The organism is Streptomyces sp. NPDC003011 (assembly GCF_053591515.1).
Genome location: NZ_JBSFTY010000055.1, coordinates 1 through 56182, shown reverse-complemented (window position 1 = coordinate 56182; position 56182 = coordinate 1). Strand labels below are relative to the sequence as shown.

General features: G+C 71.5%; 53 protein-coding genes (1 of these 53 cut by a window edge). 38 read left to right on the top strand and 15 right to left on the bottom strand.

What is annotated here, in order from left to right; genetic code table 11:
- Positions 1–916, top strand: the 3' portion of a protein-coding gene (locus ACWD0J_RS26595) for an amidohydrolase family protein (RefSeq protein ID WP_451498357.1). The gene continues 194 nt to the left of window position 1, outside the view; the window shows 916 of its 1110 coding nt (coding positions 195–1110); its start codon lies off the left edge, out of view; its stop codon occupies positions 914–916.
- A gap of 116 nt (positions 917–1032) precedes the next feature.
- Here ACWD0J_RS26595 and ACWD0J_RS26590 read toward each other — a convergent pair whose 3' ends face one another.
- From ACWD0J_RS26590 to ACWD0J_RS26575, 4 genes are all read right to left on the bottom strand, one after another.
- Complete coding sequence (locus tag ACWD0J_RS26590) at positions 1033–2046, bottom strand: COX15/CtaA family protein (protein WP_451498356.1); 1014 nt, start codon at positions 2044–2046, stop codon at positions 1033–1035.
- A gap of 44 nt (positions 2047–2090) precedes the next feature.
- A complete protein-coding gene (locus tag ACWD0J_RS26585) occupies positions 2091–2867 on the bottom strand; it encodes an ABC transporter permease (RefSeq protein WP_451498355.1) in 777 nt (258 codons plus the stop codon).
- Entirely contained in the window at positions 2864–3787 is a 924-nt protein-coding gene (locus ACWD0J_RS26580; protein ID WP_451498354.1) for an ABC transporter ATP-binding protein, read from the bottom strand. The genes ACWD0J_RS26585 and ACWD0J_RS26580 overlap by 4 nt, the downstream gene beginning before the upstream one ends.
- An 89-nt stretch (positions 3788–3876) precedes the next feature.
- On the bottom strand, positions 3877–4674 hold the full coding sequence (locus tag ACWD0J_RS26575; RefSeq protein WP_451498353.1) for an aminoglycoside N(3)-acetyltransferase: 798 nt from the start codon (positions 4672–4674) through the stop codon (positions 3877–3879).
- A 160-nt stretch (positions 4675–4834) separates the two neighbouring features.
- Here ACWD0J_RS26575 and ACWD0J_RS26570 point away from each other — a divergent pair, with 160 nt between their 5' ends.
- From ACWD0J_RS26570 to ACWD0J_RS26535, 8 genes are read left to right on the top strand one after another with little or no spacing between them, the layout of a single operon-like run.
- Complete coding sequence (locus tag ACWD0J_RS26570; RefSeq protein WP_451498352.1) at positions 4835–5587, top strand: helix-turn-helix transcriptional regulator; 753 nt, start codon at positions 4835–4837, stop codon at positions 5585–5587.
- Complete coding sequence (sufB, locus tag ACWD0J_RS26565; protein ID WP_451498351.1) at positions 5584–7005, top strand: Fe-S cluster assembly protein SufB; 1422 nt, start codon at positions 5584–5586, stop codon at positions 7003–7005. Before ACWD0J_RS26570 ends, sufB begins: the two co-directional genes overlap by 4 nt.
- 59 nt (positions 7006–7064) lie before the next feature.
- Entirely contained in the window at positions 7065–8249 is a 1185-nt protein-coding gene (gene sufD, locus ACWD0J_RS26560) for a Fe-S cluster assembly protein SufD (RefSeq protein ID WP_451498350.1), read from the top strand.
- Positions 8249–8569 carry a bifunctional 3-phenylpropionate/cinnamic acid dioxygenase ferredoxin subunit gene (locus tag ACWD0J_RS26555; protein WP_451498349.1) on the top strand — a complete coding sequence of 107 codons (321 nt, stop codon included), beginning with the start codon at positions 8249–8251 and terminating at the stop codon, positions 8567–8569. The genes sufD and ACWD0J_RS26555 overlap by 1 nt, the downstream gene beginning before the upstream one ends.
- 7 nt (positions 8570–8576) lie before the next feature.
- Complete coding sequence (sufC, locus tag ACWD0J_RS26550) at positions 8577–9341, top strand: Fe-S cluster assembly ATPase SufC (RefSeq protein WP_451498348.1); 765 nt, start codon at positions 8577–8579, stop codon at positions 9339–9341.
- Positions 9338–10594 carry a cysteine desulfurase gene (locus tag ACWD0J_RS26545; protein WP_451498347.1) on the top strand — a complete coding sequence of 419 codons (1257 nt, stop codon included), beginning with the start codon at positions 9338–9340 and terminating at the stop codon, positions 10592–10594. Before sufC ends, ACWD0J_RS26545 begins: the two co-directional genes overlap by 4 nt.
- Before the next feature lie 16 nt (positions 10595–10610).
- Positions 10611–11078 (top strand): Fe-S cluster assembly sulfur transfer protein SufU, encoded by a 468-nt coding sequence (gene sufU, locus ACWD0J_RS26540; RefSeq protein ID WP_286061676.1) that lies wholly within the window; start codon positions 10611–10613, stop codon positions 11076–11078.
- Positions 11075–11407 carry a metal-sulfur cluster assembly factor gene (locus tag ACWD0J_RS26535; RefSeq protein WP_030677253.1) on the top strand — a complete coding sequence of 111 codons (333 nt, stop codon included), beginning with the start codon at positions 11075–11077 and terminating at the stop codon, positions 11405–11407. The genes sufU and ACWD0J_RS26535 overlap by 4 nt, the downstream gene beginning before the upstream one ends.
- Positions 11408–11461: 54 nt before the next feature.
- Here the strand turns inward: ACWD0J_RS26535 and ACWD0J_RS26530 are convergent, their stop codons facing one another.
- On the bottom strand, positions 11462–12310 hold the full coding sequence (locus tag ACWD0J_RS26530; RefSeq protein ID WP_451498346.1) for an AbfB domain-containing protein: 849 nt from the start codon (positions 12308–12310) through the stop codon (positions 11462–11464).
- A 396-nt stretch (positions 12311–12706) separates the two neighbouring features.
- Between ACWD0J_RS26530 and dapD the strand changes: the two genes are divergently transcribed.
- Both dapD and ACWD0J_RS26520 read left to right on the top strand, forming a co-directional pair.
- Positions 12707–13696 (top strand): 2,3,4,5-tetrahydropyridine-2,6-dicarboxylate N-succinyltransferase, encoded by a 990-nt coding sequence (gene dapD / locus ACWD0J_RS26525; protein WP_451498345.1) that lies wholly within the window; start codon positions 12707–12709, stop codon positions 13694–13696.
- Between the two features lie 130 nt (positions 13697–13826).
- Positions 13827–14051, top strand: a complete 225-nt coding sequence (locus tag ACWD0J_RS26520; RefSeq protein WP_451498344.1) for a hypothetical protein — start codon at positions 13827–13829, stop codon at positions 14049–14051.
- 124 nt (positions 14052–14175) lie between these two features.
- Here ACWD0J_RS26520 and dapA read toward each other — a convergent pair whose 3' ends face one another.
- Positions 14176–15081, bottom strand: coding sequence for a 4-hydroxy-tetrahydrodipicolinate synthase (gene dapA / locus ACWD0J_RS26515; protein ID WP_451498343.1), 906 nt, complete (start codon positions 15079–15081; stop codon positions 14176–14178).
- 697 nt (positions 15082–15778) lie between these two features.
- Between dapA and ACWD0J_RS26510 the strand changes: the two genes are divergently transcribed.
- Together ACWD0J_RS26510 and ACWD0J_RS26505 are read left to right on the top strand one after the other, a co-directional pair.
- Complete coding sequence (locus ACWD0J_RS26510) at positions 15779–16198, top strand: phage holin family protein (protein ID WP_451498342.1); 420 nt, start codon at positions 15779–15781, stop codon at positions 16196–16198.
- A gap of 5 nt (positions 16199–16203) precedes the next feature.
- Positions 16204–16614, top strand: coding sequence for a DUF3618 domain-containing protein (locus ACWD0J_RS26505; RefSeq protein ID WP_451498367.1), 411 nt, complete (start codon positions 16204–16206; stop codon positions 16612–16614).
- 191 nt (positions 16615–16805) lie between these two features.
- Here ACWD0J_RS26505 and ACWD0J_RS26500 read toward each other — a convergent pair whose 3' ends face one another.
- Complete coding sequence (locus ACWD0J_RS26500) at positions 16806–17819, bottom strand: YihY/virulence factor BrkB family protein (RefSeq protein WP_451498341.1); 1014 nt, start codon at positions 17817–17819, stop codon at positions 16806–16808.
- Between the two features lie 175 nt (positions 17820–17994).
- On the opposite strand from ACWD0J_RS26500, the gene ACWD0J_RS26495 reads away from it, so the two are divergent.
- From ACWD0J_RS26495 to ACWD0J_RS26485, 3 genes are all read left to right on the top strand, one after another.
- Complete coding sequence (locus ACWD0J_RS26495) at positions 17995–18696, top strand: antibiotic biosynthesis monooxygenase family protein (RefSeq protein WP_451498340.1); 702 nt, start codon at positions 17995–17997, stop codon at positions 18694–18696.
- A gap of 76 nt (positions 18697–18772) precedes the next feature.
- The gene (locus ACWD0J_RS26490; protein WP_451498339.1) at positions 18773–19381 is read left to right on the top strand and encodes an ArsR/SmtB family transcription factor; all 609 of its coding nucleotides are present in this window, start codon (positions 18773–18775) and stop codon (positions 19379–19381) included.
- Positions 19382–19394: 13 nt separating this feature from the next.
- Positions 19395–20147: an SRPBCC family protein gene (locus ACWD0J_RS26485; RefSeq protein WP_451498338.1), complete on the top strand. Its 753-nt coding sequence runs from the start codon at positions 19395–19397 to the stop codon at positions 20145–20147.
- Here ACWD0J_RS26485 and ACWD0J_RS26480 read toward each other — a convergent pair.
- Positions 20137–21963: an endonuclease/exonuclease/phosphatase family protein gene (locus tag ACWD0J_RS26480; protein ID WP_451498337.1), complete on the bottom strand. Its 1827-nt coding sequence runs from the start codon at positions 21961–21963 to the stop codon at positions 20137–20139. The two genes, ACWD0J_RS26485 and ACWD0J_RS26480, sit on opposite strands and share 11 nt — an antisense overlap.
- A gap of 278 nt (positions 21964–22241) precedes the next feature.
- Here ACWD0J_RS26480 and ACWD0J_RS26475 point away from each other — a divergent pair, with 278 nt between their 5' ends.
- From ACWD0J_RS26475 to ACWD0J_RS26455, 5 genes are all read left to right on the top strand, one after another.
- On the top strand, positions 22242–23669 hold the full coding sequence (locus ACWD0J_RS26475) for a hypothetical protein (protein WP_451498336.1): 1428 nt from the start codon (positions 22242–22244) through the stop codon (positions 23667–23669).
- A gap of 370 nt (positions 23670–24039) precedes the next feature.
- On the top strand, positions 24040–25632 hold the full coding sequence (locus tag ACWD0J_RS26470) for a TROVE domain-containing protein (RefSeq protein WP_451498335.1): 1593 nt from the start codon (positions 24040–24042) through the stop codon (positions 25630–25632).
- Between the two features lie 100 nt (positions 25633–25732).
- Complete coding sequence (locus ACWD0J_RS26465) at positions 25733–26380, top strand: GntR family transcriptional regulator (protein ID WP_451498334.1); 648 nt, start codon at positions 25733–25735, stop codon at positions 26378–26380.
- Positions 26381–26394: 14 nt separating this feature from the next.
- Positions 26395–27411 (top strand): 1-aminocyclopropane-1-carboxylate deaminase, encoded by a 1017-nt coding sequence (locus tag ACWD0J_RS26460; protein WP_451498333.1) that lies wholly within the window; start codon positions 26395–26397, stop codon positions 27409–27411.
- A 109-nt stretch (positions 27412–27520) separates the two neighbouring features.
- Positions 27521–28108, top strand: a complete 588-nt coding sequence (locus tag ACWD0J_RS26455) for a TetR/AcrR family transcriptional regulator (protein ID WP_451498332.1) — start codon at positions 27521–27523, stop codon at positions 28106–28108.
- 63 nt (positions 28109–28171) lie between these two features.
- Here ACWD0J_RS26455 and ACWD0J_RS26450 read toward each other — a convergent pair whose 3' ends face one another.
- The 7 genes from ACWD0J_RS26450 to ACWD0J_RS26420 all read right to left on the bottom strand — a co-directional run bounded on the left by ACWD0J_RS26450 (position 28172) and on the right by ACWD0J_RS26420 (position 35775).
- The gene (locus ACWD0J_RS26450; protein ID WP_451498366.1) at positions 28172–29398 is read right to left on the bottom strand and encodes a TerD family protein; all 1227 of its coding nucleotides are present in this window, start codon (positions 29396–29398) and stop codon (positions 28172–28174) included.
- A gap of 257 nt (positions 29399–29655) precedes the next feature.
- Positions 29656–30645, bottom strand: coding sequence for a zinc-dependent alcohol dehydrogenase family protein (locus ACWD0J_RS26445; RefSeq protein ID WP_451498331.1), 990 nt, complete (start codon positions 30643–30645; stop codon positions 29656–29658).
- Positions 30642–31493, bottom strand: coding sequence for a carbohydrate ABC transporter permease (locus tag ACWD0J_RS26440; protein WP_451498330.1), 852 nt, complete (start codon positions 31491–31493; stop codon positions 30642–30644). The genes ACWD0J_RS26445 and ACWD0J_RS26440 overlap by 4 nt, the downstream gene beginning before the upstream one ends.
- Positions 31493–32431, bottom strand: coding sequence for a carbohydrate ABC transporter permease (locus tag ACWD0J_RS26435; RefSeq protein ID WP_451498329.1), 939 nt, complete (start codon positions 32429–32431; stop codon positions 31493–31495). The genes ACWD0J_RS26440 and ACWD0J_RS26435 overlap by 1 nt, the downstream gene beginning before the upstream one ends.
- Entirely contained in the window at positions 32428–33801 is a 1374-nt protein-coding gene (locus ACWD0J_RS26430) for an ABC transporter substrate-binding protein (RefSeq protein WP_451498328.1), read from the bottom strand. The genes ACWD0J_RS26435 and ACWD0J_RS26430 overlap by 4 nt, the downstream gene beginning before the upstream one ends.
- Before the next feature lie 94 nt (positions 33802–33895).
- Positions 33896–34666: a DeoR/GlpR family DNA-binding transcription regulator gene (locus tag ACWD0J_RS26425; protein WP_451498327.1), complete on the bottom strand. Its 771-nt coding sequence runs from the start codon at positions 34664–34666 to the stop codon at positions 33896–33898.
- Positions 34667–34965: 299 nt separating this feature from the next.
- Positions 34966–35775: an NAD-dependent epimerase/dehydratase family protein gene (locus tag ACWD0J_RS26420; protein ID WP_451498326.1), complete on the bottom strand. Its 810-nt coding sequence runs from the start codon at positions 35773–35775 to the stop codon at positions 34966–34968.
- 227 nt (positions 35776–36002) lie between these two features.
- Here ACWD0J_RS26420 and ACWD0J_RS26415 point away from each other — a divergent pair, with 227 nt between their 5' ends.
- From ACWD0J_RS26415 to ACWD0J_RS26335, 17 genes are all read left to right on the top strand, one after another.
- Entirely contained in the window at positions 36003–36965 is a 963-nt protein-coding gene (locus ACWD0J_RS26415; RefSeq protein ID WP_451498325.1) for a 5-dehydro-4-deoxyglucarate dehydratase, read from the top strand.
- A gap of 76 nt (positions 36966–37041) precedes the next feature.
- Positions 37042–38205 carry a hypothetical protein gene (locus ACWD0J_RS26410; protein WP_451498324.1) on the top strand — a complete coding sequence of 388 codons (1164 nt, stop codon included), beginning with the start codon at positions 37042–37044 and terminating at the stop codon, positions 38203–38205.
- Between the two features lie 382 nt (positions 38206–38587).
- A complete protein-coding gene (locus ACWD0J_RS26405) occupies positions 38588–39178 on the top strand; it encodes a TIGR03086 family metal-binding protein (RefSeq protein ID WP_451498323.1) in 591 nt (196 codons plus the stop codon).
- Between the two features lie 67 nt (positions 39179–39245).
- Positions 39246–39998, top strand: coding sequence for an MBL fold metallo-hydrolase (locus ACWD0J_RS26400; RefSeq protein WP_451498322.1), 753 nt, complete (start codon positions 39246–39248; stop codon positions 39996–39998).
- A 142-nt stretch (positions 39999–40140) separates the two neighbouring features.
- Positions 40141–40809: a GntR family transcriptional regulator gene (locus tag ACWD0J_RS26395; RefSeq protein WP_451498321.1), complete on the top strand. Its 669-nt coding sequence runs from the start codon at positions 40141–40143 to the stop codon at positions 40807–40809.
- Positions 40806–41714, top strand: coding sequence for a dihydrodipicolinate synthase family protein (locus ACWD0J_RS26390; protein ID WP_451498320.1), 909 nt, complete (start codon positions 40806–40808; stop codon positions 41712–41714). Before ACWD0J_RS26395 ends, ACWD0J_RS26390 begins: the two co-directional genes overlap by 4 nt.
- Entirely contained in the window at positions 41711–43447 is a 1737-nt protein-coding gene (gene araD / locus ACWD0J_RS26385; RefSeq protein ID WP_451498319.1) for an L-arabinonate dehydratase, read from the top strand. The genes ACWD0J_RS26390 and araD overlap by 4 nt, the downstream gene beginning before the upstream one ends.
- A 118-nt stretch (positions 43448–43565) precedes the next feature.
- A complete protein-coding gene (locus tag ACWD0J_RS26380; RefSeq protein ID WP_451498318.1) occupies positions 43566–44501 on the top strand; it encodes a carbohydrate ABC transporter permease in 936 nt (311 codons plus the stop codon).
- Complete coding sequence (locus ACWD0J_RS26375) at positions 44498–45394, top strand: carbohydrate ABC transporter permease (RefSeq protein ID WP_451498317.1); 897 nt, start codon at positions 44498–44500, stop codon at positions 45392–45394. Before ACWD0J_RS26380 ends, ACWD0J_RS26375 begins: the two co-directional genes overlap by 4 nt.
- A complete protein-coding gene (locus ACWD0J_RS26370; RefSeq protein ID WP_451498316.1) occupies positions 45391–46692 on the top strand; it encodes a pectate lyase family protein in 1302 nt (433 codons plus the stop codon). Before ACWD0J_RS26375 ends, ACWD0J_RS26370 begins: the two co-directional genes overlap by 4 nt.
- 5 nt (positions 46693–46697) lie before the next feature.
- On the top strand, positions 46698–47840 hold the full coding sequence (locus tag ACWD0J_RS26365) for a Gfo/Idh/MocA family protein (RefSeq protein ID WP_451498365.1): 1143 nt from the start codon (positions 46698–46700) through the stop codon (positions 47838–47840).
- Positions 47837–48685, top strand: a complete 849-nt coding sequence (locus ACWD0J_RS26360; RefSeq protein WP_451498315.1) for a DUF6807 domain-containing protein — start codon at positions 47837–47839, stop codon at positions 48683–48685. Before ACWD0J_RS26365 ends, ACWD0J_RS26360 begins: the two co-directional genes overlap by 4 nt.
- Positions 48682–50226, top strand: a complete 1545-nt coding sequence (locus ACWD0J_RS26355) for a family 43 glycosylhydrolase (RefSeq protein WP_451498314.1) — start codon at positions 48682–48684, stop codon at positions 50224–50226. The genes ACWD0J_RS26360 and ACWD0J_RS26355 overlap by 4 nt, the downstream gene beginning before the upstream one ends.
- Before the next feature lie 45 nt (positions 50227–50271).
- On the top strand, positions 50272–52257 hold the full coding sequence (locus tag ACWD0J_RS26350) for a pectinesterase family protein (RefSeq protein WP_451498313.1): 1986 nt from the start codon (positions 50272–50274) through the stop codon (positions 52255–52257).
- 71 nt (positions 52258–52328) lie between these two features.
- Positions 52329–53678 (top strand): ABC transporter substrate-binding protein, encoded by a 1350-nt coding sequence (locus tag ACWD0J_RS26345; RefSeq protein WP_451498312.1) that lies wholly within the window; start codon positions 52329–52331, stop codon positions 53676–53678.
- A gap of 126 nt (positions 53679–53804) precedes the next feature.
- Positions 53805–54602, top strand: coding sequence for a rhamnogalacturonan acetylesterase (locus tag ACWD0J_RS26340; protein ID WP_451498311.1), 798 nt, complete (start codon positions 53805–53807; stop codon positions 54600–54602).
- Between the two features lie 28 nt (positions 54603–54630).
- Positions 54631–55944, top strand: coding sequence for a pectate lyase family protein (locus ACWD0J_RS26335; protein ID WP_451498310.1), 1314 nt, complete (start codon positions 54631–54633; stop codon positions 55942–55944).
- Positions 55945–56182 lie beyond the last annotated feature (238 nt).

Genomic DNA, 56182 nt, shown 5'->3' with positions numbered 1-56182 from the left:
CCCGCCCGCCCGCTACCTGGCCCGGCGCCGTGAGCTCGGCGTCCTGGAAGCGGGCCGCCGGTTACTGCGCGGCAGCGGCATCACGACGTATCTGGTCGACACCGGGCTGCCCGGCGACCTCACCGGACCCGGCGAGCTGGCCTCCGCGGCGGCTGCCGAGGCCCGTGAGATCGTGCGGCTGGAACTCCTCGCCGAACAGGTCGCCGACACCTCCGGCACCGTCGAGTCCTTCCTCGCCAACCTCGCCGAGTCGGTGCACGCGGCCGCCGTGCACGCCGTGGCCTTCACCTCCGTGGCGGGCGTCCGGCACGGACTCGCGCTCGTGCCCGAGCCGCCGGGACCGGGCGAGGTACGGGGCGCGGCGGGCCGCTGGCTCGCCGGACGCCGGGTGGGCGGGGAGCTGAGCGACCCGGTGCTGCTCCGGCACCTGCTGTGGATCGCGGTCGCCTCCGGCCGGCCCCTCCAGCTGCACGCCGGGCTCCGCGAACCGGGCCTGCGGACCGACCGCACCGACCCGGTGCTGCTGACCGACTTCGTCCGGGCCACGGCCGGGCTGGGCACCGACCTCGTCCTGCTGCACAGCTACCCGTACCACCGGCAGGCCGCCCACCTCGCCAGGGTCTTCCCGCATGTGTACGCCGACGCGGGCGCCGCCCTGGTGCACACCGGCGCCCGGGCCGCGGCCGTCCTCGCGGAGATCCTGGAGCTGGCCCCCTTCGGCAAGATCCTCTTCTCCAGCGGGGCCCAGGGCCTGCCCGAGCTGCACGTGGTCGGCGCTCGGCTGTTCCGCGAGGCCCTGGGACGGGTGCTGGGCACCTGGGCCGCCGAGGGGGTGTGGTCGTCGGCGGACGCCCAGCGGGTGGCGGGGCTGATCGCGGCGGGCAACGCGCGGCGGGTGTACCGGCTGGGCGGCTGAGGAGCGGGCCGCCCGTCGCGACGGACGGCGTACACCGCCCGCGCGCCGGGTGGTCGGTACAGGTCCGTACGTACGCGCTCGCGGGCCGGGCGGGTCCGCCGCGGCGCGCGCTGCCGTCAGCCGGCGGCGTGCTCCAGCCGTTCGCCGGCGGCGGGAGCCGGAAGGTCCGCGTCGGTGTCACGGCGTTCCCGCAGCGACAGCAGGACCCGCACCACCCAGATCCACATCACGGCGGAGCCCAGCATGTGCAGGCCGACCAGGATCTCGGGAAGGTCGGTGAAGTACTGGACGTAGCCGATGACGCCCTGTGCGAGCAGGATCAGGAAGAGTTCACGGGTCCGCGCCAGCGGCCCCTCCGGGGCGTCGACCGCCTTGAGGACGAACCACAGGGCGAACGTCAGCGACACCACGATCCACGCCAGCACCGCGTGCACCTTGCTCACGGTCTCCCAGTCCAGCGGCATCCGCTCGACCTCGCTGGAGTCGCCCGCGTGCGGTCCCGCGCCGGTCACGACCGTGCCGACCAGGATCAGCAGCACGGCGGCGGCGACCAGGCACCACACCAGCTGCCGCACGGCCTTGCCGACCAGGGGACGGGGCGCCGCGTCGCCCTCCCGGGTGCGCTGCCACATCACCGTGGCGACCGCGATCAGGGCCGACGTCGCCACGAAGTGCGCCGCGACGGTGTACGGGTTGAGACCGACGAGCACCACGATGCCGCCGAGGACCGCGTTGCTCATCACGATCCAGAACTGCGCCCAGCCCAGCCGGGTCAGACCGCGCCGGTACGGCTTCTCGGAGCGCGCGGCGATGATCGCCCAGCCGACCGCCGCGCACAGCACGTACGTCAGCATGCGGTTGCCGAACTCGATGGCCCCGTGGAAGCCCATCGCGCTGGTGGTGGTCAGTGAGTCGTCGGTGCACTTGGGCCAGGTCGGGCAGCCGAGCCCGGACCCGGTGAGCCGCACCGCGCCCCCGGTGACCACGATGAGCACCGCCATCACGAGCGCGGTGAGGGCCGCCCGCCGGACCGTCCGAGGAGTCGGGGTCCAGCGTGCGGCGATGAAGGCGAGCGGGTTGCGGACGGCCGCTACGGCGTCGGCGCGGGTCACGTTTGGCACGCGTCCCATCGTAGGGGGCCGCTTGTGCACGCTTTCACGAGGGTCCCGCCGGCCTACTCCCAGCGGAAGAACCGTCCGGCGGCGGCCAGTCCGACGACCGCCCACACGGCGAGGATCCCCAGGTCGGCCCAGGGAATCCCGGTGCCGTGCCGCAGCACGTCGCGCAGGCCGTCCGACAGGGCCGAGACGGGCAGCAGCGCCAGGACGTCCTGGGCGGCGGCCGGGAACCTGTCCAGCGGGACGATGACGCCGCCGCCCACGAGCAGCAGCAGGAAGACCAGGTTGGCGGCGGCCAGGGTCGCCTCCGCCCTCAGCGTGCCCGCCATCAGCAGACCGAGGCCGGAGAAGGCGGCGGTCCCCAGGACCAGCAGGAGGACGACGACGAGCGGGTTGCCGTGCGGCGACCAGCCCAGGCCGAACGCGATCGCCGTCAGGAGGATCACCTGGAGAAGCTCGGTGACCAGGACGGAGAGCGTCTTCGCGGTCATCAGACCCCAGCGGGGCAGCGGGGAGGAGGCGAGGCGCTTCAGGACGCCGTAGCGGCGCTCGAAACCCGTCGCGATGGCCTGGCCGGTGAACGCCGTCGACATCACCGCGAGCGCCAGGATGCCGGGGGCGAGGAAGTCCACCGCCTCGCCGGCGCCGGTGTCGACGATGTCCACCGTGCTGAACAGGAGCAGCAGCAGGGTGGGGATCGCGACCGTCAGCAGCAGCTGCTCGCCGTTGCGCAGCAGCATCCTCGTCTCCAGCACCGCCTGCGCCGCGATCATGCGGGGCAGCGGCGCCGCGCCCGGCTTCGGGGTGTACGCACCCGTGGCGGCGGTGGTCATGAGCGCAGCTCCTTGCCGGTGAGCTCCAGGAAGACGTCTTCCAGGGTGTGCCGTTCCACGGAGATCCGCTCCGGCATCACCCCGTGCTGGGCGCACCACGAGGTGACCGTGGCGAGCAGTTGCGGGTCGATCTTGCCGACGACCCGGTACGAGCCCGGCGTCAGCTCCGCGGCCGTGCTGTCGGCGGGGAGCGCCTTCAGCAGGGAGCCGACGTCCAGCCCGGGACGGCCGCTGAAGCGGAGCGTGTTCTCGGCGCCGCCGCGGCACAGCTCCTCGGGAGAGCCCTGGGCGATCACCCGGCCCGCGTCGATGATCGCGACGTCGTCGGCGAGCTGCTCGGCCTCGTCCATGTGGTGGGTGGTGAGGATCACGGAGACGCCGTCGGCGCGCAGGTCGCGGATCAGGTCCCAGGTGGCGCGGCGGGCCTGCGGGTCGAGGCCGGCGGTCGGCTCGTCCAGGAAGACCAGTTCCGGGCGGCCGACGACCGCCATGGCGAGCGCGAGGCGCTGCTGCTGGCCACCCGACAGGCGCCGGTACGTGGTCCGGCCGCAGCCGCCCAGTCCCAGGCGCTCGATCAGCGCGTCCACGTCGAGCGGGTGGGCGTGCAGCCCGGCCATGTGCCGGAGCATCTCGTCGGCCCGGGCGCCCGAGTACACGCCCCCGGACTGGAGCATCACGCCGATGCGCGGGTGCAGCTCACGGGCCTGCCCCACCGGGTCGAGGCCCAGGACGCGCACCGTGCCGGAGTCGGGTCTGCGGTACCCCTCGCAGGTCTCGACCGTGGTCGTCTTGCCGGCGCCGTTGGGACCGAGGACGGCGGTCACGCCCGCCCGGGCCACCAGGTCGAGGCCGTCCACCGCGGTCTTCCCGCCGTACCGCTTCACCAGGGCCTGGACCTGGACCACGGGGTCACTTCGCATGGGTCCAGAGTCTAGGTTCGCGGACGGCGGCACCGGCGGGCGGGTGCGAGATCTCCACTCCCGCCGGCCGGCGCCGGGCCGGCCGGGTCTCAGATCTCCTCCTCGCGCGAGCGGTGCACCGCCAGCCACCGCTTCGCGTACGCCACCGCGTCCGCCACGGGGAACAGCCGCACCTGCGCCGCGCCCACCGTCCCCCGTACGACCGGATGGTCCCGCTCGAAGTCGTACCCCAGTTCGTCGAAGCGGTCCGAGCTGACCGACACCTCGGTGACCACCTCCCAGCCCGTGGGGCCCGGCCGGCCGACCTTCACGCGCGGCGACGGCACGCGGTACTCGGCCAGGTGGAAGCTGGTGCAGGTGTCGTAGCCGGCGCCCAGCAGCAGGACCCGGGCGCCGAGCGCCTCCAGGCGGGCCAGCGGGCTGCGCTCGCCCAGCCGGCAGTCCGGCGCGTGCCCCCCGACGATCTCCGCGGCGCGCGGGCCGAGGGCCGCGAACGACGTCTGCGGGTGCGCGCTGCGCAGGGCGCCCGGCCACGTCCGTACGGTCTCCGGGACCACGCCCACCCCTCGGGCCGGCGTGACCTGGGGGTCGTAGGCGGGCATCGTGGCCCGGATCGTGTCCCACCACTCCTCGGGCACCGGCGGGTTGCTCCACAGGGCCGGGTCCGAGAGGTCGCCGGACTGGGTCGGGACCACGAGGGTGCCGTCCGGACCGAGCGTGTCGAGCAGGCCCTGGATGACCGCCACGGCTCCTCCGCACACCCAGCCGAGTGAGCTGAGGGAGGAGTGCACGAGGACGGTCTCGCCGGGTCGCACACCCAGTTCGCGCAGCTGGGCGGCGAGGGTGTCCCGGGTGACAAGAGGGCCGGTCGGAGGGGGTGTGGACATGGTTCGGGAGTGTCCCCGACTCGGCCCCGGGACGCCACCCGTTTGATCGATCAAAGTCGTTCTCGCAGGTCAGATTAGGTATGCCTAAGTGACGCAGGGCACCGTCCGCGGGCCTGGACGCCGCTTGCCTGCCCCAGAGGAATTACGCAACAATGGCGTTGTGAAAAACGTCGGAGAGGCTCGGGAGACCCCCACGGGGGCCCCTCAGGAGGAACTCGCGACCGGTGAGCGCTCGACGCGCAACCGGGTCGCGCGGTCCATCCTGGACCACGGGCCGTCGACCGTCGCCGAGCTCGCCGGACGCCTCGGCCTCACCCAGGCCGCCGTCCGCCGCCACCTCGACGCGCTGGCCGCCGACGATGTCGTGCAGGCACGCGAGCAGCGGGTCTACGGCGCCCGGACCCGCGGGCGTCCCGCCAAGGTCTTCGCGCTCACCGACTGCGGCCGTGACGCCTTCGACCAGTCCTACGACACGCTGGCCGTGGACGCGCTGAGCTGGATCGCCGAGCGCGAGGGCGGGCAGGAGGCGGTCACCGCCTTCGCCCGGGCCCGGATCGCCGCCCAGGCGGGCGCCTACCGCAAGGCGGTGGAGGGTGTCGCCCCGGACCAGCGCGCCGAAGCCCTCGCCAAGGCGCTGAGCGCGGACGGGTACGCTGCTACGGCGCGCAGCGCGCCCCTGCCCCAGAAGGGCGAGCAGCTCTGCCAGCACCACTGCCCGGTCGCCCATGTCGCGGAGAAGTTCCCCCAGCTGTGCGAGGCGGAGACGGAGTTCTTCGCCGAGCTGCTCGGGACGCACGTCCAGCGACTGGCGACCATCGCGCACGGCGACGGCGTCTGCACGACGTTCATCCCCAGGATTTCCCACACCACTGACATCGCATCCGCAAGCACGGCCGGGAGGAACCCCGCATGACGCTCCCCACGGAGACTGCCCACCCCGAACTCGAGGGCCTGGGTAAGTACGAATACGGCTGGGCCGACTCCGACACGGCCGGCGCCTCTGCGAAGCGCGGCATCAACGAGGACGTCGTCCGCGACATCTCCTCGAAGAAGAGCGAGCCGGAGTGGATGACCAAGCTTCGCCTCAAGGGCCTGCGCCTCTTCGAGAAGAAGCCCATGCCCAACTGGGGATCGGACCTGTCGGGCATCGACTTCGACAACATCAAGTACTTCGTGCGTTCCACGGAGAAGCAGGCGGAGTCCTGGGAGGACCTGCCCGAGGACATCAAGAACACGTACGACAAGCTCGGCATCCCCGAGGCGGAGAAGCAGCGCCTCGTCGCCGGTGTCGCGGCCCAGTACGAGTCCGAGGTCGTCTACCACCAGATCCGCGAGGACCTGGAGGAGCAGGGCGTCATCTTCCTCGACACCGACACCGCGCTGAAGGAGCACCCGGAGCTCTTCAAGGAGTACTTCGGCACCGTCATCCCGGTCGGCGACAACAAGTTCGCGTCGCTGAACACCGCGGTGTGGTCCGGCGGCTCCTTCATCTACGTGCCGCCGGGCGTGAACGTCGAGATCCCGCTCCAGGCCTACTTCCGCATCAACACGGAGAACATGGGCCAGTTCGAGCGGACCCTGATCATCGTCGACGAGGGCGCCTACGTGCACTACGTCGAGGGCTGTACCGCCCCGATCTACAAGTCGGACTCGCTGCACTCCGCGGTCGTCGAGATCATCGTCAAGAAGAACGCCCGCTGCCGTTACACGACCATCCAGAACTGGTCGAACAACGTCTACAACCTGGTCACCAAGCGCGCCGTGGCGTACGAGGGCGCGACCATGGAGTGGATCGACGGCAACATCGGCTCCAAGGTGACGATGAAGTACCCGGCCGTCTACCTGATGGGCGAGCACGCCAAGGGCGAGACCCTCTCCATCGCCTTCGCGGGCGAGGGCCAGCACCAGGACGCCGGCTCCAAGATGGTCCACATGGCGCCGAACACCTCCTCCAACATCGTCTCCAAGTCGGTGGCGCGCGGTGGCGGCCGTACGTCCTACCGTGGTCTCGTCGAGATCGGCGAGGGCGCCCACGGCTCCAAGTCCAACGTGCTGTGCGACGCGCTGCTCGTCGACACGATCTCGCGCTCCGACACGTACCCGTACGTGGACGTCCGCGAGGACGACGTGTCCATGGGCCACGAGGCGACCGTCTCCAAGGTCTCCGAGGACCAGCTCTTCTACCTGATGAGCCGCGGTCTGACCGAGTTCGAGGCGATGGCGATGATCGTGCGCGGCTTCGTCGAGCCGATCGCGAAGGAGCTGCCCATGGAGTACGCGCTGGAGCTGAACCGGCTGATCGAGCTGCAGATGGAAGGCGCGGTCGGCTAAGACCCGCCCCGAAGCAGCCGCCAGATTTCTTGACGTAGGAAGAGAGCAGACCGACAGCCATGGCTGAGGCTCAGCAGAACATCCCGGTGGGGTCCACCACCGCCGGCCAGATCGCGGTGGCCGCCGAGTCGACCGTCGCCACGCGCATGAGCGCGCCCCCGTCCTTCGAGGTGGCGGACTTCCCGGTCCCGCACGGCCGCGAGGAGGAGTGGCGGTTCACGCCGCTGGAGCGGCTGCGCGGGCTGCACGACGGCACCGCGGTCGCCACCGGCGACGGCCTGAAGGTCGACATCGAGGCACCCGAGGGTGTCCTCGTGGAGACCGTCGGCCGTGACGACGCGCGCCTCGGCAAGGCGGGCACCCCGGTGGACCGCGTCGCCGCCCAGGCGTACTCGGCGTTCGAGAAGGCCGGCGTGATCACCGTCCCCAAGGAGACGGTCCTCACCGAGCCGATCCGGATCGCCGTGCACGGCGAGGGCGGGACCGCCTACGCCCACCAGGTCGTCGAGCTGGGTGCCTTCGCCGAGGCCGTCGTCGTCATCGACCACACCGGTGACGCGGTGCTCGCCGCCAACGTCGACTACGTCCTCGGGGACGGCGCCAAGCTGACCGTCGTCTCCGTCCAGGACTGGGACGACAAGGCCGTGCACGTGGCCCAGCACAACGCGCTGATCGGCCGGGACGCCACCTTCAAGTCGTTCGTGGTCACCTTCGGCGGCGACCTCGTCCGCCTCCACCCGCGCGTCGCCTACGCCGGCCCCGGCGGCGAGGCCGAGCTCTTCGGCCTGTACTTCACCGACGCCGGCCAGCACCAGGAGCACCGCCTCCTCGTCGACCACAACACCCCGCACTGCAAGTCGAACGTCGCCTACAAGGGCGCGCTCCAGGGCGAGGGCGCCCACGCGGTGTGGATCGGTGACGTCCTCATCGAGGCCACGGCCGAGGGCACGGACACGTACGAGATGAACCGGAACCTGGTTCTGACCGACGGCGCCCGCGTGGACTCGGTGCCGAACCTGGAGATCGAGACCGGCGAGATCGTCGGCGCGGGTCACGCCTCGGCGACCGGCCGCTTCGACGACGAGCAGCTCTTCTACCTGATGGCCCGCGGTATCTCCGCCGACGACGCCCGCCGCCTGGTGGTCCGCGGCTTCTTCGCGGAACTGGTCCAGCAGATCGGTGTCGACGACATCGAGGAGCGCCTTCTCGTGAAGATCGACGAGGAGCTGGAGGCGTCCGTCTGATGGCCGCTTTCGTACGCGTCTGTGGGCTGGGCGAGCTGGCGGAGGACACCCCGAAGCGGGTGGAACTCGACGGCACGCCGGTCTCGGTCGTGCAGACCGAGGGGGAGGTGTTCGCGATCCACGACATCTGCTCGCACGCGAACGTCTCGCTCTCCGAGGGCGAGGTGGAGGACTGCCAGATCGAGTGCTGGCTGCACGGCTCCAGCTTCGACCTGCGCACCGGCAAACCGTCCGGCCTTCCCGCGACGCGTCCCGTCCCCGTATATCCCGTAAAGATCGAAGGGGACGACGTGTTCGTCTCCCTCACCCAGGAGTCCTGAGGTACCCATGGCAACGCTTGAAATCCGAGACCTGCACGTCACCGTCGAGGTCGAGAACGGTACGAAGGAAATCCTCAAGGGTGTCGACCTCACCGTGAAGCAGGGCGAGACGCACGCCATCATGGGCCCGAACGGCTCCGGCAAGTCGACGCTCGCCTACTCGCTCGCGGGGCACCCGAAGTACACCGTCACCGGCGGCACCGTCACCCTCGACGGTGAGGACGTCCTGGCGATGGAGGTCGACGAGCGCGCCCGCGCGGGCCTGTTCCTCGCGATGCAGTACCCGGTCGAGGTCCCCGGCGTCTCGGTCTCCAACTTCCTCCGTACGTCCGCCACGGCCATCCGCGGCGAGGCCCCCAAGCTGCGCACCTGGGTGAAGGAGGTCAAGGAGGCCATGACGCGCCTCAACATGGACCCGGCCTTCGCCGAGCGCAACGTCAACGAGGGCTTCTCCGGCGGTGAGAAGAAGCGTCACGAGATCCTCCAGCTGGAGCTGCTCAAGCCGAAGGTCGCGATCCTCGACGAGACCGACTCCGGCCTGGACGTCGACGCCCTGCGCGTGGTCTCCGAGGGCGTCAACCGCGTCCGCGAGAGCGGCGAGGTGGGCACCATGCTCATCACGCACTACACGCGCATCCTGCGCTACATCAAGCCCGACTACGTCCACGTGTTCTCCGGCGGCCGCATCGTCGAGTCCGGTGGCGCCGAGCTCGCGGACAAGCTGGAGAACGAGGGCTACGAGGCCTACACGAAGGGCGGAGTATCAGCGTGACGCAGCTGCCGGGTCTCCTCGACACCGAGGCGCTCCGCAAGGACTTCCCCATCCTGGACCGGCAGGTCCACGACGGTAAGAAGCTCGTGTACCTGGACAACGCGGCGACCTCGCAGAAGCCGCGCCAGGTCCTGGACGCCCTGAGTGAGTACTACGAGCGCTACAACGCCAACGTCCACCGCGGTGTGCATGTGCTCGCCGAGGAGGCCACGGCACTGTACGAGGGCGCGCGCGACAAGGTCGCCGCCTTCATCAACGCGCCGAGCCGCGACGAGGTGATCTTCACCAAGAACGCCTCCGAGTCGCTCAACCTCGTGGCGAACATGCTGGCCTGGGCCGACGAGCCCTACCGCGTGGACTCCGAGACCGAGATCGTCATCACGGAGATGGAGCACCACTCCAACATCGTGCCCTGGCAGCTGCTCGCGCAGCGCACGGGCGCGAAGCTGAGGTGGTTCGGCCTGACCGACGACGGCCGGCTCGACCTGTCCAACATCGACGAGATCATCACCGAGAAGACGAAGATCGTCTCCTTCGTGCTGGTGTCCAACATCCTCGGCACGGTGAACCCCGTCGAGGCGATAGTGCGCCGCGCGCAGGAGGTCGGCGCGCTGGTCTGCATCGACGCCTCGCAGGCCGCGCCGCACATGCCGATGGACGTGCAGGCCCTGCAGGCCGACTTCGTGGCCTTCACCGGCCACAAGATGTGCGGCCCGACGGGTATCGGCGTCCTGTGGGGCCGGCAGGAGCTGCTGGAGGACCTGCCCCCGTTCCTGGGCGGCGGCGAGATGATCGAGACGGTGTCGATGCACTCGTCGACCTACGCTCCCGCCCCGCACAAGTTCGAGGCGGGCACGCCCCCCATCGCGCAGGCGGTGGGTCTGGGAGCGGCGATCGACTATCTGTCGGCGATCGGCATGGACAAGATCCTCGCCCACGAGCACGCGCTCACCGAGTACGCGGTGAAGAAGCTCGGCGAGGTCCCGGACCTCAGGATCATCGGCCCGGCCACGGCCGAGGACCGGGGCGCGGCGATCTCCTTCACGCTCGGCGACATCCACCCGCACGACGTGGGCCAGGTCCTCGACGAGCAGGGCATCGCGGTCCGGGTCGGCCACCACTGCGCCCGGCCGGTCTGCCTGCGGTACGGAATTCCTGCGACCACGCGAGCGTCGTTCTATCTGTACTCCACGCCGGCCGAGATCGACGCGCTGGTCGACGGCCTGGAGCACGTACGGAACTTCTTCGGCTGAGGGGCGTGCTGGAACCGTGAAGCTGGATTCGATGTACCAGGAAGTCATCCTGGACCACTACAAGCACCCGCACGGGCGGGGCTTGCGGGACGGCGACGCCGAGGTGCACCACGTCAACCCGACGTGCGGTGACGAGATCACGTTGCGGGTGAAGTACGACGGCACGACGATCAGCGACGTCTCGTACGAGGGCCAGGGCTGCTCGATCAGCCAGGCCTCCGCCTCCGTACTGAACGACCTGCTGGTCGGCAAGGACCTGGCGGACGCGCGCAGGATCCAGGAGACCTTCCTGGAGCTGATGCAGTCCAAGGGCCGGATCGAGCCCGACGACGCGATGGAGGAGGTGCTGGAGGACGCGGTCGCGTTCGCCGGTGTCTCCAAGTACCCGGCGCGGGTGAAGTGCGCTCTCCTCAGCTGGATGGCGTGGAAGGACGCGACGGCCCAGGCCCTGGGCGGAGCCGACGCCGAAAGGAAGACCGCATGAGCGAGACCGTTGAGATGAAGCCGGCCTCGGAGGAAGAACTCCGCGAGGCGCTGTACGACGTCGTCGACCCCGAACTGGGCATCGACGTCGTCAACCTGGGGCTGATCTACGGCATCCACGTCGACGACGCGAACATCGCGACGATCGACATGACCCTGACCTCGGCGGCCTGTCCGCTGACGGATGTCATCGAGGACCAGGCCAAGTCCGCCACGGACGGCCTCGTCAACGAGCTGCGCATCAACTGGGTCTGGATGCCGCCGTGGGGCCCCGACAAGATCACGGACGACGGCCGGGAGCAGCTGCGGGCGCTCGGGTTCAACGTCTGAGATCCGCGAGCGGCAGCGAACGGCGACGCCTTCGGGCGTCGCCGTTTCTCATGCTCAGGCCAGCCCGCCCACCAGGTGGAACGCCGAGTCCGCCTGGTACAGGCTGCTTCGCTGGTACGACTCCAGGCGGAGCGTGAAGTCCTTGTGGCGCAGGAAGCGGCCGGGGTAGTTGACCGACTCCAGCGTGACGGCGCCGGACACCGGTGAGGTGCGGGGGCAGAACGTGGCGTCCTGCTCGAAGAGGGAGGAGCCGTCGTCGCGGTCCGCGCGGAGAACGAAGTCGCGGTGGCGCAGGTACCTCCCGTCGGAGGTGGCGAAGGACCGGCAGGAGCTGTCGGCCAGGCCCTTGACCAGCTTGAAGGTGGAGTCGTCGCGGGATTCCGAGCCGCCGGCCGGGTCGAGCCGCACCAGGCCGCCGCTGACGTGCCAGTAGCGGTCGGGGTAGTTCGCCGAGCGGACCGAGCGCCAAGCCGTCGCCGGTTTCGGGGCGGACGGGCCGGGCCGGGGGGCGTGGGACCGGGGCGGACCGGCGGGCGGGGGAGCGGAGGGCGAGCCCGGGGGTGCGGAGGCGGAGCCCTGGGGTGCGGAGGCGCTGGTGGGTGTCCGGGCGGACGGGGTGGCGCGCTGCTCGCCGGGCGTCGGAGCGGCCGTCGGGGAGGGGGTGCCGTAGGAGATCAGGCCGGGCCCGCTCGGGTCCGCGGCGGACGCCCGGCCCGGGGCGGCCGCCGGGCCGTCCGCCTGTCGCTCGGTCACGACGATCGCCGTCACGCAGGCGGCGACCGTGGCGATCGCCAGCGCGCCGGCCAGCCACAGCCGCCGCGTTCCCGGCACCCGGGAGGCGTCCGGCGACCAGCCGGTCTCCCATGGCTGATGCTGCGGGGGCCGGGACTTGCTCTCTGGCATGCGCGGTTCCTCCAGCGGCGCCCGAGGCGCCGGCTGCGGCCATGACGGGGATGTAGGTGAACGGTGGAACACTAGTGGAGCCGGTGAACTGGCGGCAGCCGTTTGCGGTGACCGGTTTTCGTAGGGTGCGGTGACCGGTTTCCGTGGGGTGCGGCGGAGCGGTTTTCACAGCTTTCCGTCCTCGGCCGCTGCCGGGGTTCCGTGCCGCCCCCCTGCCGGGGCCCCGCCCCCGCCCCCTGCCCGGGGTTCGCGCCTGCCCCCAGACGTGTCCCCGGACGTGTCCATGGACCCCAGGGCAACCGGTCGGCCCGGTCCCGCAGGAGTGTCCCGCCCGGTACCTGAGACGTGGCGTTCGCTGGTTGGCCTCCCTGGGGGCCCGCCGGTTAGGTTGCCCTCATGACCGACACGACTGCTCCTCGTACCACCGGCGCTGTTGCCGCCGGGCTCGCCACCATCGCCGCCGACGGCACTGTTCTCGACACCTGGTTCCCCGCGCCCGAGCTCGTCCCCGAGCCGGGACCGTCCGGCACCGAGCGGCTGACCGCCGAGCGGGCCGTGGAGGCGCTCGGCGAGGGTGCCGCGAAGGCGATCGGGCCCGATGCCCGCCGGGGTGTCGAGGTCGTCGCGGTCCGTACGGTCATCTCCTCGCTGGACGAGAAGCCGATCGACGCGCACGACGTCTACCTGCGCCTGCACCTCCTCTCGCACCGGCTCGTCAAGCCGCACGGCCAGAGCCTGGACGGCGTCTTCGGCTTCCTCGCCAACGTGGCCTGGACCTCGCTCGGCCCGGTCGCGGTCGACGACATCGAGAAGGCGCGGCTGAACGCCCGCGCCGAGGGGCTGCACCTCCAGGTGACGTCCGTCGACAAGTTCCCGCGGATGACGGACTACGTCGCCCCCAAGGGCGTCCGGATCGCCGACGCCGACCGGGTGCGGCTCGGCGCGCACCTGGCCGAGGGCACCACCGTCATGCACGAGGGCTTCGTCAACTTCAACGCGGGCACGCTCGGCACGTCGATGGTCGAGGGCCGGATCTCCGCCGGTGTCGTGATCGGCGACGGGTCCGACATCGGCGGTGGCGCCTCCACCATGGGCACGCTGTCCGGCGGCGGCAACGTGATCATCTCCATCGGCGAGCGCTGCCTGATCGGCGCCGAGGCGGGCGTCGGCATCGCGCTCGGCGACGAGTGCGTGGTCGAGGCCGGTCTGTACGTCACCGCCGGCACCCGCGTGACCATGCCCGACGGTCAGATCGTCAAGGCCCGTGAGCTGTCCGGCGCCTCCCACATCCTGTTCCGCCGCAACTCGGTCACCGGCGCCGTCGAGGCCCGCCCGAACAACGCGGTCTGGGGCGGGCTGAACGAGGTCCTGCACAGCCACAACTGAGTACGTCACCGACGGGCCCGCGAGAATCACGTACGGGTTACTCAGCGTGACCTTTTAGTGGTTTCGGCAGATGAACGGGTGGACTCAGTGTCCGATCAGACGCCGAAACGACGAATGAGGGGCCGGAGCGATGAGGAACGAGCAGGCGAAGCGCGTGGCGCGTTGGCTGACCGGGGTGCTGACCCTGGCGGCGGTGTGCTGGCTGCCGGCGGGAACCGCGTACGCCGACGAGACCAACACCGCCTCGCACAACGGCCCGCGGGTCGCACTGGTCAACGTCGGCCAGGTGGACGACCCGATGGAGGACGTCCTGGAGCATCTGCTGCTGATCGGCGACGGGTACTCCTGGAACTGAGCGCGCCAGCCGTGGGCCGGGGCCCGTACCGCATCCGTGCGGTACGGGCCCCGGCGCGTCCGGCCGGGACAACGTTCCCGTACGACGGCGGCAGGAGCGGGAGGCCGTCTTCGCGCGCCGCTGATCAGTCCGTGAGGAGCGACTGGTACGCCGTCAGCAGTCCGTCGGCCGCCTCGCGGCCGGCGGGCCGCAGGGGTGCGCGGACCGGGCCCGCGGGCAGGCCGAGAGCGCCGAGCAGGGCCTTGACGGTGACCGTGCCGGGCAGGCCGGACGCCATCACCGACTCGATGAGAGGCGTGGCGTGCCGCTGGAGACGGGCCGCGCCGGCGGTGTCGCCCGCGTCGAAGGCGTCCAGGACGGCGCGGAGCTGCCGCGGGACCACGTTCGCGACGGTGCTGACGTACCCCGCGGCGCCCACCGCGTACAGGGCGAGATTGTGCTCGTCGCAGCCCGCGTAGTACGCCAGATCCGTGCGGGCGAGGACCTTCTGGGCGCCGAGGAAGTCGTGGGAACAGTCCTTGACCGCGACGATCCGGGGGTGCCCGGCGAGCCGGAGGACCGTCTCGGGCTCGATGCGGGTGCCGGTGCGCTCCGGGATGTCGTACAGCACGAGCGGCAGGCCGCAGGCGTCCGCGACCTCCCTGAAATGCGCCTCCAGCGCCTCCTGCGGGGGCCTGCTGTAGTACGGGCTGACCACCAGCAGACCGTCGGCGCCCGCCTTCTCGGCGGCCAGGGCCAGCTCGACGGTGTGCCGGGTGTCGAAGGTGCCGACGCCCGCCACGATCGACGCCCGCCCGCCCACCGCCTCGCGCACGGCGGCGATCAGGGCGGCCTTCTCGGTGTCCGTCGTGGTCGGCGACTCACCCGTCGTCCCGGACAGGACCAGACCGTCGCAGCCCTCCGTCACCAGCCGGTCGGCGAGCAGCCGGGCGCCGTCGAGGTCGAGCGCGCCCGCGTCGGTGAAGGGCGTGATCATGGCGCAGAGGGTGCGGCCGAAGGCAGGGGGCGGAGAGGAGGCGGGTGCTGTCATGGGGCCAGTCTCGACGGAACGATCGTGAAGCTCCACTTAATTCTTCTACGGGGTATTGGTAAGTTTTTCTGTGACGGAAGTGGTGCTGGGCGGCGCGCTGCCGCCCCGAGTCGTGGCCGACATGTCCTGCGTCCGCAGTCCGCGGCCCGGGCACCGCACCGCTGCCGGGAGCGGCGGAGCACCGCACCGCGCCGCCCGTGCTGCTCGACGTGTCCTGCTCGGCCGCCGCCGCCTCCGCTTCGAGCGCGGCTTCCGTACGCCCGTCAGCGCGTCCGTACGGCGACCGCCGGCCCCCGTGCCTGCGGCACCGCCGTGTCCGCGTCGGCCGACGCCGGCGGGGGCCCGTCCCGAGCGGCGGGCGCCGGCTCCCGCCTGCGCGGGCTGCGTACGCGGCCGTACGCCGGTCTCGCTCGCCGGGTCCGCCCGGCCGGCCGCGACGGGTCGCGGGTGGTGACCGGGAGCGGGATGCCCCGTGCCGACGGCCGGCCCGGACGCGCCCCAAGGCTCGGCGCGCCCCAACTCGCGGCTGAGACAGGCGTGTTGAAGGCGAGGCTGGACCGGCTCCAGGCCCAGTTCGCCCGGCTCGGTGAACACGGTTCCGGCGGCGGACCGCGAGGCCGGCGGGGGTGCGGCGCACGGGTAGCGGGGGAGGGTGAGGGGTACCCGGAGGGTTCCGATGACGAGAGGAGGCGGAACCGTGACCGGGACCATGGCCCCCAGGCCGGCACACGACGGACACCATTCGGTGGGTGAGCTCGTCGGACAGGCCACCGAACAGCTCTCCCGGCTCGTACGACAGGAAGTGGCGCTCGCCAAGGAGGAACTGGCCGAGAAGGGCCGGCGCGCGGGCCGCGGAGGCGGGCTGCTGGGCGCCGCGGGCGCTGTCGGCTACGCCGGGCTGCTCGCCCTCGCGGCCACGGCCGCCGCCGCGCTCTCGCTGGTGCTGCCGGTCTGGGCCGCGACGCTGATCGTGACGGCCGTGCTCTTCGCGCTCGCGGGCCTGCTCGCGGCGACCGGACGCGCCCAGCTGCGCCAGGCCGCACCGCCCACGCCCGAGAAGGCCCTCGGCAGCGTCCGGGCCGACGTCGAGGAGATCAAGGAAAGGGCGCACCGATGACGGACATGGACAGGACAGCGCACCAGTCCACGACGGGCGGCGAGGCCGGGCAGCGGACCGGGGCCAAGGGGCCGGACGAGCTGCGGCAGCAGATCGAGCGGACCCGGGGCGAACTCGGCGACACGGTCGAGGAGTTGGCCGGGAAGATCGACGTCAAGGGCCGCGCCCGGGCCCGTGCGGCGGACCTCCGCGACAAGGCCGGCGCGATGACGGTCCAACTGCGCAGCACGGCGGCACAGGCCGGCCACACCGTCCACGACAAGGCACACGCCGTGGAACACACCATGCCCGTCCCGGTCCGCAACGCGGTCCAGGCGGGCCGCCGCCATCCGCGGCCGGTGCTGATCGCCGGGGTGGCGGCGGCAGTGGGCGCGGTGATCGCGGTGGGCGTACTGCGCCGCCGCCACGGCCGCTGAACGCCGCACGCCGAACACCAGGGCGCCGGAGCCAGCCCCTTCGGGCGACTCCGGCGCCCTGGTGTTGCGGCGGGGGAGGGGGTGGGCCCTCGGGAAAGGGCCGGCGGCGGGGGCAGGGGACCGCAGGCCTCAGGGCCGGCGGCGGGGGCAGGGATCCGCAGGCCTCAGGGGCGGCGGCACCGGTGCCGGGATCAGGACGCGCCCGTCTGCCTGCCCCGTGCCGCCCGCAGCCGCGCCGGCCACTTGCGGGTGTCCCGGGGCTCGACGTACGGCTCCTCCGTCGGGGACTGCCCGTCGGTGATCGCCCGCTCCCGGGCCAGCTCCGCGTCGAACTCCAGGCCCAGCAGGATCGCCAGGTTGGACAGCCAGAGCCAGACGAGGAAGACGATGGCGCCGGCGAGGGTGCCGTACGTCTTGTTGTACGAGCCGAAGTTGGCGGCGTAGAGAGCGAAGCCCGCTGACGCGGCGAGCCAGGCCAGGGTGGCCACGACACTGCCGGGACTGACCCAACGGAAGCCGCGGCCACGGACGTTGGGCGCCGCCCAGTACAGCAGGCCGATCATCATGATGACCAGCAACAGCAGCACCGGCCACTTGACGACGCCCCACACCGCGATCACCTCGTCACCGAGCCCGATCGTCTTGCCGGCCCGCTCGGCCAGCGGACCTGTGAACACCACGATCACCGCACTCGCCGCCAGCATCAGCATCAGCGCCACGGTCAGCGCCAGCCTGAGCGGCGTCAGCTTCCACACCGGGCGGCCCTCCGGCAGGTCGTACACCGTGTTGGAGGTACGGATGAACGCGGCGACGTACCCGGACGCCGACCACAGCGCGAAGAGCAGGCCGAGGACGGCCAGCACACTGCCCGTGCCACCGCTGTCGCCCAGCTGGACCACCGCGTCCCGCAGGATGTCCCGGGCCGGTCCCGGCGCCAGGTCGCCGATGTTGTCGAGCATGCTGTCCGTCGCGCGCTGTCCCACCACGCCCAGCAGGGACACCATCACCAGCAGCGCCGGGAACAGCGACAGGACGCTGTAGTACGTCAACGCGGCCGCACGGTCGGAGAGTTCGTCGTCCAGCAACTCCTTCAGCGTGCGCCGCACCACCGCCCGCCACGACCGCGCGGGCAGATCGGCAGGGCTGTCCACCCCGGCGTTCTCGGCTCTCTCGGCTCTCTCGGCCTTCTCGGCCCTCTCGTCCATGACGCGGCGAGTCTCCCGAATTCGCCGCCCGAATCGGCTACTTGACCTGAATCTTGGTTGAGGTTGAAGAGTGGTCGGTGCACGCAACCCGTACCGACGTGCCGGCGTACCGACTCCGATACCGATCGCGGTACCGACTCCGCCACCGGTCCCGGCACCGATCCATGGAGGCGCCATGACCCGCCGTACCGACACCCGTCCCGACCTCACCCGGCCCGACGTCGGCGCACCCTTCTTCAGCACCTGGCGGGTGGGCACGCCCGAGCGGCAGCGGCAGACCGTGGAGGCCATCGCGCGCACCTGGACGCGCCGGCCCTGGCCCACCGCGGACCTCCTCGGCTACCACGTCTACACCGGGCACGACGGCGACACGCTGCTGCACCACTCGCAGTGGGCGAGCGAGCAGGCCTACGAGACCTTCGTGAAGACCCACCGGCAGGAGCGCAACGACGAGATCGACACCGCCGTGCCGGGGATCGAGCGGCTGTGGCTCGGCCGGTACCGGCACTATCGGAGCGAAGTCCGCGACGGTGACACGCGCGTGCCGGGGTGCGTCGTGGTCGTCGACATCGAGTTCGAGGGCCCCGACCCGGACCGGCAGCGCGCCTGGGTCGACGCCGTGTTCGAGGCGCTGGAGAGTGAGCCGAACCCCCACCCCGGCGGCATCTCCGCCCACTTCCACCTGAGCACCGACGGCACCAGGGTCCTGAACTACGCCGAGTGGGAGAACGGCGAGGCCCACATCGACGCGCTCGCCACGCCGGGCGCCGGGGTCGGCTCGACCACGGCCCGGTGGGAACGCGTGCAGAGCTGGCCAGGGCTGAAGAGCAGCACGGTCAGCCGCTACGACCACGCCCTGGGCCTCCTGCCCGGGTGACCGCCGGGGGCGCGGACCGACCACCGAAAACCAGAATCGTCTGGACAAAAAAAGTGTTCGGTGAGACGGTGGACGCATGCTGGACGTGACCGTGATCGAGGACCCCGAGGCCGCAGCCGTCTCCCTGGACCCCACCAGGGGGCGGCTGCTGGCCGAGCTGGCGGCCGGACCCGCGTCGGCCGCCATGCTGGCCGGCAAGGTCGGACTGCCCCGGCAGAAGGTGAACTACCACCTCAAGGCGCTGGAGCGGCACGGCCTGGTCGAACTGGCCGGCGAGCGCCGCAAGGGCAACGTCACCGAGCGGCTGATGCGGGCGACCGCCGCGTCGTACGTCATCTCACCGCTCGCCCTCGCCTCCGTGCAGCCCGACCCGGACCGCTTCCGGGACCAGCTCTCCGCGCGCTGGATGCTCGCGCTCGGCGCCCGCCTGGTGCGGGACGTCGGCCGGCTGATCGCCGGCGCCGCGACGGCCCGCAAGCGGCTGGCGACCTACGCGCTGGACGGCGAGGTGCGTTTCGCCTCGGCCGCCGACCGGGCCGCGTTCGTCCAGGAGCTGACGGCCGGGGTGGACGCGCTGATCCGCAAGTACGACGCCCCGGACGCCGAGGGCGGCCGGGACCACCGGATCGTCGTCGCCCTCCATCCCACGGTCAAAGACCCCACCCCGGAAACCGACGCCCCGTAAGCAGGAGCCCACCATGCCCAAGGAATTCGAGATCGCCCGCGAGTTTGAGGTCGACGCCACTGCGGAGGAGGTCTGGGAGGCGGTCACCACCGGAACCGGAGGTTATCTGTGGCCGATGGAGCCGCCGGAGCCCCGCGTCGGCGGCGCCGGACCCTTCGGGTCCACGGTCACCGCCTGGGACCCGCCGCACCGCTACACCAACCGCGTCGAGAACGTCGAGGGCATCGCCGAGCAGACCGCCAACCAGCTCGACCACACCATCGAGCCGCGCGACGAGGGCCGCCGGGCCTGGGTGCGGTACGTGCACAGCGGCATCTTCGTCGACGACTGGGACAACCAGTACGACGGCGCCGCCCAGCACACCGACTTCTACCTGCACACCCTGTGCGAGTACCTGGCCCACTTCGCGCCCCGGCCGGCCGCCTTCGCCACCTTCGACGGGCCCGAGGCGTCGAAGGCCGCCGACGCCCTCGCCGCCGTGGGGCGGGCGCTCGGCGTCGGCGACGAGGTGGCCGCGGGGACCCGGCTGACGGTCCGCGGTCCCGACGCGTTCGAGGCCGTGGTCGACTACCGCGACCCGTACTTCATCGGTCTGCGCACCGACCGGGGCCTCACCCGCGTCTTCGGACGCAACCACTGGGGCCACCCGGTCGGCATCTCCCTGCACGACTTCGCCCCGGGCGCCGACATCAAGGAGTGCGAGGCCGCCTGGCAGGACTGGCTGAACGGGGTGTTCAGCCAGCCCCGTGGCGGACCTACGGCTTGAACCGCAGCACCTGCGGGTCGTGGTCGCTGATCTGGTCGTGGAACTCCGCGTTGATGTGCACGCTGTCGAACTCGAAGTCGCAGTCGCGCCGGATCGACGGGCTGATCAGGATCTGGTCGAGGACCTGGGCGTTGCCCTGGTAGACGTACGAGTAACGCTCGCTCCTCGGCAGCGACTTGACCGCCGACCAGAGCACGCCGCCGTCCTCCAGGATCCTGGTCGTACCGGAGAACTCGAAGTCGTTGATGTCGCCGAGGGTGACGACGTCCGCGTTCTTCTGGGCGGCCAGGATGTCCTTGACGAAGGCGTTCACCAGGGTCGCCTGCTGGTGGCGCTGTGTCTCCGAGCTGCGCGCCGGCGGCTGGTACTGCGAGGTCAGACCCTGGTCGCCGCCCTTGGAGTTGAAGTGGTTGGCGATCACGAAGACCGTGCGGCCCCGGAAGACGAACTCGCCCGCCAGCGGCTTGCGGCTGTTCGCCCAGGCGGTGTCGGCCGGGGCGATCCGGCCGGGGGAGACCGTCAGGGCCGCCTTGCCGCGCTCCTCGGTGACTCCGGCGGCGGTCGTGGCGTCGCCGCCCGCGCGGTCCGTGAAGGACACCCGCTCCGGGTTGAACAGGAACACCTGGCGGATGTTGCCGCCCGGCTCCCCGCCGTCGGCGTTGTTCGCCGGGTCGATCGAGCGCCAGTCGTAGGTGGGCCCGCCCGCCGCGACGATGGCGTCGATCAGCTTCGTCACCGTCTGGCCGGCGGTGACCGTGCCGTCGTTCTTCGCGCCGTTGTCGTCCTGGATCTCCTCCAGCGACACGATGTCGGGCGACTGGAGGTTGTGCACGATCGCGGCGGCGTGCTCCTCGAAGGAGGCGTCGGTCGGGTCGAGGTTCTCGACGTTGTACGTCGCGACCGCCAGCTCGCCCTTCTTCTGCTTCTCGGTCGTCTCGCGCGTCAGGCCGGCGCTCTTCAGCGCGCCGATCTCGCTCGCGACGAGCGTGTACCCGCCGAACTGGTTGTAGTCCAGCGGGCCGGTGGTGGTGCCGGTGAGCGTGTCGCCGACGTTCGCGACCGGGAAGCCGGCCGGCGCGCCCAGCGACTGGATGTGTAGCCGGCCCGTGTTCTGCGCGTCGTAGGAGCCGTAGACCGTGGCGCCGCGGCGGGTGTCGTTCTCCCGCGGCTTCACCGTGACCCACAGCTCGGTGTACGGGTCGGTGGCGCCGACCACGCGGACATCGGCGACCTGGACGTTCATGCCCTCCAGGGACTCGTAGTAGTCCAGGGCGTACTTCGACGGCTTCAGCGGCAGCGCGTTGACCGAACCGTTCGCGGCGGTGTCGCCGGCCGGGGTGTAGGCGCTCGGCACGGACCGCGCGCTGACGGTGGTGGCGGCCGGGACCGCGTTGCCGCCGGAGACGACGGTGACGGTCGGCCGCACGATCTCGGTCAGCGCCTGGTTGCCGGAGGAGGTGCCGCCGGGGACGAACTCCGAGACCGTGCCGGAGACGGTGACCGCGTCGCCCACCGCGACCTTCGGCACCGAGCTGGTGAAGACGAAGACGCCCTCGCTGGTGGCCGGGTTCGCGTCCGGGTCCGGGTCCTGGATCCAGAAGCCCCTGGAGGAGCCGTACGCGCGCACGCCGGTGACGATTCCGGCCACGTCCGTGACCTGCTGTCCGGCGTACGGCGACATCCGGGTGGTGCCCTGGATGTCATGGATGCGCACGGAGGCCGCGTGCGCGGGCGAGGTGAGGACGACGGTGGACGCCGCGGAACAGACGGCGGCGACGGTGAGCGCGGCGAGACGCGCGGAAGACTGGCTCGGCAACGGGATCCCTCCGGGGACGTACGTGGGCGCCGGGACGAGGGTGGTGCGTGGGACAGGGGAAGCCGCGACCGGTGGGGCGGAGGCGACGCGCGTAGACACTACGGTGAACGTATGTCCAGCGGGTTTCTACGCGCGTCAATCTCCTGCCTGGTCAGGCCACTTGTCAAGGTTTCAGCCATGTACGGGACCTGACCGTCAGATGAACCGGGCGGCATGGGTGGAAATCCGTCTAGGCTGAGCGGCTGAGTGGTAGGACGCGCCCCTAGGAGAATCAGCCGATGTCAGACAGCTCCCCCTTGCCGCCGGTGCGGCTGCACCCCGAGACGGAGCTGGCGCGGGCCGCGCTGTCCACGCCGCTGCTGTCGCGGGCCGCGCGGCTGGCCCGCTGGGCGGGCCCGGACACCCGGGTCGACGCCGGGGGCGGCCTCGTCGACGAGCAGCTGCCGGCGGCGGCCGAGGTGCTCGGGCTGAGCGGGGACGACGCGGCGGCGTACGCGAGCGAGGCCTGGCGGGTCGCGGTCGACACCGGGCTCGTGGAGGTCGTCGACGAGGAGACGGGCACCGTGGCGGCCGGTGAGGACCTGGCGCTGCTGACCACAGGCTCGCCGCACGATGTGCTCAGCGTGTGGCTGGGCGCACTGGAGACCGTGCTGGCCGACGCGAGCGTGCCGGACCTGGACGACCTGGCCGACGCGATGGACGCCGGCGGCGAGGTCGACCTCTCGTCCCTGGACTGGGATCCGGAGGCCGAGGCGGGGTTCCTGGACGGGGTGCTCGGGAACCTGTACCTGCTCACCGTCACCGAGGACGGGCCGGGCGAGGGGCCCGTGCCGCTGCCCGCGCTGGCCGCCTCGATGATCGTGCCCAGCGACATGGGCGAGCCCACCAACGACGTGCTGGAGCAGGTGTCCGACGCGATGATGCGGCTGGACGACCAGTTCCGCCTCCTGGAGCCGGTCGGGCTGGTGGAGTACCAGCCCGTCGACGAGGCGCTGATGGCGGACGCGGAGGAGGAGCCCGCGGCCCCCGTCGACGACACCGACGTCTCCCGCTACGGCATGGTCCGGCTGACCCCGCTCGGCCTGTACGGGCTGCGGGCGCGCCTGCTGGAGTCCGGGTTCGAGGCGCCCGCGGTCGGTGACCTCGCGGACAAGGGCGCCGACGCGCTCCTCGACCGCACGGCGACGTTCCCGCCCGCGGCGGCCCAGGCCGAGACCGAGCAGTGGCTGGCCCGCCGTGAACCCCTCGCCGCGGCACGGGAACTGCTGGCGGCGGCGCGCGGCCTGGACGCCGGTGCGCCGCTGCGGCGACTGCTCTGCCAGCAGGCGCTGTCCCTGGTGGGCGCCGAGGCGGAACCGGCCCTGCGGGAGGTGCTCGACGACCCCGAACTGGGCGGCCTGGCCCGCGTCTGGCTCACCGAGCGGGGCGCCCCCGACGTCCCCGCGCCCTCCGAGGACCTGGTGTTCTGGCTGACCGTCGACACGGTCGCCGCGCAGCTGGCGGCCGAGGGCAACTCCGACGAACTCCAGGGCCTCGTGGAAGGTCTGGCCCAGCAGCACAGCGGCTTCTTCACGGCGGCCTGGCGGGTCGACCACCCGGCCACGGCGGACGTGCTGGAGGCGATGGGCCGCCTGCACCCGGACAAGCGGATCGCGAAGGAAGCGCGGAAAGCGGCGTTCAAGGCACGCTCACAGCAAGGGAATTGAGCGAGAGTACGGAAGCGGTCCCCCGGGGCGGTGACATTAATTCCCTCGCCCGTCCCGGGCCGTGCCTCCTACAGTGAGATCACGAACAGCGCACCTCCCGGTGCGAAGGCGGCGGCTACTTCTCTTTCACGGAATCCAGGCCGCCGCCGGCTTGATCTCGGGAGGCGCGGCTCATGGTGGGTGCCCGGTGCGCAGGCAACGGTTACTTCATTCGGATCGGATGGTTGCGGGTTCGAGTCCCGTCATCGACTTCGGTCGGTGTAGCTCAATCGGAAGAGCATTCGGCTAAGTCCGTGGCCGACTTCTGATCTCGGGCATCCTCCTTTTGCCGCGCCTCCCCGGAACACCGATGAATTCGGGGGAATTCGACATGGCACGCTTCAACACCAGGGCGGCCAGGGCCGCCAGGGCGCAGCCCGCCTCCCGCGTCACCTCGACGGGGCGGGTGCTGCGGACGTTCGAGGGCGGCCGGGGCCGTGAGCGCGACCCGCGCTCCGAGCTCTTCCTGCTCGCGGTCTCCCACTTCGTGACGCAGCAGACCTTCTACGAGACCGGTGCCGAACGGGACGACCGGTTCACACGTCTGGTGGGCGAGCTCGCCGTCACCGACCCGGAGTGGACCGCCGGTCTGCTCGGCTGGCTGCGCGGCGCGGGCAACCTCCGCACGGCCGCGGTCGTCGGCGCCGCCGAGTACGTCACGGCACGGCTCGACGCGGGCGCCACCGGCGGCCCGTCGAACCGGCAGGTCGTCGACTCCGTCCTCCAGCGGCCCGACGAGCCCGGTGAGCTGCTCGCGTACTGGACCACGACATACGGCCGCAACGTGCCCAAGCCGGTCAAGCGCGGCGTCGCCGACGCGGTGCGGCGTCTCTACGGCGGCCGGTCCCTGCTGAAGTACGACACCGCCTCCAAGGGCTACCGCTTCGGTGACGTCCTCAACCTGGTGCACGCGGCTCCGGACCCGGACAAGCCGTGGCAGGGCGAGCTGTTCCGGTACGCCCTCGACCGCCGGCACCACCCGGACACCGCGGTGCCGCCCGCGTCCGCCCGGCTGCTGACCGCGCACCGTGAGCTGATGGCGCTGCCGGCCGGGGAGCGGCGCGCGGTCGTCACGTCGGACGGCGCCGCCGAGCGGCTCGCGGCGGCCGGGATGACCTGGGAGGCGCTGGCGGGCTGGCTGCAGGGGCCGATGGACAAGGCGGCCTGGGAGGCCGTGATTCCGTCGATGGGTCCGATGGCGCTGGTCCGCAACCTGCGCAACTTCGACGAGGCGGGTGTGTCCGACGAGGTGGCCGCCGAGGTGGCGGCCAGGATCAGCGACCCGGAGCAGGTCGCCCGGTCGCGGCAGTTCCCCTTCCGCTACCTCGCCGCGTACCGGCACGCGCCGTCGCTGCGCTGGTCGTACCCGCTGGAGCGGGCGCTCGGCCACTCGCTGGCCGGCGTGCCCGCCCTGCCGGGGCGGACGCTGGTGCTCGTCGACCGTTCGGGCTCGATGTTCCACGCGCGGCTGTCCGACCGCTCGGAGCTCGACCGCGCCGACGCGGCGGCGGTCTTCGGCACGGCGCTCGCGCTGCGGGCGGCGGACGCGGACCTCGTCGAGTTCGGGACGTCGAGCAACCGCGTGCGGTTCCGCAGGGGCGAGTCGGTGCTGAAGATCCTGGAGCGCTTCGGCGACCTGGGCGGCACCGACACCACCGGGGCGGTGCGCCGCCACTACACCCGGCACGACCGGGTGCTGATCGTCACCGACGAGCAGTACGCCCACAGCCGCCACGGCGACCCGACCGAACAGGTCCCGGCCGACGTGCCGGTCTACACCTGGAACCTGGCCGGCTACCGGGCGGGACACGGCCCCTCGGGGCACGGGAACCGGCACACCTTCGGGGGCCTGTCGGACGCGGCGTTCCGGATGGTCCCGCTGCTCGAAGCGGCGCGGGACGCCGACTGGCCCTGGGCCGTCTGACGCTCCCGCTCCCCAGGGAGCTCCCGCTTCCGAGGAGGGCCCGCACTCCGGTGCGGGCCCCTCTTGCGCGAGCCTGGTCTGATATCTAACATTTCAGTGCATGGAGCCCCTCCGCCCCGTCCCCCGCACCCTGCTCAGGGACCGCGCCTACGCGGCGATCCGGGACGCCATCGTCGCTGGCGGGATCGAGCCCGGCGCGGTCGTGAAGGACGCCGAACTCGCCGAGCGGCTCGGGCTGTCCCGGGCGCCGGTGCGGGAGGCGTTCGCGCGGCTGGTCGACGAGGGGCTGCTGGAGAGCAAGCCGCAGAGCTACACCCGGGTCACTCCGGTCGTCGCGGCCGACGTCCGGGACGCGGCGGCCGTGGTCGGGGCCATGCACGAACTGGTCACCCGGGTCGCCGTACCCCGGCTGTCCGCCGCCGACGTCGAGGCGATGCGCGCGGCGAACGAGCGGTTCGCGGCAGCCGTCCGGGCGGGTGACGTGGACACCGCCCTGCACGCCGACGACGAGTTGCACGACGTCCTCGTCCGCGTCAGCGGCAACCGGGCCGCCGCCGCCACCGCCGCCCGCTACACCCCCCTCATCCGCCGGCTGGAGCGACGGCGCTTCGGGGAGGGCGGCGCCTGCCGTTCGGCCGGCCTGCACGAGCGGCTGATCGAGGCCTGCGCGACCGGAGACGTGGACGGCGCGGTCCGTGTCACCGTCGGCATCTGGCGAGAGCTGGCCGAACTCGCCGACAGCGACTGACACCGGGAGGACCCATGTCCCTTTCCTCGTACGAGCGTTACCCGCTGCTCTTCGGACCCTCGCCGGTGCACCCGCTCCAGCGTCTGACCGCACACCTCGGCGGGGCCTCCCTCTGGGCCAAGCGGGAGGACTGCAACTCCGGTGTCGCGTACGGCGGGAACAAGACACGCAAGCTGGAGTACCTGGTCGCCGACGCCCTCGCCCAGGGCTGCGACACGCTCGTCTCGATCGGCGGGGTGCAGTCGAACCACACCCGTCAGGTCGCCGCCTGTGCCGCCCGCGCCGGGCTGAGTTGCGTCCTCGTGCAGGAGAGCTGGGTGCAGTGGCCGGACTCCGTGTACGACAAGGTCGGCAACATCCTGATCAGCCGGCTCGCCGGGGCCGACGTCCGGCTGGTGCGGGCCGGCTTCGGCATCGGGTTCAAGGAGAGCTGGGAGCAGGCGCTCAGGGAGGTCGAGGAGGGCGGCGGGAAGCCGTACGCCATCCCCGCCGGGGCCTCCGACCATCCGCTCGGCGGTCTCGGATTCGCCGGGTGGGCGTACGAAGTGGCCGAGCAGGAAGCGCAGTGGGGAGTGTTCTTCGACACCGTAGTGGTCTGCTCGGTGACCGGGTCCACCCAGGCCGGCATGATCGCCGGGTTCCGGGCGCTGGAGGAGGCGGGCGGGCGGACCCGGCGGGTGCTCGGCGTCGACGCGTCGGCGGCGCCCGTCCGCACCCGGGAACAGATCGCGCGGATCGCCCACCGCACCGGCCGGCTCATCGGCGTGCGGACGGAACTGACGGAAGCGGACGTCGAGCTGGACGAGCGCTACCACGCGGGCACGTACGGCATCCCGGACGAGGCGACCCTGGAGGCGATGCGGCTCGCGGCGCGCACGGAGGGCATGGTCACCGATCCCGTGTACGAGGGGAAGTCGATGGCCGGGATGATCGACCTGGTCACGCGCGGGGAGATCGGCCCGGACTCCACCGTGCTCTACGCCCACCTCGGCGGTCAGCCCGCGCTCAACGCGTACAGCGCGCTGTTCTAGAGAGGCCGTCGACGACCGGGCGGACCGGCCGCCGGTGTGAGCGGGGACTTCCCTCGTGTGCCGCTCAGTATGCTGCGGAGCACGTCCCCGGTTCGCGAGGAGTATCTGGATGACGCGGGTCAGGCCCATGCGCGCGGACGCTCGGCGCAACTACGAGCGGTTGCTGAAGGTGGCGGCGCAGGCCTTCGCCGAGCACGGGGAAGGCGCGTCCCTCGACGACATCGCCAAGCGGGCAGGGGTCGGAACCGGCACGCTGTACCGGCACTTTCCCACGCGCCAGGCGCTGCTGGAGGCGGCGTACGTCGACCGCGTCGAGGCGATCGCGGCGCGCGCGGACGAGATCGCGGCGCAGCTGCCGCCGGGCGAGGCGCTGGTGGAGTGGCTGGCCGAACTCGGCGCGGGGATGATCCAGGTCCGCGGACTCAAGGCGCTGCTGGGGTCGACCGTCACGGACGGCGGCTCGGCCGCGGCCACGGTGTGCGCCGGCACGATGAAGGCGGCGGTGACGCGGCTGGTGGCGGCGGCGCAGCGGGAGGGGACCCTGCGGGCGGACGTCGAGCCGATGGACGTCCTGCGGCTCGCGCACGGAGTGGCGACGGCGTCGGAGCTGGCGGACCCGGAGGGGAAGGCGATCCGGCGGTATCTGTCCTTGCTGACGGAGGGGCTGCGGCCGGGGACCGCGGGCGCGCCGGGCTGAACGACGGGCGCCCCCTGGAACGGGGGCGCCCTGGTGGTCGTACCGCTCGTCGCGGCGCGCTCGTTACAGCGCCTGCGCCGCCGGCTTCACCATGTTGCGGACCGTGCGGGCCTTGACGAAGGTGCCCATCGCCGTCATGTCCCACTCGCCGGAGAACTGGCGGACCAGCTTGGCCATCATCACGCCCGTCTGAGCCTCGGCGTTGGTGAGGTCGAAGCGGACGAGTTCCTCGCCGCTGCCGGCGTCGATCAGACGGCAGTAGGCCTTGGCGACCTCGGTGAACTTCTGGCCGGTGAACGAGTTCACCGTGAAGACCAGGCCGGTGACCTCCTGCGGGAGACGGCCGAGGTCGACCGTGATCACCTCGTCGTCGCCGCCGCCCTCGCCGGTGAGGTTGTCGCCGGAGTGCTTGATCGCGCCGTTCACGATGGACAGCTTGCCGAAGTAGCAGCTGTCGATGTGGTTGCGCTGCGGGCCGTAGGCGATGACCGAGGCGTCCAGGTCGATGTCCTTGCCGCGGTACGCCGGCTCCCAGCCGAGGCCCATCTTGACCTGGGAGAGCAGCGGGGCGCCGCCCTTGACCAGGGAGACGGTCTGGTTCTTCTGGAGGCTGACCCGGCCCTTGTCGAGGTTGATCTTCCCGGCGCCGGGCGCGGCGGCCGCGGGCGGTGCCGGGGGAGCGGCGGGCGCCGGGGGTGTGGTGAGCCTCGGGTCCACGGCCGGGGCCGGCGGGGCGGGCGGGGGCTGCACGGCCTGCGGGGGAGCCACCGGCTGGGCGGGAGCGGCGGCGGGGGCCGGTTCCTCGACCGAGACACCGAAGTCGGTGGCGATGCCGGCGAGGCCGTTGGAGTAACCCTGGCCGACCGCGCGGGCCTTCCAGACGCCGTTGCGCAGGTAGATCTCCACGATCACCAGGGCCGTCTCGGTGCCGAGCTGCGGGGGCGTGAACGTGGCCAGGACGCTGTTGTCGTCCGCGTTGCGGATGGTGGCCGTGGGTTCGACGCCCTGGAAGGTCCGGCCCGCGGCGTCCGGGCTCGCCGTGACGATGATCTTCTCGATGCCCGGCGGGACGGCGCTGGTGTCGACCGTGATCGCGTCGGGAGCGGTGCCGCCGCCCGAGCGGTAGGTCACGCCGGGGCCGGCGGGCTGGTTGTAGAAGATGAAGTCGTCGTCGGAGCGCACCTTGCCGTCGGCGGTGAGCAGCAGGCCCGATACGTCGAGCCGCGTCGGGGCGGCGACGTCCACCGTCACGCGGGCGGCGGAGAGGGGGATGTTCGAGCCGGGGGTCATAGCTGTCATGCCCGGTAGAACGAGCGAGGGCGTTTTACCGTTCCCTTACCCGAGGGCCAATCGGGTCGCTCGTACTCAGCCGAACGGGTTTCGCCCCCGCCGCCCCTTCCCGTCCCGTCCCGGGGGCTGCGCCCCGGACCCCTCCTTCGGCCCTGAAAGAACCTCGTCCTCAAGCGCCGGAGGGCTTGAGAACCAGCCCCTCCCGCGCTTGACGAGCGGGGTCCGGGGCGCAGCCCCCGGAAGGACGGCGAGAACCGCTACGGGATCACCACGATCTTGCGGCCCACTCCCGCCGCGAACTGCTCCAGCGCCTCGGGGTACCGGTCCAGCGGGATGCGGTCGCTGATGAAGACGTCGGGGTCGAGCACGCCGTTGGCGAACAGTTCCGCCGCCCGCTCGAAGCTGTGCAGGACAGCCATCGAGCCGGTGATGGTGATCTCCTGGTTGTAGATGCGGTACGGGTCGATCGTCACGCGGGTCGCGTAGTCGGCGACGCCGAACTGCAGGAACGTTCCCGCCTTGGCCACCCGGTCCAGACCGTCCTGGATCGCCGCCGCGTTGCCCGTGGCGTCCACCACGAGGTCCCAGCCCTGGGGCCGGTCCAGCTCGTCCGGGTTCGCCGCCGCCCCGGAGACGCCCAGCCGCCGTGCCGTCTCCAGCCGCGCCGGGTTGACGTCCACCACGTCCACACTCGCCGCGCCGGTCCGCTTGGCGAGCTCCAGCATCATCAGGCCCATCGTCCCGGAGCCGTAGATCAGGACGTGGGCGCCGAGGCGCGACTGGAGGACGTCGTAGCCCCGGACGGCGCAGGACAGCGGTTCCACCAGCGCCGCGTCCTGGGTGCGCACGTGTTCCGGCAGCTTCACGCAGTTGGCCACCGGCGCCAGCGCGTACCGGGCCGCGCCGCCCGCCGTCGTCACGCCGATCGCGGCCCAGCGTTCACAGAGGTTGTTGTGGCCGGTGCGGCAGTAGCGGCACTCGTGGCAGTAGAGCGAGGGATCCACCGCGACCCGGTCGCCCACCGACACCTCCGTGACCTGGGTGCCCACGCCGACCACCTCGCCGGCGAACTCGTGCCCGGGGACGATGGGCAGCTTCGGCGCGAACTCGCCCTGGAGGATGTGCAGATCGGTGCCGCACAGGCCGCACGCGGCGACCTCGACGACGACCTCACGGGGTCCCGGCGTCGGGTCAGGGACCTCGGTGACGACGGCGCGGCCCACGGACTCGATGACGGCGGCCTTCATTTCACGGCTCCCAACGACAGGCCCTGGACCAGCTTGTCCTGGGCGGCGAACCCCGCGGCGAGCACCGGCAGGGAGATGACGAGCGACGCGGCGCACACCTTCGCCAGGAACAGGCCCTGGCTGGTGATGAACCCGGTCAGGAAGACGGGGGCCGTCTCGGCGACCACGCCTGTCAGCACGCGCGCGAACAGCAGCTCGTTCCAGCTGAAGATGAAGCAGATCAGGGCGGTCGCGGCGATGCCCGGGAGCGCGATCGGGGCCACCACGCGGGCGAGGATCGTCGGCAGCCGGGCCCCGTCCACCCGGGCCGCCTCGATGATCGCCACCGGGACCTCGGCCAGGAAGGACTGCATCATCCACACCGCGATCGGCAGGTTCATGGAGGTGTAGAGGATGACCAGGAGCCAGATGTTGTCGAGCATCCCGGTGTTCTTGGCGAACAGGTAGATCGGCAGCAGGCCCGCCACCGCCGGCAGCATCTTCGTCGACAGGAAGAAGAACAGGACGTCCGTCCACTTCCGCACCGGGCGGATCGACAGGGCGTACGCCGCCGGGAGGGCCAGCACCAGCACGAACAGCGTCGACACGACCGACGCCACCGCGGAGTTGACGAGCGCCGGCCAGGGGGACGCGCCGCCGCCCGTGCCGAAGAACTCCCGGTAGCCGTCCAGGGTCAGGGCCGCCCCGAAGGACGGCGGGTTGGTGGCCGCGTCCTGCTCCGAGTGGAAGGAGGTCAGGGCCATCCAGGCGATGGGGAGGAAGAACAGGATGCCCAGCAGCCAGGCCACCAGGCCGAGGCCCGCGCCCTTGCGACGGCCACTGCGGACTCGTACGGCGACGCTGCTCATCAGCGGGCCACCTCCTCGCGGAACAGGGACGACACCACGCGCAGGGCGAAGGTCGCGATGATGATCGAGCCGATGACCACCAGGACGCCCGCGGCCGAGGCGAGGCCGTTCTCGTGGGCCTGGTAGAAGCTCTGGTAGACGGTGTAGGGGAGGTTGGCGGTGCCGAGGCCGCCGGACGTGATCGTGAAGACCGCGTCGAAGTTCTGCACGATGTAGATCGAGCCGAGCAGGGCGCCCAGCTCCAGGTAGCGGCGCAGGTGCGGGAGCGTCAGGTAGCGGAAGATCTGCCAGTCGCTCGCGCCGTCCACGCGCGCCGCTTCCAGCTGCTGCTGGTCCCGGCTCTGCAGCCCGGCGAGCAGGATCAGCATCATGAACGGGGTCCACTGCCAGACCAGCGACGCCTCGACCGCGAGCAGCGGGGTGCGGGAGATCCAGTCCGGCTGTGGGCCGCCCACATAGTGCAACAACCCGTTGAGCAGGCCGTATTCGGGGTTGTAGAGCACATGCTTCCAGAGCAGGGCCGCGGCCACCGGCACCACCAGGAAGGGAGCGATGAGGAGCGTGCGGACCACGCCCCGGCCCCGGAACCTCCGGTCCAGGAGCAGAGCCAGGACCAGACCGAAGACCAGGCTGGCCAGCACCACCGCGACCGTCAGCAGGACCGTCGTCCCCACGGACCGGCGCAGGTCGGCGTCGGTCAGCACCTGGCGGTAGTTGTCGACGCCGGTGAAGCTGCGGGCGTCGGGATAGAGGGAGTTCCAGTCGAAGAAGGAGATCACCAGCGTGGCCACGAACGGGAGCTGGGTGACCAGGACCATGAAGATCAGGGCGGGCAGCAGGGGGGCACGGGTGGCCCAGGCACGCAGCCGGGCGGAGGGCTGGCGGGCGGTGTGCACGGGAGTGACGGCCGGCGGGGCCGTGGTGGTCGTCGCGGTCATCGTCCCTCGTACTCCTCGGAGATCCGCTCGGCGAGCTGCTGGGACTTCTTCAGGGCCGACTCGACGGACTGGCGTCCGGCGATGGCCGCGCTGATCTCCTGGGAGACCTTGGTGCCGAGGTCGGTGAACTCGGGGATGCCGACGAACTGGATGCCGGGCGCGGGGCGCGGCTGCACGCCGGGGTCGTTGGGGCGGGCGCCCTCGATGGCCTCCTTGGTCATCTCCTGGAAGGCGGCGGCCTCCTTGACGTAGGCGGGGTTCGTGTACGTCGACGCGCGCTTGCCGGCCGGGATGTTGGACCAGCCGATCTCGTCGCCGACCAGTTGCTCGTACTCCTTGCTGGACGCCCAGGAGACGAACTTCCACGCCTTGTCGGGGTTGCGGGACGCGTCCTGGATGCCCCAGGCCCAGGTGTAGAGCCAGCCGGAGGACTTCGTCTCCTCGACGGGGGCGGGGGCGTACCCGATCCTGCCCTTGACGGGAGAGCCCGCGGCCTCCAGGGAACCGGCGGCGGAGGTGGCGTCGTACCACATGGCGACCTTGCCCTGGGTCATGTTGTTGAGGCACTCGGCGAAGCCGGACTGGGCGGCGCCGGACTGGCCGTGCTCGCGCACCAGGCCGACATAGAACTTCGTCGCCTTCTCGAACTCGGGGGAGTCCAGCCGCGCCGTCCAGTCCTTGTCGAACCAGGTGCCCCCGAAGGTGTTCACGACGGTGGTCAGGGGCGCCATCACCTCGCCCCAGCCCGGCAGTCCGCGCAGGCAGATGCCGTTCATGCCCGGCTCGGCCCCGTCGACCCGGGCGGCCAGGTCGGCGACCTGGGTCCAGGTGGGGTGCGCGGGCATCGTCAGGCTCTCCTGCTCGAACACGTCCTTGCGGTACATCAGGAAGGACGACTCGCCGTAGAAGGGCTGGCCGTAGAGCTTGCCGTCGTCGCCGGTCAGGGACTGGCGCATCGGCGTGAGGACGTCCTGCTCGTCGTACGCCGGGTCCTCGGCGACGTAGGAGTCCATCTCGCGCAGCCAGCCGTTGCGGGCGTAGATCGGGATCTCGTAGTTGGACAGGGTGGCCACGTCGTACTGGCCGGCCTGGTTGGCGAAGTCCTGGCTGATCTTGTCGCGGACGTCGTTCTCGGGCAGGACGGTGAAGTTGACCTTGATGCCGGTCTCTCGGGTGAAGTGGGCGGCGGTGAGCTTCTGCAACTCGGTCATCTGGGGGTTGTTGACCATCAGGACGTTGATCGAGTCGCCGCCCGATCCGGCCCCGCCCGCTCCGACCCAGCAGCCGGAGAGCAGCGGGGCGAGCAGCGTCCCTGCGGCGGCCAGCGCGAGCGTGGCTCGCGGCGGCCGTCGTCGGCTCTGGGTTCGCATGGATCGCTCCTGCACATATGGGGAGATAAAGGGTGCCAATAGGCAAAGGCGCCCTACGAGGGGTGTATGGGATGCCCGGCGGGGTGCGGGACGGTCAGACGCGGATGACCTGGGGGCCCAGCAGCGAGTACCGGTGGGCCTCGGCGGTGGGGAGCAGGGTGCTCGTCACGATCGCCTCCAGGACGCCGACCTCGGCGAACCGGCAGAAGCTGACCGCTCCGAACTTGGTGTGCACGCCCACGAACACCGTGCGGCGCGCGGCTCGCACCGCCTGTGCCTTGACCTCGCTGACCGCGGGGTCGGGGGTGGTCAGTCCGTGTTCGCGGGAGATGCCGTTGGCGCCGATGTAGGCCAGGTCGACGACGAAACCGGCCAGCATCTTCGTCGTCCAGTGGTCGACCGTGGCGAGGGTGCCGGAGCGGACCCGGCCGCCCAGCAGCAGGACGGAGGTGTTCTCGGTCTCGGCGAGCGCGCCCGCGACCGGCAGGGACGCGGTGACCACGGTCAGCGGCCGGTCCCTGGGCAGCGCCTCGGCGATGAGCTGCGGGGTGAAGCCCTCGTCGACGAAGACCGTCTCGGCGTCTCCGAGCAGTTCGGCGGCCGCGGCCGCGATCCGGCGCTTCTCGGGGACGTGGCTGGTCGCGCGGAAGGCGAGCGTCGTCTCGAAGCCGGCGCTCTCCACGGGATACGCGCCGCCATGGGTGCGGCGGATCAGCCCGTGGTCCTCCAGGGCGCGCAGATCCCGCCGTACGGTCTCCTTGGCCACGCCCAGTTCGGCGGCGAGCGCGGTGACGTCGACCGCGCCGGTGGCGCGGGCGACCCGTACGATCTCGCGCTGGCGTTCTTCCGCCGTCCTCGCGCCCATGCCCGTCACCCGCTTCCGTGTCGTCCTGCCCGTTCGGGCCCGGTGCGGCCCATGGGGGAAGTTCTACAGCGGTCGCGCGCCACTGACCAGGTCTGTTGTGGGCCCGATACTGCCCGGGTGGGCCCGCTTGCGGCGTGGTGTGCCCGCCCCGGACCTGCGCGGCAGGCGCGCCGGGCGTGAGAGCGGGCAGCGCGGATGCCCGAATGCGGCGGCGGACGGGCCCGTTCGGTGCCCGTCCGCCGCCGCGAGGGTATGTTTTCCGCCGTCTTCGGCGGGCGTGAGCCCGTCGCGGGCCGGGGTCAGTACGGCCAGACCGGCGGCTCGCTGACGAAGTGGCCGCCCAGGCAGGCGTGCGCCACGTTCTGCGGGTCCAGCTCGCCCTGCTCGGCGATCAGTTTCCCGGCGTACTGCTCGGAGTCGTCCTGCGGCTCGTAGCCGAGGGCCCGCGCGGTGCTCAGGTCCCACCACAGGCGGGTGTTGGCGGAGGAGCCGTAGACGACGGTGTGCCCCACGTTCTCCGCGGTCAGGGCCGCGTGGAGGAGACGGGCGCCGTCGGGCGGGCTCATCCACACCGAGAGCATGCGCACGCTGGTCGGCTCGGGGAAGCAGGAGCCGATGCGCACGGAGACGGTCTCGATGCCGTGCTTGTCCCAGTAGAACTGCGCGAGGTCCTCGCCGAAGCACTTGGACAGACCGTAGAAGGTGTCCGGGCGGCGCGGGGTGTCGATCGGGATGAGGGGGTCGTCCCCCTGGGGGCGCGGGGTGAAGCCGACGGCGTGGTTGGAGGAGGCGAAGACGACGCGCCGCACACCCTCCTCGCGGGCGGCCTCGTACACGTGGTAGGTGCCCTCGATGTTCGCCTTGAGGATCTTCTCGAAAGGGGCTTCCAGGGAGATGCCCGCGAGGTGGATGATCGCGTCGACACCCCGCACGGCCTCCCGTACGGCGTCCCGGTCGGCGAGATCCGCGGTGACGGCGTCCGGATCGCCTTCGATCGGGCGCACGTCGAGCAGGCGCAGGTCGTACCCGAAGGCCGGGAGCAGGTTCCGCATCAGGGTGCCGAGCCCGCCGGCGGCGCCGGTGAGCAGAACGGTGCGGGGAGCGGGCATCCTCGGGTCTCCTTGAATCGACGGCCGCATGGATGGATCACATTCACATGCGTGGACACGCTAGGGATCCTGCGCGTCCTCCGTCAAGTGTGGCGTGACCCTGGGAAATTCGCTTCTGTGACGCGCGTTTGCCTGCTTGACCGGCACGGAAACGGCTCCTTAGGGTGGAGTCGTTCATGAATATAGATGCGGATCAGAAACGTGAGCGCCTGTTCTAGGGAGAGCCCGTGACGTCAGCCCCCCTCGCCGCTCGACTCGGCATCCCCGGCGGGCCGCTGTTCTTCCCCGTCACCGCCTACGGCCCCGACGGCTCGGTCGACCTCGACGCCTACCGCGCGCACGTGCGCCGCGGGGTGGAGGCCGGCGCCGCCGCCGTCTTCGCGTGCTGCGGCACCGGGGAGTTCCACGCCCTCGCCCCGGAGGAGTTCGAGGAGTGCGTGCGGGCGGCCGTGGCGGAGACGGCGGGCCGGGTGCCGGTCGTCGCGGGCGCCGGCTACGGCACCGCGCTCGCCGTGCGGTACGCGCGGCTCGCCGAGGCGGCCGGAGCGGACGGACTGCTCGCCATGCCGCCGTACCTCGTGGTCGCCGGCCAGGAAGGGCTGCTGCGGCACTACCGGGAGGTGGCCGCGGCGACCTCCCTGCCGGTGATCGTCTACCAGCGCGACAACGCCGTGTTCACGCCCGAGTCGGTCGTCGAACTGGCCCGCACCGACGGGATCATCGGCTTCAAGGACGGGCTCGGCGACCTCGATCTGATGCAGCGGATCATCAGCGCCGTCCGCACCGCGGTCCCCGGCGACTTCCTCTACTTCAACGGGATGCCGACCGCCGAGCAGACCCAGCTCGCCTACCGCGGCATCGGCATCACGCTCTACTCCTCGGCCGTCTTCTGCTTCGCGCCCGAGATCGCCCTCGCCTTCTACGAGGCCCACAAGACCGGCGACGACAGCACCGCCCACCGCCTCCTCGACGGCTTCTACCGGCCCTTCGTCGAACTGCGCGCCCAGGGCCGCGGCTACGCCGTCGCCCTCGTCAAGGCCGGCGTACGGCTGCGCGGTCTCGACGTGGGGGAGGTACGGCCCCCGCTGCACGAGCCGGGCGAGGACCATGTCAAGCAGCTCGCCGGCATCGTCGAGCGGGGATACGCCCTGCTGGACGAGGGCAAGGCAACGCGCGGGACGAGCACGTGAGGACGGGGAACGGGCCGGTGAAGGCGCAGGACGAGCACGTGAGGACGGAGATCGGGCCCGTGAAGGCGGAGGACAAGTGAAGGCGTCGGCGTTCGTCTACCCCTGGGACGTCAACGGCGATCCCGAGGCACCGGGCCGCATCGCCGCGCTCGGCGTACGGCAGGCCACGCTGGCCTCCGCCTACCACTCCACCCGCGCGCTCACCCCCCGCCATCCGCGCCACCGCATCGTCACCGCCGAGCACGCGGCCGTGCTGTACCCCACGGACGACCGGTGGCAGGGGCGCAGGCTGCGCCCGTACGCCGCCGGGGACTGGGCCCCCGGGGACGCCTTCGGCGAGGCCGCCGCCGCGCTCGCGGACGCCGGTCTGGAGGTCCACACCTGGGTCGTCCTCGCGCACAACTCCCGCCTGGGCGCCGAACACCCGGACACCTCCGTCGTCAACGCCTACGGCGACCGCTACCCGTGGGCCCCGTGCATCGCGCAGCCCGGCACCCGCGCCTACCTCGTCGAGCTGGCCGCCGAGGCCGCCGTACGGCCCGGGGCGCGCGGCACCGAACTGGAGTCCCTCGGCTGGTACGGCCTCCAGCACCTGCACGCCCACGACAAGACCGGCGGGGTCGGCCTCGGGGACGCCGGCCAGTACCTGATGGCGCTCTGCTTCTGCCCGGCCTGCCGGGAGGGGTACGGCCGGCAGGGCCTGGACGCCGACGAGCTGGCCGCCGCCGTACGCGAGGCGCTGGAGCCGCTGTGGCGGGGCGCGCCCGACGACGGCGGCTGGGCGGGGGTCGAGAAGCTGCTCGGCGAGACGGCCGCGGCGGCCACGCGCGCCTGGCGCGACGACACCGCCCGCACGCTCCAGGAGGCGGCCGTCGCCGCGGTCCGCGCCGCGGCGCCCGAGGGTTTCCAGGTGCTGCTGCACGCCGACCCCGTCCCCTACCACGTCGGCGCCAACCCGGGCGTGGACCCCGCGCACATCCTGGCCGTCGCGGACGGGGTGGTCGTACCGTGCGCGGGCGGCCCCGGCCTGCTGACGCCCTTCGCGGAGCACCGGCGGGACGCCACCGTGGTCGCGGCCAACTTCGGCGTGGTCTCCGGCATGGGCGGCAGCCCGGCCACGCTCGCGGCGGACGCGGCGCGGGCCCGGGAGCTGGGCGCGACGGAACTGCGGCTGTACCACGCCGGATTGGCGTCGGACGAGGATCTCGCGAGAGCCGGGCAGGCGCTCGCCGGGCTGTGAGACGACGGGAGGCATGGGGCGGGGCCGCGGGGGACTGCGGCTGTGCCGGGCCGGGCAGGGTCGGCGCCGGACGGGCTTGACGGTGGTCCGGTCCGGGGGTGCTCGGCGGGTGCGGTGCGGGCGCGGGGGTGCTCGGCGCGGGCCGGGTGGAGGCGTGGGCTCGCTCGGGGTGGACGCGGCGTGGGTTCGGGGGCCGGGGGCCGGGGGCCAGAGGGCGGACAGCGGGCCGGGCGGAGGTAGGCCGCCGCGCGGGCTGCCGCGGGGGCCGCCACCGACGCCGGCGGGCCGGTGCGGCGGGCCGGGGCCGGCCGGTCCCGGCGTGACCGATGAGTTCCGGGCTCCCCGCCGGTCCACCTTCTCCCACCACCCAGGAGGAGCAGCGATGACCGACACCCCGCTCGATCTCGGCCCCCAGACCCGGATCCTGGCCCGCCTCGCCGACGGCGTCACCGACGGACAGCTCTCCGGCCCGACGCCGTGCCCGGACCTCGCGGTGCGCAACCTGCTGGGCCACCTGTCCGGCCTGGCCCTGGCCTTCCGCGACGCCGCGCGCAAGGACCTGGGCGTCACGACCGACACCAGCCCGGACGCCACCGTGCCCGACATCGGCCCCGGCTGGCGCGAGGAGCTCGCCAAGCTTCTCGACGAACTCGCCGACGCCTGGCGCGACCCGGCCGCGTGGACCGGCATGACCCGCGCGGGCGGCGTGGACCTGCCCGGCGAGGTGGCCGGCGCGGTGGTGACCGACGAACTGGTCGTCCACGGCTGGGACCTGGCCCGCGCCACCGGCTTGCGGTACGACCCCGACCCCGCCGCGCTGCGGTCGACGTACGACTTCCTCCTCGCCGCGGTCGACGATCCCGGCCGCGGCGACATCTTCGGCCCGGTCGTCCCGGTGCCGGCCGAGGCCTCGCTGCTGGACCGGACGGTGGGGCTCAGCGGACGGGACCCCGGCTGGACGCCGGGGCGGTGACCGGCGGGTGTGGTCCGGGGCGGTGACCGGCGGGCGCCGGCGCCCGGGGCGACCGTACGCTCCCGGCATGTCTCTCACCCTCACCGTCCTCGGCACCGCCTCCCCGCACCCGGGTCCGGACCGGCCCTGCTCCGGCTACCTGGTGCGGGGCGAGGGTGCCGACGTGTGGGTGGACGCCGGACCCGGTACCTTCGCGGAGTTGCAGCGGCACACCGATCCGGCGCGGCTCGACGCCGTCTGGATCTCGCATCTGCACGCCGACCACAGCGCCGATCTGCTGTCCGCCGTGTACGCCCTCGCGTACGGCGGGCTGACCCCGGCCGCGCCTCTTCCCGTCTACGCCCCGGCCGGCTGCGCGGACCGTCTGGCCGGGTTCCTCGGGCGGCCGGACACGGAGTTCCTGAAGGGCGTCCTCGACTTCCGGGCCTTGTCCGACGGGCACATCGCCCGGCACGGCGGCCTCACCCTCACCGCCCGAGCCGTCGCACACGACACCGAGGCGTACGGGCTGCGCGCCGCCTTCGGCGGGCGGGTGCTCGCGTACTCCGGGGACAGCGGGCCCTGCGCCGCGCTCACCGAGCTGGCCCGCGACGCCGACCTGTTCCTCTGCGAGGCCGACCTCGACGTCCATCGCGAAGGCGAACAGGTTCATCTGACCCCCGAGGACGCCGGGCGCACGGCACGGGCGGCCGGCGCGGCGGAGCTGCTCGTCACGCACGTCGGGCCCACGCTCACCCCGGAGTCGGCGACCGCGCGTGCCGCCCTGGCCTTCGGCGGGCCGGCCGCCACCGCCCGCGTGGGCGCGACCAGGACCGTCTGACCGCTCCTCGCCGCAACCTCAGCTTCCTTTGTCAGAAGCATTGACGAAACACGGGCCTCCTCCTACCTTCAACGGGTCGTACTTCGTACGTCATATATGAGACGCGATATGTGAGATCCGACGCGAGATCCGAGAGGCGCGCATGACCTCTGTGCCCACGCCGATCCCCTCCCGCACGCAGTACGTGCTGGAAGGGATCAAACACCGCATCCTCACCGGGCAGTTGACGCCGGGTCAGGCGCTTGTCGAGACCGAACTCGCCGCCCAGTTCGGGGTGTCCAAGACCCCGGTGCGTGAGGCACTCAAGACCCTGGCCGGCACCGGGCTCGTCGTGATGAACCAGTACAAGGGCGTCACGGTGCGCATGGTGGACGCGGACATGGCGCGCGAGGTCTACGACGTGCGGCTGCTGCTGGAGCCCGAGGCGCTCAAGCGGGCGGTGCGGCGCGGGGCGTCCCTGGACGCCGCGCGGGACGCGCTGACCCGGGCCGACGCGGCGACCGACACCGCCGAACGGTCCCTCGCCAACCGGGAGTTCCACCGCGCCCTGTACCTGCCGTGCGGCAACCCGCTGCTCGGCCGGATGCTCGACGAGGTCCGCGACCAGGCGGCCCTGGTCTCCGCCGTCGCCTGGGCGGCCTCGCCCTCCTGGGACCGGGAGGCCGGCGAGCACCGGGAGATCCTGCGGCTCGCCCTCGCCGGCGACGCCGACGGCGCGGGGCGCGCCCTGCACGCGCATATCGCCTCCTTCGTCGAACGGGCCTTTCCGCAAGCGGAGTCCGGGGCCCAGGGAGAGGACGGTCCGGCATGACAACGACGTTCGAGACCCAGCGGGCGGCCCTGGCCGACGTGGTGGCGATCCCGGTGACCCCGTTCGCCGAGGACGGCACCATCGACCAGGACACCCACCGGGCCCTGCTGCGTCGTCTGCTCGACGCCGGGGTGCGGACCCTCACCCCGAACGGCAACACCGGCGAGTTCTACGCCCTCACGCCCGAGGAACGGCAACGGGTCACGGAGGTGACCATCGACGAGGCGGGGGAGCGGGCCGTCATCCTCGTCGGGGTCGGCCACGACATCCCCACCGCCATCGCCTCCGCCCGCCACGCCCGCGAGCACGGCGCCCAGATGATCATGGTGCACCAGCCCGTCCACCCGTACGTCGCGCAGAGCGGCTGGGTCGACTACCACCGCGCCATCGCGGAGGCGGTGCCCGAGCTGGGCGTCGTCCCGTACATCCGCAACGCGCAGCTGCACGGCGTCCGCCTCGCCGAACTCGCCGACGCCTGCCCCAACGTGATCGGCGTGAAGTACGCCGTCCCGGACGCGGCCAGATTCGCGGCGTTCGCCCGCGACGCCGGTCTCGACCGCTTCGTGTGGGTGGCCGGTCTCGCCGAGCCGTACGCCCCCTCGTACTTCTCCGCCGGCGCCACCGGTTTCACCTCGGGGCTGGTGAACATCGCCCCGTCCGTCTCGCTGAACATGATCGAAGCGCTGCGGGCCGGCGACTTCCCGGCCGCCATGAAGGTCTGGGAGCAGATCCGCCGCTTCGAGGAACTCCGCGCGGCCAACGGCTCCGCCAACAACGTCACGGTCGTCAAGGAGGCCCTCGCCTCCCTCGGCCTGTGCCGCCGCGACGTGCGCCCGCCGAGCCGCCCGCTGCCCGAGGACGAGCGCGTCGAGGTCGCCGCCATCGCCTCCCGGTGGTCCATATGAACGAGCCCACCAGGAAGCGCCCCGAAGAGCTCAGAAGCCACCAGTGGTACGGGACCGAGGGCCTGCGCTCCTTCAGCCACCGCGCCCGCACCCGCCAGCTCGGCTACCTCCCCGAGGAACACCTCGGCAAGCCGGTCATCGCGATCCTCAACACCTGGTCCGACATCAACCCCTGCCACGTCCACCTGCGCGACCGCGCGCAGGCGGTGAAGCGCGGGGTGTGGCAGGCCGGGGGCTTCCCGCTGGAGTTCCCGGTCTCCACCCTCAGTGAGACCTTCCAGAAGCCGACCCCGATGCTCTACCGCAACATGCTGGCGATGGAGACCGAGGAACTGCTGCGGTCCTACCCCGTCGACGGGGCCGTGCTCATGGGCGGCTGCGACAAGTCCACGCCCGCCCTGCTCATGGGGGCGGCGAGCGTCGACCTGCCCGCCGTCTTCGTGCCCGCCGGCCCCATGCTGCCGGGGCACTGGCGCAACGAGGTCCTCGGTTCCGGCACCGACATGTGGAAGTACTGGGACGACAAGCGGGCCGGCCTGATCGGCGACTGCGAGATGACCGAACTGGAGAGCGGCCTGGCCCGTTCGCCCGGTCACTGCATGACGATGGGGACGGCGTCCACGCTGACGGCCGCCGCGGAGGCCCTCGGGGTCACGGTCCCGGGTGCCTCCAGCATCCCGGCCGTCGACTCCGGGCACGACCGGATGGCCGCCGCCGCGGGACTGCGGATCGTCGAACTGGTCCACAAGGACCGCAGGCTGAGCGACCTCCTCACCGAGGACGCCTTCACGGACGCGGTCACCACGGTCCTCGGACTCGGCGGCTCCACCAACGCCGTGATCCACCTGATCGCCATGGCGGGCCGGGCGGGCGTCACACTCACCCTCGACGACTTCGACCGCATCGCCCGCACGGTCCCCGTCCTCGCCAACGTCCGGCCCGGCGGACAGACGTACCTGATGGAGGACTTCCACTTCGCCGGCGGCCTGCCCGGGTTCCTCTCCCGGATCCCGGACCTGCTCCACTTGGAGCGTCCGACGGTCTCCTACGACACGATGCGCGAGCAGCTCGCCGGCGCGCAGGTGCACAACGACGACGTCATCCGGCCCCGGGACAACCCGGTGGCGGGCGAGGGCGGGGTCGCCGTCCTGCGCGGCAACCTCTGCCCGGACGGCGCGGTCATCAAGCACATCTCCGCCGAGCCGCACCTGCTCAAGCACACCGGACGGGCGGTCGTCTTCGACGACTACCGGACGATGCAGCGCACCATCAACGACCCGTCGCTCGGCATCACCGCGGACAGCGTGCTGGTGCTGCGCAACGCCGGGCCCAAGGGCGGTCCGGGCATGCCCGAGTACGGGATGCTGCCGATCCCCGACCACCTGCTCAAGCAGGGCGTGCGGGACATGGTCCGGATCTCCGACGCCCGGATGAGCGGCACGAGTTACGGCGCCTGTGTCCTGCACGTGGCCCCCGAGTCCTATGTCGGCGGTCCGCTGGCCCTCGTCCGCACCGGGGACACGATCACCCTGGACGTCGAGGCGCGCAGCCTCCATCTCGCCGTGGACGACGACGAGCTGGAGCGCAGGCGGGCCGAGTGGACGCCGCCGCCCGTCCGCTACGAACGCGGATACGGCGCGCTCTACAACGACCAGATCACCCAGGCCGACACCGGCTGCGACTTCGAGTTCCTGGCCCGTCCGGGCACGGTGCAGGACCCGTACGCGGGCTGAACCGCCGCACGGCCTCGCACACCCCTGTACAGGGAGAAAGCGCTTCCCGCACGACGACGCACGACGACGCACGACGCACGCACGACGCACGCACGACGTACGAGAACGGAGAACTGTCATGGCCCAAGCCGCAGCCGTGGCGAAACCGCCCGCGCCACCCCGGCGGCGCCGTGCCTCCGCCACACCGCGCAAGCTGCCGTACCTGCTGATCGCCCCGGCGGCCCTGCTCATGCTGGGGTTCATCGCCTACCCGGTGATCAGTGTCTTCTACTACAGCCTGCAGAACTACAACCCGACCAAACCGTGGCGGAACGGCTACGCGGGCTTCGACAACTTCGTCCACGCCTTCACCGACGACCCGGTGTTCTGGGACACGCTGATCTTCAGCGCCAAGTGGGTGTTCGTCGAGGTCGGGCTCCAGCTGCTGTTCGGTCTGGCGCTGGCGCTCATCGTCAACCAGACCTTCGTCGGCCGGGGACTGGGCCGCGCACTGGTCTTCTCCCCGTGGGCCGTCTCCGGTGTGCTGACCTCCGCGATCTGGGTGCTGCTCTACAACTCCCAGACGGGCATCACCCGTTACCTCGCGGACCTGGGCATCGGCAGCTACGGCACCAGCTGGCTGTCGGACACCTCGACCGTGTTCCCGGCGGCGATCATCGCCGACCTGTGGCGTGGTGTCCCCTTCTTCGCGATCCTCATCCTCGCCGACCTGCAGTCCGTCTCGAAGGACCTGTACGAGGCCGCGGAGGTGGACGGGGCGAGCCGCGTCAAGCAGTTCTGGCACATCACGCTGCCGCACCTGAAGGACGCGATCATCCTGTCCACGCTGCTGCGCGCGGTGTGGGAGTTCAACAACGTCGATCTGCTCTACACCCTCACCGGCGGCGGACCCGCGGGCGAGACGACGACGCTCCCGCTCTACATCGCCAACACCAGCGTCGACGCGCACAACTTCGGTTACGCGTCCGCCCTGACCACGGTGGCGTTCGTGATTCTGCTCTTCTGCTCGATGGTCTATCTGCGCCTGAGCAAGTTCGGAGGTGGGGACAAGTGATCACCAAGGAGGCCACCCCGGCGGCACCCGCTCCCGCGCGGGTGATCACCGACCCCCCGCGCCCGCTCAAGGCCGGCCGCAACTGGGACGAGGTCCCGCGCTGGCAGATCTGGCTGCCGCTCGGCATCTACCTCGTCTTCACCCTGATCCCGTTCTACTGGATCCTGCTCTTCGCGCTGCGCCCGGCCGGCTCGACCTCGCTGGTGCCCTGGCCGATGACCTTCGTCCACTTCGAGAAGGTGTGGACGGAGCGCAGCTTCGCCACCTACTTCGAGAACAGCCTGCTCGTCGGTCTCGCCACCCTGGTGATGACGACCCTGGTCGCGCTGGCCGGCGGCTACGCCCTCGCCCGGTTCGACTTCAAGATCAAGAAGGCCTTCATGCTGGGGCTGCTGTGCTCCCAGTTCGTGCCGGGCGCGCTGCTGCTGGTGCCGCTGTTCGAGATCTTCGCCGAGCTCCAGATGATCAACTCGCTGGTCAGTGTCATCATCGCGGAGACCGTCTTCCAGCTCCCCCTGTCGATGATCCTGATCAGCAACTTCATCAAGAACGTGCCGTACTCGCTGGAGGAGGCGGCCTGGGTCGACGGCTGCAACCGGTTCACCGCGTTCCGGATCGTCGTCCTGCCGCTGCTCCGGCCCGGTCTGATCGCCGTCGGCTCCTTCGCGTTCGTGCACTCCTGGAACCACTTCCTGTTCGCCCTGATGTTCCTGAACAACCAGAGCAAGCAGACCATCCCCGTCGGCCTCAACACCCTGATGAGCGCCGACAGCGTCGACCTCGGCGCGCTCGCCGCGGGCGGCATCATCGCGGCCGTACCCGTCGTGATCGTGTTCGCCTTCATCCAGAAGTGGCTGATCACCGGCTTCAGCGCGGGGGCGGTGAAGGGGTGACGCGGAAACGAGTCCTGCACCTCACGGCGGCCGTCGGCCTGCTTGGCGTCCTGGGCACGCCCGCGGGGGCCGAAACCCGCGACATCAGCCGTGACACGCTGCCCGCGAACGACGGCTGGGCGGCGTACGGCACCGGCACCACCGGAGGCGCCGCGGCCGACGACGCCCATGTGTACACGGTCACCGACCGCGCCGGGCTGGTCCGGGCGCTCGACGGCGGCAGCGACACCCCGAAGATCATCAAGATCGCCGGGACCATCGACGCCAACACCGACGACGACGGCGACCACCTGGACTGCGCCGACTACGCCACCGACGGCTACAGCCTGACGAAGTACCTGGCCGCCTACGATCCCCGCACCTGGGGTGCGGCCAAGCCCAGCGGTCCGCAGGAGGAGGCCCGCCAGGCCTCCGCCGCCCAGCAGGCCGAGCGGGTCGTCCTGCGCGTCGGCTCCCACACCACGATCGTCGGCCTCGGCTCCAAGGCCGTCCTCAAGGGCGCCGGCCTCCAGGTCGACAACGCGGACAACGTGATCATCCGCAACCTCGAACTGCGCGACGCCTACGACTGCTTCCCCGTCTGGCAGCCCAACAGCGGCGGCCTCGGCGACTGGAAGACGGCGTACGACACCCTCTGGCTGCGCGGCGCCACCCACGTCTGGGTCGACCACGTCACGGCCTCCGACAAGGGCCACCCGGACGAGAAGGAACCCACCTACTTCGCCCGCAACCACCTGCGCCACGACGGCCTGCTGGACATCACCAACGGCTCGGACCTGATCACCGTCTCCTGGAGCCGGTTCGCCGACCACGACAAGGCGATGCTGATCGGCAACGGGGACACCGCCACCGGCGACCGCGGCAAGCTCCGGGTCACCCTGCACCACAACGAGTTCGAGTCCGTCGTCCAGCGCGCCCCGCGCGTGCGCTTCGGCCAGGTGCACCTCTACAACAACCGGTACGTCGTCCCCGAGGACGCCCACGACTACCGCTACTCCATCGGGGTGTCCACCGAATCGGCGATCCGCGCCGAGAACAACGCCTTCCACACCCCCGGCCACGTGGAGGCCGCCGACCTGGTCAAGAGCTGGAACGGCTCCGCCCTGCACCAGAGCGGCACCCTCTTCAACGGCTACCCGGTCGACCTGCTCGCCATCCACAACGCCTACAACTCGGGCAGCGAGCGCGACCTCACGGCCGACGTCGGCTGGGTACCCACCCTGCACACGAAGATCGACAGCGCCGCCACGGCCGACCGAGAGGTGGCACGCGGCGCGGGCGCAGGGAGGAATCCGTGAGCGAGATGAACGTACCCATCGTCCTGGCGGGTGCGCGCGGCCACGGCCGCTGGCACCTGGACAACATCCGCCGGCTCCAGGACAAGGGCATCGTGCGCCTGGCCGGGATCTGCGAGCTCACCCCGCTGGCCGGGGACGAGATCCCCGAGGGCCTCGGCACGCCCGAGCAGTCCGCCGACCTCGGCGCCCTGCTCGACTCCACCGGCGCCCGGATCGCGGTGATCTGCACCCCGATCCCGACCCACACCGACCTGGCGCTGACGGCCGCGGCCAGGGGCGTGCACCTGCTCCTGGAGAAGCCGCCCGCCCCCTCGTACGCCGAGTTCCGCCGGATGGCCGACGGGGTGGCTTCGGCGGGGGTCGCCTGCCAGATCGGCTTCCAGTCGCTGGGCTCGCACGCGGTGCCCGCGATCCGCCGGTTGATCGCCGAGGGCGCGATCGGCGAGATCGCCGGGTTCGGCGGGGCCGGCGCCTGGGCCCGGCCCGAGGCGTACTACCGGCGCGCGCCCTGGGCGGGCAAGCGCCGCCTGAACGGTGTCGACGTGATCGACGGGGTGCTGACCAACCCGCTCGCGCACGCCGTCGCCACCGCCCTCGCGCTGGCCGGCGCGCCCCGCGCCGAGGACGTCACCACGATCGAGACCGAGCTGCTGCGCGCCAACGACATCGAGTCCGACGACACCTCGTGCGTCCGCATCACCACCGCCCAGGGCCTGCCGGTGATCGTCGCCGCGACGCTGTGCGCCGAGGACCCCGACGAGCCGTACGTCGTCGCGCACGGCAGCCGCGGTCGGATCACCTTCTGGTACAAGCAGGACCGCGTCCTGCTCCAGCGCGCCGGCCACGGCCCCGAGGAGTACGACCACGGCCGCACCGACCTGCTGGAGAACCTCGTCGAGCACCTCACCGACGGCGCCGAACTGCTGGTCACGCCGGACACGACGGGCTCCTTCATGAAGGTGGTCGAAGCGATCCGCCGGGCTCCCGACCCGGCTCCGCTGCCCGAGGGCATCTGGCACCTGCTCCCCGGCGAGCGACGCCGGGTCGTGCCCGGCATCGACGGACTCGTCGCGGCCGCCGCCGACAACCTCGCCCTCTACTCCGAGCTGGGCGCCTCCTGGGCCCTACCGAAAGAGGTGAGCACGTGAAGACGCCCCACGACACGCCGGTGCTGCGCGTGGCGGGCCGCCCGGTCGGCCGGTACGTCACCCGGCCCGAACTGCCCGACCGGCTCTCCCCGCGCCCGTACCTGCATCCCGTCACCACCCTGGCCGGCACGGTGGTCACCGAACTCGCCCCCGCCGACCACCTCCACCACCTCGGCGTCGGTGTCGCCGTTCCCGACGTCGAGGGGTTCAACTTCTGGGGCGGACGCACCTACGTCCGCGACCAGGGCCCGACCGAGCTCGACAACCACGGCGTCCAGCGCCACGCCGCGTTCCAGCTGAGCGACCCCGACGGCTTCGTGGAGGAACTGCGCTGGGTGGCCGCCGGAGCCGAGCTGCTGCGCGAACGCCGTACCGTCGCGGCCACCGAACTGACCGACACCGCCTGGGCGCTGGACTTCACCTTCTCCCTCACCAACGTCACCACCGGCCCGCTGTCGATCGGCAGCCCGGCCACCAACGGGCGCCCCGGCGCGGCCTACGGCGGCTTCTTCTGGCGTGCCCGCAAGGAGGACCGGTCCCCGGACGTGTTCACCGCGGGCACCGAGGGCGAGGCGCAGGTGCACGGCGCCCGCGCCGACTGGCTCGCCCTGGCCGGCGCCACCTGGACCCTGGTCTTCGCCGGCGCCACCGAACGGACCCGCCGCGACCCGTGGTTCGTGCGCACCACCGAGTACCCGGGCGTCGGCTCGTCCCTGGCGTCCGACGAGCGGCTGACGGTCGCGCCGGGCGACACCGCCGTACGGCGGATCGTCACGGTGGTCGCCGACGGCCGCCTCGACCGCGACGGGGCAGCCGCCCTCATCAGGAAGGCGGTGAGCCCGTGACCGCCGAGACGTACACGAACCCCGTCCTGAACGCCGACTGGTCCGACCCGGACGTCGTCCGCGTCGGCGACGACTTCTACCTCACCGCCTCCAGCTTCGGCCGCGCCCCCGGCCTGCCGCTGCTGCACTCCCGCGACCTGGTCAACTGGACGCTCGTCGGCCATGCCCTCGAACGCCTGGAGCCGGCCGGCGAGTTCAGGACCCCGCGGCACGACTGCGGGGTCTGGGCCCCGTCACTGCGGCACCACGACGACCGCTTCTGGATCTTCTGGGGCGACCCCGACCAGGGCATCTTCCAGATCAACGCACCCGAGATCAGGGGCCCTTGGACCCGCCCGCACCTGCTCAAGGAGGGCAAGGGCCTGATCGACGCCTGCCCCCTGTGGGACGAGGAGAGCGGCGAGGCGTACCTCGTGCACGCCTGGGCCAAGTCCCGCTCCGGCATCAAGAACCGCCTCACCGGTCACCGCATGCACCCCGACGGCACCTCCCTGCTCGACGAGGGCAAGGTGATCGTCGACGGGGACCGCATCCCCGGCTGGTTCACCCTCGAAGGCCCCAAGCTCTACCGGCACGACGGCTGGTTCTGGATCTTCGCCCCCGCCGGCGGGGTGGAGACCGGCTGGCAGGGCGCCTTCCGCTCCCGCGGCTTCTTCGGACCGTACGAGGAGAAGGTCGTCCTGGAGCAGAAGGACACCGACGTCAACGGGCCGCACCAGGGCGGCTGGGTGCGCACCCAGACCGGCGAGGACTGGTTCCTGCACTTCCAGCAGCGCGGCGCCTACGGCCGGGTCGTGCACCTCCAGCCGATGCGCTGGGGCGAGGGGGGCACCTCCCGCTCGGGCGAAGCCGGGAGCGGCGGAGGCTGGCCGGTGCTCGGCGACGACGGCGCGCCCGTGGCCGTACACCGCAAGCCCGACCTGCCGCCTCAGCCGGCCGCCGCGCCCGCCACCGACGACGACTTCCCCGGCGGACGCTTCGGGCGTCAGTGGCAGTGGACGGCCAACCCGCAGGACGGCTGGGCCACCCAGCACTCCGGGGACGGCCTCAGGCTGTCCTGCGTCCGCTCGGCCGACGCGCACGACCTGCGCAAGCTGCCGAACATCCTCACCCAGCGGCTGCCGGGCACCCCGTGCGCCGTCGAGGTGGAGCTGACCCTGCACGGCGAGGACCCCGGGGCGCGGGCCGGACTGGCCGTCCTCGGCGACGCCTTCAGCTGGATCGGGCTCCAGCGGGGGAGCGACGGCGCCGTCCACCTCGTGCACCGGTTCGCCGAGGCCGTCGCCGAGCGGGAACGGGACGCCGACCACCCGCGCCTCGCCCCCGGGGGACGGGCCAGGCTCCGCATCGAGATCGGCACCGGAGCGCGCTGCCGCTTCTTCCACGACGTCGGCGACGGCCCGCGTCGCTCCGGCCCCGTCTTCGCCGCCACCCCCTGGCGCTGGGTCGGTGCCCTGCTCGGCCTGTTCGCCCTCGCGCCCGCCGGACCGGGACACGCCGGTGCGGCGACCTTCGAGACCTTCCGGATCACCGACCTGTAAGAGAACGCGTTCGTCACACCTTTTGCACGCCTGTTGGGAGCCGCAATGACGCACCTCCATAGCAAGCGCTTGCCGAGACCGGGTCACGGCAAGGTCGTCGCCACCGTCCTCGGCCTCGTGGCCGCGCTGAGCCTCGGCGCGGTCGGGGAGGCCGACGCCGTCCCCGGGAGGTCTGCGCCAGCCGTGGACCGCTGGACCGACCGGCCGCACGGTTTCGCCTCCCTCGCCGGTGGCACCACCGGCGGCGCGGGCGGCAAGGTCGTGACGGTCACCGACCAGGCCTCGCTGGCCAGGTACGCGGCGGCCGAGGAGCCGTACATCATCCGGGTGGCGGGGGCGATAGCCGTCGAGCCCTTCGGCTCGGACATCGTCGTGGCCTCGGACAAGACGATCATCGGGGTCGGTGTCACCGGCGAGATCGTCCACGGCGAACTGCACCTCGATCCCGGCACGCACAACGTGATCATCCGCAACCTGACGATCCGGGACTCGGCGGTCGAGGGCAACTGGGACTGCAAGGACACCGACTTCGACGGCATCCAGATGGACACCGTCCACCACGTGTGGATCGACCACAACCGCTTCTCGAACCTCTGCGACGGTCAGCTGGACATCCGCAAGGACAGCGACTACGTGACCGTCTCCTCCAACCGGTTCGAGAACAACAACAAGACCTTCGGCCTGGGGTGGACGGCCAACGTCACCACACAGATCACCATCGACCACAACTGGTTCGCGAACACCAAACAGCGCAACCCCTCCGTGGACAACGCCGCCCGCGCCCACCTGTACAACAACTACCTGACGGCGCAGGCGGACCCCGGCGACCCCGTGTGGACGTACGGCAACTGGTCGCGCGGCCGGACCAGGATGGTCATCGAGAACAGCTACTACCGCGACGTCCAGCACCCCTACCAGGCCGATGCCACCGCCGAGCTGGTCGAGCGCGGCTCGATCCTGAGGAACACGACCGGCCGGCACGACGAGTGGGGCGCCGCGTTCGACCCACGGGACTTCTACGACTACCGGCTCGACCCGGCCGCCGCCGTGCCGGCGCTGGTCACGCGCTACTCCGGCCCGCAGCGGCGGATCGGCGACCCGGTGACGCTGCACGTCCCGGCCGACTACCCGACCGTCCAGGCCGCGGTGGACGCCGTGCCCGACGGCAACGCCGAGCCGGTGACCATCGCGGTCGCGCCGGGCACGTACCGGGCGAAGGTCCTCATCCCGGCGACCAAGCCGAACATCGTGTTGCAGGGGACTGGACAGGACCGCTCGGACACCGTCATCGTCTACGACACGCCTGCCGCGTACGGGGGCTCCACGGGGAGCGCGACCGTACGGATCGCCGCGAACGACGTCACCGCCCGCAACCTCACCTTCAGCAACGACTTCGACGAGGCCGCGGTCGAGCTCGGCGCCGAGCAGGCCCTCGCCATGAAGACGACCGGCGACCGGATCGTCTTCGAGGACACCGCCTTCCTGGGCAACCAGGACACCCTGATGACCGACAGCCCCAAGCTGGACGTGATCAGCCGGGTCTACATCCGCGACTCGTACATCGAGGGCGATGTCGACTTCGTGTACGGACGCGCGACCACCGTCGTCGAGCGCTCCGTCATCAAGGCGCTCAGCCGGGGTTCCACCACCAACAACGGCTACATCACGGCCGCCTCGACCTGGACGGGCAACCCGTACGGGTTCCTGATCACCCGGTCGAAGATCGTGAGCGACGCGCCCGCCGGCTCCTTCCACCTCGGACGGCCCTGGCACCCGGGCGGGGAGCCGCAGGCGGTGGCCCAGGTGCTGATCCGCGACACCGAGCTGCCCGCCGCGATCAAGTCCTCGCCGTGGACCGACATGGGCGGGTTCTCATGGAAGGACGCGCGGCTGGCCGAGTACCGCAACACCGGACCGGGAGCGGCCGTGACCGCGGACCGGCCGCAGCTGAGCGACGCCGACGCGAAGGCGTACACCGTCGCGCAGTACCTCAAGGGCACGGACGGCTGGGCGCCGCACGCCCGCCGCTGAGTGCCGTGTCCCGACCTCAGACCCCCCACAACTTCACATCTCCGCTGGGATCCAGAAGAAAGAGCCGACCAATGAAGATCAGCATCCGCAGAAGCAGGCGCGCTGCCATAGCCGTCGCCCTGGGTTCCGTCCTCGCGCTGACCGCCACCGCCTGCGGTGACGACGGCAGCGGTTCGGGCGGTGACACGGGCGCCGACGGCAGCGGCAAGGGCAAGATCGTCTTCTGGGACAACAACGGCGGTGTGCGCACCGACATCTGGAAGGAGGTCATCGCCGACTTCGAGAAGGCGAACCCGGACATCGACGTCGAGTACGTCGGGATCGCCTCCACCGAGTACCAGTCGAAGGTCGACACCGCCATCCAGGGCGGCGGTCTGCCGGACGTCGGCGGTGTCGGCGCGGCGATGATCGCGGCGATCTCCGCGCAGAACGCGCTGGAACCGCTGGACGACCGGCTGGCCAAGTCCTCCCTCGACGGCAAGCTCAACGAGGACATGCTCAAGTCGCTGAAGGCGGCCGGCGGCGGGGACGGCACGCTGTACTCGATCCCGACCTCCGCCAACAACGGTGTCCTCTACTACCGCACCGACCTGTTCGAGCGGGCGGGCCTGGAGGCGCCGACGACCTGGGACAGGTTCTACGAGGCCGCGGACAAGCTCACCAACGTCGGCAAGAACGAGTTCGGTTACACCATCCGCGGTGGCGCCGGTTCCATCGCGCAGGCGCTGGACGCGATGTACGGGCAGTCCGGCATCACGTCGTTCTGGGACGCGAGCGGCGAGAAGACCACGGTCAACGACCCGAAGAACGTGGCGGCGCTGGAGAAGTACGCGGACCTCTACAAGAAGGTCACCCCCGCCGCCGACCTGAACAACGACTTCACCAAGATGGTCGCCCAGTGGGACTCCGGCACGATCGGGATGCTGAACCACAACCTGGGTTCCTACCAGGACCATGTGAAGGCGTTCGGGACGGACAAGTTCCGGGGGATTCCGCAGCCGACCGGGCCCGGCGGGAAGCGGGTCCAGGTCTCCAACCCCGTGGACGGGCTCGGCCTGTTCAAGAGCTCGAAGAACAAGGGCGCCGCCTGGAAGTTCATCAAGTTCGCCACCTCGCACGCGGAGAACTCGAAGTTCAACGAGTCGGCCGGTCAGGTGCCGTCGAACAACGACGCCGCGCAGGACGCGTGGGTCTCCAAGGCCGAGCCGACGAAGCTGGCCGCCGAGGCGCTGAGCGACGGTTCCACGACGATCGTGCAGCTGCCGTACTACCTGCCGGACTGGGGCACGATCTCGAAGTCGGACAACGAGCCGAACTTCCAGAAGGTGCTGCTCGGGAAGATGAGCGCGAAGGACTTCCTGGACACGCTCGCCGAGCAGCTGAACACCGCTCAGGCGGAGTGGAACGAGCAGAAGGGCTAGGAGCCCGGTCGTCGGCCGTCCGTGGCCGGCCGCGCGGTTCCCCGCGCCCCTTCGGGGGCGCGGGGGGCCACCCCCCATGTGAAAGGCACCGTCATCTCGTTAGGCCGCTGAGAAAGGCACATCGTCGTGTCGCTCACCCGCAGACAGGTCACCACCGCGGCGCTCGGCGCCGCTCCTCTCGCTCTTTCCGCAACCGGTACCGCGCGGGCCTCGGGCCGTCGTACGCGGACCCTCTACCTCGCCGGTGACTCCACCGCCGCCCAGAAGTACGCCGACGCCGCCCCCGAGACCGGGTGGGGCATGGCGCTTCCGTTCTTCCTGCACAAGGACCGGCCCGTCGCCAACCACGCGGTGAACGGGCGCAGTTCGAAGAGCTTCGTCGACGAGGGACGGCTCGACGCCATCCTCTCCGCGATCCGGCCGGGGGACTTCCTGCTCGTCCAGTTCGCGCACAACGACGAGAAGACCACGGACCCCACCCGCTACACCGAGCCCTGGACGACGTACCAGGACTATCTGCGCCTGTACATCGACGGCGCACGGGCCCGCGGAGCGCGGCCCGTGCTCGCCACGGCCGTCGAGCGGCGGAGGTTCGACGCGAGCGGCAACGCCGTGCCGAGCCACGGCGACTATCCGGCGGCGATGCGTGCGCTCGCCGAGGAGGAGCGCGTGGCGCTGCTCGACCTCCAGGCCCTCTCGCTCGCGCTGTGGCAGAAGCTCGGCGCCGAGGAGACGAAGAAGTACTTCAACTGGACCGCGACCGAGCAGGACAACACGCACTTCAACCCGCCGGGCGCGATCGCCGTGGCCCGGCTGGTCGCCGCCGAGCTGCTGCACCACCGGGTGCTGGCGCCCCAGGACGTGCGCCGGCTCGACGCGGAGATCCCGGAGTCCTGGATCACCTGGCCGACGGCCACCGCGTAACCACCCTTCTTCGAGAGAGAGCCGCACCATGAACACACGTGTATGGCATGGGCATGTCACCACGAAGGTCGCCGTGCTGATCGGCTGCACCGCGCTCGTCCTCGGTGTCACCGGCACCACCGCCCAGGCCGGGTCCCGTGACCTCGGTCGCCAGGTCCTCGGGGCGAACGACGGCTGGGGCTCCGAGGGGGCGGGGACGACCGGCGGTTCGGCCGCGGACGCCGAACACGTCTACACCGTCACCACCTGGGCGGAGTTCAAGGCCGCCCTGAAGGCCGGCGGCACCGCACCCAAGATCATCAAGGTGAAGGGGATGATCGACGCCGTCTCGGAGGGCTGCGAGGCCTTCGTCACGGGCGGCTACGACCTCCAGCAGTACCTGAAGGACTACGACCCGGCCGTCTGGGGCAACGACCAGGTCGCCAGCGGTCCGCAGGAGGACGCCCGGGTCGCGTCCGCCGCCAAGCAGGACGCGGAGATCAAGGCCGCCGTCCCCAGCAACACCACCATCGTCGGCGTCGGCAGGAACTCCGGCATCCTCGGCGGCAGCCTTCAGATCAAGGGTGTCTCGAACGTCATCCTGCGCAACCTCACCATCGAGGCCCCGCTCGACTGCTTCCCGAAGTGGGACCCGACCGACGACAACAAGACCGGCAACTGGAACTCCGAGTACGACGCCGTGGTCGTCTTCGGAACCGACCACGTGTGGATCGACCACAACACGTTCACCGACGGGCGCTACCCCGACAGCGAGCGGCCGTCCTACTTCGGCAAGGTCTTCCAGCAGCACGACGGGCTGACGGACATCGTGCGCGGCTCCAACCACGTGACCGTGTCCTGGAACCGCTTCCAGGACCACGACAAGAACATGCTGATCGGCAACAGCGACAGCACCGCCGCCCTGGACGCCGGCAAGCTCAAGGTCACCCTGCACCACAACCGGTTCGACGGAATCCTCCAGCGCTCTCCGCGGGTGCGGTTCGGACAGGTCGACGTCTACAACAACCACTACGTGGTGACCGAGGACCAGAAGGACGACTACTACATCTTCGGCGTCGGACTCTCCTCGCAGCTGTACGCCACCGACAACGCGCTCTCGCTGCCGGCCGGCGCCGGCGTCGGCAAGGCGCTGAAGAAGTGGAACGAGGCCCCGCTGACCGCAGAGAACAACTACGTCAACGGGAAGCTGACGGACCTGATCGCCGTCCACAACGCCGAGATCCCCGCGGAGACACTCCAGTCGGGCGCGGGCTGGAAGCCGACCCTGCGCACCAAGGTCGACCGGCCGAGGGCGGTCCCGGGCATCGTCGCGCACGGCGCGGGCGCCGGCCGCCTGCGCTGAGGCCCTCCGGTACCGGCCGGGGCGGAACCCAGCGGCCGCCCCGGCCCCCACGCCTCACGCGCTCCCACGCGCTCCCCACGCGCTCCCCACGCGAGGAAGCACCGCACAGCACCCGCAAGAGCCGCACATCCAAGGAGCCACCGCATGCCCTCGCCCCACGCCCAACTCCCCCTGTCCAGAAGGGGATTCCTCCTGGCGGGCGCCGGAGCGGGCGCCGCGCTCGCCCTCGCGCCGGCCC

Excerpts from the sequence above, each read along its gene's own strand:
- ACWD0J_RS26590 (WP_451498356.1), bottom strand. The coding sequence starts at position 2,046 with ATGGGACGCGTGCCAAACGTGACCCGCGCCGACGCCGTAGCGGCCGTC.
- ACWD0J_RS26585 (WP_451498355.1), bottom strand. The coding sequence starts at position 2,867 with ATGACCACCGCCGCCACGGGTGCGTACACCCCGAAGCCGGGCGCGGCG.
- ACWD0J_RS26580 (WP_451498354.1), bottom strand. The coding sequence starts at position 3,787 with ATGCGAAGTGACCCCGTGGTCCAGGTCCAGGCCCTGGTGAAGCGGTAC.
- ACWD0J_RS26575 (WP_451498353.1), bottom strand. The coding sequence starts at position 4,674 with ATGTCCACACCCCCTCCGACCGGCCCTCTTGTCACCCGGGACACCCTC.
- sufB (WP_451498351.1), top strand. The coding sequence starts at position 5,584 with ATGACGCTCCCCACGGAGACTGCCCACCCCGAACTCGAGGGCCTGGGT.
- sufD (WP_451498350.1), top strand. The coding sequence starts at position 7,065 with ATGGCTGAGGCTCAGCAGAACATCCCGGTGGGGTCCACCACCGCCGGC.
- ACWD0J_RS26555 (WP_451498349.1), top strand. The coding sequence starts at position 8,249 with ATGGCCGCTTTCGTACGCGTCTGTGGGCTGGGCGAGCTGGCGGAGGAC.
- sufC (WP_451498348.1), top strand. The coding sequence starts at position 8,577 with ATGGCAACGCTTGAAATCCGAGACCTGCACGTCACCGTCGAGGTCGAG.
- ACWD0J_RS26535 (WP_030677253.1), top strand. The coding sequence starts at position 11,075 with ATGAGCGAGACCGTTGAGATGAAGCCGGCCTCGGAGGAAGAACTCCGC.
- ACWD0J_RS26530 (WP_451498346.1), bottom strand. The coding sequence starts at position 12,310 with ATGCCAGAGAGCAAGTCCCGGCCCCCGCAGCATCAGCCATGGGAGACC.
- dapD (WP_451498345.1), top strand. The coding sequence starts at position 12,707 with ATGACCGACACGACTGCTCCTCGTACCACCGGCGCTGTTGCCGCCGGG.
- ACWD0J_RS26520 (WP_451498344.1), top strand. The coding sequence starts at position 13,827 with ATGAGGAACGAGCAGGCGAAGCGCGTGGCGCGTTGGCTGACCGGGGTG.
- dapA (WP_451498343.1), bottom strand. The coding sequence starts at position 15,081 with ATGACAGCACCCGCCTCCTCTCCGCCCCCTGCCTTCGGCCGCACCCTC.
- ACWD0J_RS26505 (WP_451498367.1), top strand. The coding sequence starts at position 16,204 with ATGGACAGGACAGCGCACCAGTCCACGACGGGCGGCGAGGCCGGGCAG.
- ACWD0J_RS26500 (WP_451498341.1), bottom strand. The coding sequence starts at position 17,819 with ATGGACGAGAGGGCCGAGAAGGCCGAGAGAGCCGAGAGAGCCGAGAAC.
- ACWD0J_RS26495 (WP_451498340.1), top strand. The coding sequence starts at position 17,995 with ATGACCCGCCGTACCGACACCCGTCCCGACCTCACCCGGCCCGACGTC.
- ACWD0J_RS26490 (WP_451498339.1), top strand. The coding sequence starts at position 18,773 with ATGCTGGACGTGACCGTGATCGAGGACCCCGAGGCCGCAGCCGTCTCC.
- ACWD0J_RS26485 (WP_451498338.1), top strand. The coding sequence starts at position 19,395 with ATGCCCAAGGAATTCGAGATCGCCCGCGAGTTTGAGGTCGACGCCACT.
- ACWD0J_RS26475 (WP_451498336.1), top strand. The coding sequence starts at position 22,242 with ATGTCAGACAGCTCCCCCTTGCCGCCGGTGCGGCTGCACCCCGAGACG.
- ACWD0J_RS26470 (WP_451498335.1), top strand. The coding sequence starts at position 24,040 with ATGGCACGCTTCAACACCAGGGCGGCCAGGGCCGCCAGGGCGCAGCCC.
- ACWD0J_RS26465 (WP_451498334.1), top strand. The coding sequence starts at position 25,733 with ATGGAGCCCCTCCGCCCCGTCCCCCGCACCCTGCTCAGGGACCGCGCC.
- ACWD0J_RS26460 (WP_451498333.1), top strand. The coding sequence starts at position 26,395 with ATGTCCCTTTCCTCGTACGAGCGTTACCCGCTGCTCTTCGGACCCTCG.
- ACWD0J_RS26455 (WP_451498332.1), top strand. The coding sequence starts at position 27,521 with ATGACGCGGGTCAGGCCCATGCGCGCGGACGCTCGGCGCAACTACGAG.
- ACWD0J_RS26450 (WP_451498366.1), bottom strand. The coding sequence starts at position 29,398 with ATGACCCCCGGCTCGAACATCCCCCTCTCCGCCGCCCGCGTGACGGTG.
- ACWD0J_RS26445 (WP_451498331.1), bottom strand. The coding sequence starts at position 30,645 with ATGAAGGCCGCCGTCATCGAGTCCGTGGGCCGCGCCGTCGTCACCGAG.
- ACWD0J_RS26440 (WP_451498330.1), bottom strand. The coding sequence starts at position 31,493 with ATGAGCAGCGTCGCCGTACGAGTCCGCAGTGGCCGTCGCAAGGGCGCG.
- ACWD0J_RS26435 (WP_451498329.1), bottom strand. The coding sequence starts at position 32,431 with ATGACCGCGACGACCACCACGGCCCCGCCGGCCGTCACTCCCGTGCAC.
- ACWD0J_RS26430 (WP_451498328.1), bottom strand. The coding sequence starts at position 33,801 with ATGCGAACCCAGAGCCGACGACGGCCGCCGCGAGCCACGCTCGCGCTG.
- ACWD0J_RS26425 (WP_451498327.1), bottom strand. The coding sequence starts at position 34,666 with ATGGGCGCGAGGACGGCGGAAGAACGCCAGCGCGAGATCGTACGGGTC.
- ACWD0J_RS26420 (WP_451498326.1), bottom strand. The coding sequence starts at position 35,775 with ATGCCCGCTCCCCGCACCGTTCTGCTCACCGGCGCCGCCGGCGGGCTC.
- ACWD0J_RS26405 (WP_451498323.1), top strand. The coding sequence starts at position 38,588 with ATGACCGACACCCCGCTCGATCTCGGCCCCCAGACCCGGATCCTGGCC.
- ACWD0J_RS26400 (WP_451498322.1), top strand. The coding sequence starts at position 39,246 with ATGTCTCTCACCCTCACCGTCCTCGGCACCGCCTCCCCGCACCCGGGT.
- ACWD0J_RS26395 (WP_451498321.1), top strand. The coding sequence starts at position 40,141 with ATGACCTCTGTGCCCACGCCGATCCCCTCCCGCACGCAGTACGTGCTG.
- ACWD0J_RS26390 (WP_451498320.1), top strand. The coding sequence starts at position 40,806 with ATGACAACGACGTTCGAGACCCAGCGGGCGGCCCTGGCCGACGTGGTG.
- araD (WP_451498319.1), top strand. The coding sequence starts at position 41,711 with ATGAACGAGCCCACCAGGAAGCGCCCCGAAGAGCTCAGAAGCCACCAG.
- ACWD0J_RS26380 (WP_451498318.1), top strand. The coding sequence starts at position 43,566 with ATGGCCCAAGCCGCAGCCGTGGCGAAACCGCCCGCGCCACCCCGGCGG.
- ACWD0J_RS26365 (WP_451498365.1), top strand. The coding sequence starts at position 46,698 with ATGAACGTACCCATCGTCCTGGCGGGTGCGCGCGGCCACGGCCGCTGG.
- ACWD0J_RS26350 (WP_451498313.1), top strand. The coding sequence starts at position 50,272 with ATGACGCACCTCCATAGCAAGCGCTTGCCGAGACCGGGTCACGGCAAG.
- ACWD0J_RS26345 (WP_451498312.1), top strand. The coding sequence starts at position 52,329 with ATGAAGATCAGCATCCGCAGAAGCAGGCGCGCTGCCATAGCCGTCGCC.
- ACWD0J_RS26335 (WP_451498310.1), top strand. The coding sequence starts at position 54,631 with ATGAACACACGTGTATGGCATGGGCATGTCACCACGAAGGTCGCCGTG.